Consider the following 57,671-nt stretch of genomic DNA (forward strand, 5'->3'; position numbering starts at 1 on the left):
TAGTAATTGACACATTGTTTCTACGCTACAATTATCAACTCCTATATTACCCAAGACCATGGCTTTTACGAATGATGAACCTTTTAGCTTTCTCTTTCTTTTTATAAACCTTGTTGTAATTGAGATTTTCTCTGCTTTTTCATTAAAAAATTCTTTGAGCTTTTTTGATAAGCAAGTTATTTTATTCATTGGTTCTCTCACTAAAAGTATATCTGGGAGAACTTATACCTTATTATTCTATCTCTTTCATACCTTTATTTCCTTAACTTGACGCGTATGATTTATCAGTCTGTGATTTAAGTAAAGCCACTAATTTGCTAGCTTGCCATTGTTGATTCAATTCAATTAATTTATCCTCCTTGTCCTTTAACCTACTCTTAAGTTCTATTATTTGTGCTTGCAGACTTTCATTATCTTTCCTAGTAGCTTCAATTTCTTCTCCTTGCTCTCTTATTATCATGTATTGATCAAATATAGTTTTCTGTTGTTCATCAACTTTATCCTGCATTGCTTTTTTATCTTGTTTGTATTTGGTTAGTTCCTCTTCTCGTTCGCCTGCATCTTCTGTAAGTCCCTTATAACTCTTTTCAAGTCCTTCAATTGCAGATCGTAATTCTCTATTTTCTTCTTTTAAGGAAGCATTTTGTAAACGTTCAAGTTCTAATTCCTGATTTATGCCCTCCAGCTGTTCTTCTAATGCTTCATCATCTTCCTCTGTTATCAATGCTACTCCATCCATACGCGTCAAGTTAAGGAATGTAGAGAGCTTAAAGTAGATACCCTGGTCTTCCTATATCTGTCTTTCAAAGAAAACTTTGACCAGATTATAGTAAGCTTTTTTAGAAAAATTTTTAAATTATTGACAATATTGTTTAATATCAAAAAGAGCTCTCTAACCCGCCTTTTCAATTCAATAAATGCCTTTGTTAAACTGAGCTCCGTGTTCTTTTTTAGTTTTACACAGCCAACCATTTCGTGAAATACGAGAATAGCACATAATTTTGCGTATAGCTCGCACAATACTCTAAATGGATTTGTCTTTCCTTTTAGTTTATCAAGATTGATATGACTTTTATATAGTTTAAATAGTAATTCGATTTGCCATCTTACTCTATAAACCGTCAATATTTGTTCAGCATTAATTTTACTCTCTGGAACATTAGTTATAAATATTGACCAATCTAATAACTTTTGATTCTTTTGAGAAGATGTATATCCATGTGACTTTGCTAATTTATTAGCCTTTCTTCTTCTAGCCATAGACTGTTCTTCAGTTAGCTTTTGACATATAATTCTTACCTTAATTTTTACTTCCTTTCCTAATAATACTTCTTTTTCTGAAGATAATTGACCTTCTAAATACTCCAATAGCTCTATTTTTTGATTTGTTTCTATATCATATATATTGGTATCAGACTTATAACGACTAACAAAATATGCACCTGCTTCATCAATCTGTTTAAAAGAACTAGGCACAAAGTAGCCCAAGTCAAATATTAGCAAATCATTGGCTGATAAACCGTTCAGATAATCCCTATAACCTTGATCCGACCTTATTCCTTCCATAAAATTTAACTTATCTAGCGCTTGATTCAGGTAATCAAAGACTAACTGTAGCTTTATTCCTGATTTGGTATTATTCTCACAATCTCTATAGCTACTGCCATATCCTTTGTACATATCTTCCATGCTACTGGGCAGGCTAATGTAGCTGCTATCCAATAATTTAACGCTTCCAAATTGCTGTAAAATTTTGCAATCAATCTGTAGACTTTTTTTAAATAAACACAAAGCTTCGTTATACATTTTTTTCATGAACTCAACTGCTTCTTCACTAAACCTAAAATCTAAACCCTGTTTTGTAATTTCTATCGAGTCTTCATTTAGCAATTGGCACATTGTTTCTATGCTGCAATCATCAACTCCTATGTTACCAAAAACCATAGCTTTTATGAATGATGAGCCATTAAGTTTTCTCTTTCTTTTTATAAAACCTACTGCAATTGATATTTCGTCTGCTTTTTCATTAAAGAATTCATTGAGGTCTTTTGATAAGCAAGCTATTCTGTCCATTGTAAGTTCTCTCATTCATATATCCAAGAGAATTTATACCTTATTATTTTCCTTCACTCTATCAACTTTACTTACACTTTTCCTTAACTTGACGCGTATGGTAGCTATATTACTCTACCTAACAGTATGGAAGAGATGTATAAAGGTTATGGTACTAGCTACAGTGGCTATGAAAGCAATACTAAGTCTGGAATAAAGTTACAATTAGTTTTCGACTACATGAATCAGATAATAGACCAACTTAATTTAACGGAGGGGGTAAGATCAGACCAGGGATATAGGAAACATTTAAGTAATATATTAAGCAATGATTTGCTAATATCTGATCTCGGTTATTTTGTGCCAAGTTCTTTTAAACAAATCAATGAAATAGGAGCTTATTTCATAAGTCGTTATAAATCCGATACCAACATATATGATGTAGAAACAAATCAAAAAATGGAGTTATTAGAATGTTTAGAGGATAAGTTATTTTTAGAAAACGAGGTATTGTTAGGAAAAGAAGCAAAAATTAGAGTAAGAATTATATGTCAGAAACTAACTGAAGAACAGTCTATGGCCAGAAGAAGGAAAGCTAATAGATTAGCAAGATCGCAGGGATATACATCCTCTAAAAGAAATCAAAAATTGTTGAACTGGTCAATATTTATAACTAATGTTCCAGAAAATAAAATTAGTGCTGAGCAAGTATTAACGATTTACAGAGTAAGGTGGCAAATTGAGTTATTATTTAAATTGTATAAAAGCCATATCAGGCTTGATAAGCTAAAAGGAAAGCCATGCAGAGTATTATGTGAACTATATGCTAAATTGTGCGCAATTCTTATATTTCACGGCATAGTTGGTTGCACAGAAGTGAAAAAGAATACAGAACTTAGCTTAACAAAGGCATTTATTGAGCTAAAAAGGCGGGTTAGAGAGTTATTTTTAGTATTAACCAAAATTAATAGTTTAAAAGCATTTCTTAAAAAACTCACTATAACTTGGTCGCGATTTTCATTAAAAGACAAACGTAGAAGGGCTAGAGTATCCACTTTAACCTCTCTAAATTTGCTCACAATCTCTTAACTTGACGCGTATGGCTACTCCATCAGTCTGAACCCCTCCATCTTTGTTTATCACTACACTTTGGCTCTCTTTCTCTACAACTTCAGGTTTTAAGTCAACTTGAACACTTCCATCTATTGTCTTAAAAGCATCAGTTTGAACTTCATTGTTTGCAGTAGTTTTATCGTAGTACAAAATATTTTCTGCCCATCTATTCCATCTCTTGGGCAATATTCGTCCAATCGTTTTTAGATATAACCAAGCAAATACAGTAGACCAGCTGTATTTTTTTTCCTTTCGCTTAATATTAATTTCATAATTAACCTTATTATTAATATTTAGCATAAAATTACCTTATTTTTTAACTTTAATTTACAGAAAATTTTAATAGTAATAAAGTTATATATATTAGTATAAATGTTAAACAAATACTAACACAGGTGTCAAATTATGGTAAAGTCTTTGCCCGCCTAATACACTTTAAGCAGAAATGTACATGTCTGCAAGTACAGCATTTGCTTTTTCTATCGCTCTTGCTAACACTTCCTGTTCATTGTTCTGATTTTTCACATTGATTACCTGAGCAGCCAAGTTTGCAGGAAAAGTGACCAAACTGACTTCCCATAATTCCACTTGTTTTAACACTCTAGCTCCACTTTTATGATCAACATCATACTCTATAGGTATATAGCCGATGGAAAGTCCGTTAATTGCCCCAGTTTTGAGCATCAAATACACTTCTTCTGCTTTCTGAATACCCAAAAGTAAATGTGCGGTTATATACAGGCCAACATCATTTTCATAAATATCTATGATGCTACCTATAGGTTCGTCAGGATTATGCTGCCAAAGGAGTTTTATTTTATTTCTGTTTAAATTTTCCTTAAATGCTCCAGGCAATATCAGATCATTTTGTTTATCAACTATATTAAAAACGCTAGCATAACCAGAAAATACACCGTTTTCTCCTATGCTTTTTATTGACAATGGTGAATAGAGAAATTTCTTATTCATAAAGCCTCCTGTAGTATTGGGAATTTTGTTTCGCAATGCACTGCGATATAATTCTATTATATGCAGTGCTCTAAAAGGGGGAAGCACTTTTCTTAGTTACTAAAAACGCTAAATTGTAATATGGTACAATGTTACAACGATGTCATGAAAGTAGCTGAAACTGGTTCCTTTATGACGGCAGTACCTTCTCCTGTCATCCGAGTAGCCTCCTTTTTTTGTCATCCCAGTGCTTGACACTGGGATGGCTTTGTTGCATAGCAACTGAAAAAATCTGGTGGCTACTGACAAAATTCATTATAAAATAGCCATTTAACCTTGAAAGAAAAAATATGCCACAAAAAATGAGGGTCAGTAACCATAGCGAATATAACAAATTTCTAGAAAAAAGAGGAAATATTTTTCATTATATCAACGAAGCCATAGAAAAGTGGTACGAGAATGGTCCAAAAATACCAGGTGGCAACAATATTTATAGCGATAAAGTTGTAATTTTGGTGCACATAATAACTTGTTTATTTAGAATAGGCCTGAGGCAAACAGTTGGGTTTATAGCAGGATACCTTGAGCAAATTGGGAAAAATTTGCAAGTTATCAGCTATTCACAATCATCAAGAAGGTTTAAGAAACTCAATATTAAGATCAATGATTGCAGAAAATAATATGGAAGATATCGAAATTGCTATAGACAGTACAGGAATTAGTATATACAACAACACTCCTGGTCATAGCAAAGAAAATAGCGAAGATAGAAAGTATCGCAGCTATGAACAGACAAGAAAATTGCATGTAATGTTGAATACAAACAGCAAAAAAGCCATAGCTGTAAAATACAGTAACGGCTGATCACTATGGAGCTTGTGATTTGCTAAAAGAAGTCGATTTTCAGTATGTCATAAAAGTACTATATGCAGATAGGGCATATGACAGAGAAAAGCTCTATAAGCTGTGTAATCAATATGGTATAAAAACGAAAATTCCTCCGAAAAACAACGCAGCAGAGCATCCAAAGTTAGACTATATGGCTGAGAGAAATGCTGCAATTAGACTAATAAAATCATGCAGCGAAGATGGAATGAAGAGGTGGAAAAGGCAAACAAACTACGGAAAAAGATCTTATATAGAAAGTTTTTTCTCGCGACTGAAACAAACATTCGGGTTTAGTTTTAGGAATAAATCTGAGACAAATAGAGAGAAGGAACTACTTGTTAAATGCTATTTGCTCAATAAGTTCACTGATATTGGTATGGCTAAATTTGAGATAGCTTCATAAATTTATTGTGCGTTACCTACTATCCGAAGAGCGATGCAACAAAGCCCACTGGGATCCAGAAGACTTAATTTCAACCAAGTGGCTGCATAATAAAGGCTGGATTCCAGTGTCAAGCACTGGAATGACATCACAGGGGCATTGACCTCTCTTGGGCTCTTTTAGCTATAAACATTAAGAAATTTACCAAATGAAAAAAAAGGCAAAAGAAGCCCTGGGGTTATTATCTGCTTTAAAATATTGGCGTTTTTTATGTTTTAAACGCTTGACAAGCGAGATTCAGCCGCTTTTAATTGCAACTAACCTACGCTGCAAATGTTTAAGAAATTTACCAAGCAGAAAAAAAGACAAAGAATCCCCGAGTTAGCTAGTCTTTTACTATCTCTGTCAAGTATTGGCATTTTTTGATGTCTTGTAACGCTTTATAAGCGCGTTCAGCTTATTTAGATAAAAATCTAGATGTAGATGAAGTTTTGTAAAGACATACAGTATCTATATACTGCAAAAAATTAAACATAAGACGCCGATACATTAAGTAATCCTTACCTTTTAATCTGCAGATTGGCGAAAGCAAATACAATAGCTTCAGTTTCATGATAAGGGGGCTGGCGGAGTTTGTCAAGCAAGTTTTTAGCCCTGTCTCCTTGCTATAATGTTCATATCGATAGAAAAGCAAAAGAATAGAATGAAATATCAAGTGATATCCTCTATAATTAAATTTTTGAATGAAGAGATGACGGTTCGCGTAGGAATTAATGGTCTGGGTAGAATAGGCAGAGGCGTATTGCGTGCTATTTATGAAATAGAAAAGTATAGTGAGCAAATAGAAGTTGTAGCTGTAAATGGATCGCTCAGTGCAAAGCAGCATGCACATTTGATTAAATATGATTCTGTTCATGGCAAATTCAGTGGTGATATTGACTTTAATGAGTCTCAAAATTGGCTATCCATAAATGGCAAAAAGTTTTCTTTATATAGAGAACGGAGCCCTGAAAATATTCCTTGGAATGTTGATGTAATACTTGAATGTACTGGTGCATTCAACAAACGTGAAGAAGCAATAAGGCACAATGCAGAGAAAGTAATTGTCTCTGCTCCAGTTCCGGATGCTGATGTAACTATAGTTTATGGTGTGAATAATGATATGCTCAAAAAAGAGCATAAAGTAATATCAGCAGGTTCTTGCACTACAAATTGCCTTGCTCCGATTGTGAAAGTCCTACACTCCAGTTTAGGTATAAAAAGCGGTTTTATGACTACTATACATGCCTACACGAATGATCAAAATGTTCTTGATGGTAATCATAAAGATTTGCGTAGAGCAAGGGCTTGCGGATTATCTATGGTGCCAACTACAACCGGGGCAGCAAAAACAATTGGTTCTATAATTCCTGAATTAAAGGGCAAGCTAGATGGCACTGCCGTCAGAGTTCCGGTTAGCAATGTTTCTATGGTTGATTTTACATTTACGACTGATAAGAAAGCGACCGTTAAAGAAATCAATGAAATGTTTAAGGATGCAGCTCTCTCCTCTACGTCATTCCAGCGCGTGACGCTGGAATCTAATTTCTGGATCCCAGTGTCAGCTACTCGGATGACATCAGAGGGTACTAGGATGACAGAGGGTTATCCAATGTCAAATGTACTTTCTATATGCGAGGAACCTTTAGTCTCAATAGATTTTGTGCATAACCCTTATAGTGCAATTGTGGATTTAACCGGTACATATGTTACAGGTGATATATGCAGGGTTGCAGCGTGGTATGACAATGAGTGGGCTTTTTCGCTGAGAATGTTAGACATAGCATTATTGAGCTATAGTAAAGTATGAACTGGAACTCAAGCAAATACGCCTCATTTTATGAGCACTTTGCGGAACTCAGAAAAAGAGTTATCTTTTGCTTTCTATTTTTTTGCGTTGCTTTTGGTTTTTGTTATTACTTTAAGGAAAATATATACCGTTTTTTACTCGCACCTTTAATAGAAGCAACAAAAGGTAGCGAAGGTTTTTCTTTAATTTACACAGACTTAACAGAGGCATTTTTTGTGTATCTCCAAGTTGCAATAATGAGCGCACTTTTGTTTTCTTTTCCTGTGTTTGCATGGCAATTTTATATGTTCTTAGCACCTGGGTTATATAAAAGTGAAAGGGCAGTGTTGTTGCCATACTTGATTGCAACACCGGTTTTATTTGTAACGGGAGCTACTGTAGTCTATTACTATATATTTCCTTTAGCCTGGAAGTTTTTCATCACTTTTGAACATAGTGGGAAATCTTTCGGTATACCAATAGAGTTTATGCCATCAGTTAGCGAATATTTAGACCTCGTTCTCCAATTTATGTTTGCTTTTGGCACTGCATTTCAAATTCCAGTAATACTCACATTAATGGTGAGAGTAGGGTTACTCACTACACAAAGTTTGTCAAATAAACGCAGAATCGCGATAGTGGTAATTTTTATTATCGCTGCAATCTTAACTCCACCTGATGTATTAAGCCAAGTAGGGCTTGCAATACCAATGCTGATTCTATATGAATTGTCCATTCTGATATGTAGGTATATTGAAAAAAAGAAGACAAAGATTTAAACAAAGGAATCCCTCTCATCTCCTTTATATCACATTTTTAACTTACAACATTCTTATTCAGGACTTAAATATGGAAATGTTTCATAAATTGATTGTAATACTTTGTTAAGTTCAGCCTTACTTTTGATGATCAATAATACTGTATCATCACCTGCTATAGTTCCTATAATTCCTATGTTTTTGCTATTATTTAATGAATAAATAACATACTTCTGATCTAGAAAGTAAGCTAGGCTGCTAGCTTGTCCTGGTTGAGTGTGTAGTACTATTAAACCAAAATCCGAAATTTGCATATTAAGTATTAATGGTAATCGATATTGGTTGATGTCAATTACTTTATACATACCAGCAACTTTGGCAATTTTAAGTTCTTTCAATTTTCTTGATAAAGTAGCCTGAGAAATGTTATACCCTCTTTTTTTGAGTAAGGTCTGTAAATCGCTCTGTTCTAAAATTTCATGATTTTGAATAATATTTAAAATATGTTCACCTAGTGTGTTGTCATGCATTATGCATTTTCCTCATATTGAATATGTAATAAGTATATTTGAAATTATATTCATTATTTCTTGACTATTCAATTTTTAATGTCTATATTCACAAGATGAATAAAATATGAATATAAATTAGTAATATGAAAAAATACATTTTAAATGCTATTATAGCGATAAGTATTCTATTAACAGGATGCAAGGAAGATAAACACGATAATATCATTAGATTTGCAATTTCTGCAGATTATCCACCTTTTGAATATTATGAAAATGGTAAATTTACTGGCTTTGACATTGAGCTTGCTCAATTAGTAGCAAAAGAGTTAGGTAAAGAAGCGATATTTAAAGATATGCAGTTTAGTACTATATTTGCAGCATTGCAAAGTAATTCTGTAGATGCTGCTATATCTACTATTGGTAGCACAGAAGAGCGTGAAAAAAATTTTGATTTTTCAAATAGTTATTATACAGGGGAATTTGGTATTCTATATCACAAAAATAAACCCATAGCCGGTATAAACAACTTAACTCACAAGAAGATAGCCGTTCAACTAGGAACTGTCATGGAAATTTGGCTAAAAGAGCATGTTCCTACAACAGCTCAAATTATTGCTATAGACAATAATAATCAAGCTGTAGAAACATTAAAGTCTGGTCATGTTGATAGCGTCCTAATTGATGAATTCCAAGGTAAAGTATTTAGCAAAAAAAATCCTGGTCTATCATGGTCAGCCATCGCTAAGTCAGATAATGGTTATTCTATTGCTGTGAATAAAGGATCTGATTTAAAGGATAAAATAAACGAGGCGTTAAAAAGTTTAGAAAGTAAAGGTGTAATACAAAAGATAGCAGAAAAATGGCTAGGAGATAACTGATGCAAGAATTAATTTCTAATTTCTTGTTTGTTGGAACAGGCCTTGCCTTTACTTTAAAATTATTGATTGGAGGACTGCTTTTAGGTATGAGTCTAGGAGGGTTATTTTCAGTACTCAGATATAATAAGATCTGTATTCCATTAATTAATGGAATTATATCTGTAATACGTGGCACCCCCCTTATATTACAGTTAAGTGTTGTTTATTTTATGACTCCAACCATTGCAGGAATTAAATTAAACATATTTAGTGCTGGCATTATAGCATTTGGTCTAAATAGCTGTGCTTATATTGCTGAGATTTTACGAGCTGGTATTGAAACTATATCAAAAAACCAGTTTGAAGCAGCTAAAACTTTACAAATACCTAGTTTCTATATGTGGAGAGATATTATATTACCACAAGTTATTAAAAATATTCTTCCTGCAATGATAAATGAGATCATTGCACTCCTTAAAGAAACGGCATTAATCTCTACTATTGGTGGTGTTGATATTATGCGCTCTGCGCAAATGCTTGCAGCAGAACAATTTACTTATTTTATACCACTTTGTCTTGCTGGGGCTTATTATTACGCTCTTGTATTACTAATTGAATATATAGGCAAAAAGATTGAACAGAAAGGTATATATGATAAAAATGCATAATGTTTGTAAATTATTTAATAATATTCCAGTACTTAATAATATTAACCTGATTATAGAACAATCTATAGTTGGTCTTGCTGGTCCTTCTGGTAGTGGTAAATCAACATTGTTACGTTGTATACAAAAACTCGAAGTTTTAGATTCTGGTAGCATTGAATGCAATGATAGTACTGGTTTTGTATTTCAGGATTTTCAACTTTTCCCACATATGACTGTCTGGGAAAATCTTACATATGCTCCCAAACTTAAAAACAAAACTCAGGATCAAAGTGATTCACTACTTGAGTCTTTGGGTATTGCCTCTAAAAAAAATGATTACCCTAGTAATCTATCCGGTGGGCAAAAACAGCGGGTTGCGCTTGCCAGAAGCTTAATGATGAATCCAAGGATTCTATTATGCGATGAGCCAACGTCTGGTTTAGATGTAGCAACAATAGTCGACGTTGTGGAACTATTACAATCAGTTAGAGATATGGGTATTACTATGATTATCGCTTCTCACAATTTGGATTTTTTAACAAAAATATCAGATCGGATTATTCTGTTAAAAAACGGAAAAATAATTGTAGATATCAATCCTAAAGAAATTGATGAACCAACAAACTATTTAAAAAATAATTATTAAAAGAGAATCACTCATATCATACTGAGAGCTATAACAGATCTTAGCATCGAAAATTACATAATGTATATTATGGAAAATAAATTACATAATATAAGAAGCAACGCTAAAAATAAAATCACATAATATAGCAAACTATAGCTAACCCAAGAAAGGTTTTCCTACGTCATACCGCTGCGATATCTCAGCATAGATTCCGCTAACAAGTAGCGGAATGACGAATTTTTGTTTTTCAAACTGTCGGTAAATCTAAGTCAGTTTAGCTATATGTGTCAAGCACTGGGATGACACCCTCCTGATGGGCCAAAATCACAATGTTCGTACAGTTATGGAATGAATCGCGGTATGACGTGTTGCTTTGATCAGCTATAAAGATGATGCTGCGGAAGTTTTTAGTACTTGCTCGCAACTTTCAACAATTTAATAGCACTGGTGTTTACAACCTCTCCGCCGACACGCTTAGTGACAAAAAACCTCACATAAGGTTTATTCGTATAAGGGTCTCTTAATATTCTCATTCCTCTGTTATCTACAATCTTATAAGCTTGTTTGAAATCTGCCATCGCAATTACTGGTAGCTGATTGTTTGGCGCTGGTGGCATATCGGCAGATTGATATACTGGTATTCCCATTAAAGTATCTGGAGCTTCAAGCGACAGACTTGGCTGCCAGAGATACTGACCTGTTTGAGATTTTAGCAGCCTGATATCCTTCAACGTACTCCTATTCATCAAAAATGACGCATTTTTGGAATAATATTCGTCCAGAGAGTAATACAACATCATTATTGAATCACTATCTAATTTTTCAGTTTTAACTTGCTCTATTTTATTATAACTGTTTCCATTTTCATAAGCTAAAATTCCTTTTGGTTGAAAAGTGCCCTCACCCTTAATGAAGGCTTCGCTTTCTTCCTTACTAAAAGTCTCGGCAATCTTTTCCACCAGCCAACTCTCAACATCGACAAACGCATCATCGAGTAACTTTTGTGATATTTGTGGTTGAGCATATAACTCGTAAGTTGTGACGGAAATCTTTTGGATTTTGGGCGTGTCCGTATCTTTTGCAAAATCATACTTAGACTTATTGCCACCGTCCTCATCATCTACTGTTTCACTGCTCCAACCTGCACCGGCGCGGTCAAAATCTTCTATAATGTAATCCAATGTTTCAGTAGAGATTCTTTGACTGGAGCATATTTGTCGCATTGGGGACGAATCAGTTACGCGCTTGTTTATGCGTTTTACAATATGCGGAGTAACTAGATACCCCCGATATCACTGTCATCTCCACTGAGGGTTTTGTGTGATAAACCGCTTTCCATTCCCTTGCGGATATAATCAGAAAAATATTTATCGCTTGTGCTAAAATCTGTATTTACTTCTGGGCGTTGAGCTGCAGTTTCGATCAAGTCTAAACGCTCTTTGCAACTATCAATGGCATTATTTACCTTGCATAGCTGCTCAATTGTTGCAGAATCAGCACGCCCTTTGCTTTCAATTTCTTTTAGTTTGCGATCATTTATTAATTTAAATTGCTCCCATGATGAAGCGAGTTCATTGATACGGTGAGCGATATCGGTAAGTGACATAATAGCCTCCTTTGAAAATGAAATAAAAATGGAAATAAGGTAATAGGAATGGCATCCATAGATGTTTCCCACAGTTGTACGAATATTGCAATATGGTACATAGTAAACGATGTCCATACGCGTCAAGTTAAGGAATGTAGAGAGCTTAAAGTAGATACCCTGGTCTTCCTATATCTGTCTTTCAAAGAAAACTTTGACCAGATTATAGTAAGCTTTTTTAGAAAAATTTTTAAATTATTGACAATATTGTTTAATATCAAAAAGAGCTCTCTAACCCGCCTTTTCAATTCAATAAATGCCTTTGTTAAACTGAGCTCCGTGTTCTTTTTTAGTTTTACACAGCCAACCATTTCGTGAAATACGAGAATAGCACATAATTTTGCGTATAGCTCGCACAATACTCTAAATGGATTTGTCTTTCCTTTTAGTTTATCAAGATTGATATGACTTTTATATAGTTTAAATAGTAATTCGATTTGCCATCTTACTCTATAAACCGTCAATATTTGTTCAGCATTAATTTTACTCTCTGGAACATTAGTTATAAATATTGACCAATCTAATAACTTTTGATTCTTTTGAGAAGATGTATATCCATGTGACTTTGCTAATTTATTAGCCTTTCTTCTTCTAGCCATAGACTGTTCTTCAGTTAGCTTTTGACATATAATTCTTACCTTAATTTTTACTTCCTTTCCTAATAATACTTCTTTTTCTGAAGATAATTGACCTTCTAAATACTCCAATAGCTCTATTTTTTGATTTGTTTCTATATCATATATATTGGTATCAGACTTATAACGACTAACAAAATATGCACCTGCTTCATCAATCTGTTTAAAAGAACTAGGCACAAAGTAGCCCAAGTCAAATATTAGCAAATCATTGGCTGATAAACCGTTCAGATAATCCCTATAACCTTGATCCGACCTTATTCCTTCCATAAAATTTAACTTATCTAGCGCTTGATTCAGGTAATCAAAGACTAACTGTAGCTTTATTCCTGATTTGGTATTATTCTCACAATCTCTATAGCTACTGCCATATCCTTTGTACATATCTTCCATGCTACTGGGCAGGCTAATGTAGCTGCTATCCAATAATTTAACGCTTCCAAATTGCTGTAAAATTTTGCAATCAATCTGTAGACTTTTTTTAAATAAACACAAAGCTTCGTTATACATTTTTTTCATGAACTCAACTGCTTCTTCACTAAACCTAAAATCTAAACCCTGTTTTGTAATTTCTATCGAGTCTTCATTTAGCAATTGGCACATTGTTTCTATGCTGCAATCATCAACTCCTATGTTACCAAAAACCATAGCTTTTATGAATGATGAGCCATTAAGTTTTCTCTTTCTTTTTATAAAACCTACTGCAATTGATATTTCGTCTGCTTTTTCATTAAAGAATTCATTGAGGTCTTTTGATAAGCAAGCTATTCTGTCCATTGTAAGTTCTCTCATTCATATATCCAAGAGAATTTATACCTTATTATTTTCCTTCACTCTATCAACTTTACTTACACTTTTCCTTAACTTGACGCGTATGGTAAACGATGTCATTCCAGTGCTCCCTTTCTTGTCATCCCAGTGCTTGACACTGGGATGGCTTTGTTGCATCGCTAGCTATGATGGATTAAAGATAAAAAAGATAGGGAATATCAGTAGCTTATTATTCTGGTATTTATAACAAGAACGGTCAATGAATACCTAAATTTGAGTAAAAGAAATTTCACTACCATTTACCAATCCGGCTAAAATTCAAGAATTTCAATGCTTTAGCTATTTTCAATAGAATTAAATTTATTAATATAAATAACAAATTACTATTCTTAAATTTGATCAGATTGATTGCAAAAAAACAAGATTTTCAATAGGTTGCTTATAATCCTAACTATAGTTAGCCTTTCATAAGTAGCGATGCAACAAAGCCCACTGGGATCCAGCTTCTATGCAACTTAATTAAAAACGTTTGTTTTAGCGTAAGACAACTACCTTTAGCTCATCAGCTCAGTTATAAGCAAAATTTCTGGATTCCAGTTTCAAGCACTGGAATGACATCATCTGTTGTGCAATTTACCTTTAAAAATGAATGTTCGTACAGTTATGTGCTTGGCACTGAAATGGCATCATTTTTTATCTGTTGAAAATGTAAACCGAAAAATAGCGTGGCACTTTGTGCCACGCTTAGTACTGTAAGCTTAATCCAGTAATTAAATTAAGCGAGGTAAAATAAAAGATAATGACACTATATAATGTTCGTTCTTTTATGTCAAGCACTTTTTTGAATTTTTTTGGTGATAATTTTTATCCAGTTATTTTATTATTGTAGTATAATTTCAATGCCAGATACTATCATTATGATCACTATCTAAATTTAAATCGTAATTATCATCAAATTTATATATCCCCTCCATCTCTTCTCTATGCAATTCATGTGAATCACCTAAAGCTTTTTGATTAGAAACGTCAACACAATACTGTAACAGTGCTCTTAATGCTCCAGCACTATCTTGATCTAAATTAAAATTGCTAAAATCAAATTTCTGCATATTCTCCACATGTCCTTCTCTACATAACCTACATATCTTAGCAAAAGCCCTTTCACTTTCTCGACTCCAAGCATTAAGAAAGTAAGGATCTACTACTTTGCTAAATTGTTTCTCTATCTCTTCAAGAGAGCTCTCTGGATTAAGTTCTAATATTACTTTGAAAATCCCACTGCCATGGAATCCATAAAATTTACTAGATAAGCTATCTTTTACAAAATTAACTGCATCATCTATTGTAACACCAGAGCGAGATTCAAATATCATCTCAAATGCTCCATAACAACTATCAATACCAAAATTAATTATTTTTTCCATAAAATCAATTACCTCTTCTAAGGAAATTTGTGGCTTATTCCTCAAGATAACTTCTAAACTCTTGACAAAATTATGCCCATGCTGACCCATAGCATGGGTTTTCCCATTTATTGTATAATGATATAGCTTCTTATTTTCTATTATATGCTTATTGCACTGGTAGATATGTAGCTTATTCAATTTGCCAGAATATTCCTCTATTTCCTTATCTGGTAATTTTGAGCGGAATTCCTTGATTACTTCGCGTATTATTCTATTGATATTACTCATGCTTATTCCTAATTAATATGTTAGTATTTTTATAAATTAAGTTATTATATTAAAATTCTTTCATGGATTTCAATATTAGCTCCGCACTACTTGTAGTTTTTGTAATGGGTCTGCCAATGACGATATAATCAGCTCCTGAATTTATTGCTTCTTTTGGTGTTGCTGTTCTTTTTTGGTCGTCATGACCTGGATCTATACGAATTCCTGGAGTAATAATTTTAAAGTCTTCACCGCACTCTCGGCGCACTTCTTGAGCTTCTAGTGCAGAACAGACTACTCCATGGAGTCCAATCTTTTTTGCAAGCTTTGCAAGCAAAATTACCTGTGATTTTGCCTCTCTTGCTACTCCAAGCTCGTTTAAATCCTCATTGCTCATACTAGTTAGCACTGTCACTCCAATCAGCTTTATTTTTGTGCCTTGCACTACACTTAGCGCTTCTTCAAGCATTTTTGTTCCACCGCTGATGTGCAGAGTTAACATTTCAACGTTCAGAACTTTTATTACTTCAACTGTTTTAGCTACAGTGTTTGGAATGTCATGCAATTTCAGATCTAAAAAAATTGGTACATTGCATTTTGCAACTTCTTGCACTCCAGAAAGACCTTGAGCAGCAAAAAATTCTAATCCCAGCTTTACCATGCCAACTTTACCACGCAGAGCATTAGCTAGAGAAATAGCCTTATTTAAGTCTTGTGTATCCAGTGCGCATATTATTGGGTTCATTATCTTGCATGATTTATCTTATAATAAGACTCATTGTTGTGTTTTGCAAATACTTTCACTCTGATTACGTTCATAAGATTCTGTCAATAGTGAATTTGGCAATTTGATCGGAGTGGATGAGCGACTTGCATATCCAAGATCCTCCAGTAAACAATCAAACGTTTCCTCTGATGGTGATTCACATCTAGAATCTTCACCTAGCGTGAATTGCATAATTTCCTTCAATATAAACTTTATTTTTTGAGTCTCCTGTAATATTATTTTTCTACTACGATCTCCGATCGCTTCATTATTGTTTACCAATTTTTCTACCTTGTCTACCACAGATTCTAACATTTCCGGTAAATAACCCTTTTTCTCTTCTGCATTTCTCAACAAATCTTCTTCAAGTTGTTCTATTTGACTGTCTCGCTCTAAAAGTAAATTTTTTAAACCTTTTACCTCATTGTTACAATCTTTTCTTATTCCGTCTAACTCAAAAGACTGATTTTCAATTAAACCATTTGCTTCATCTAACTCGTCAAATTTCTTTTCCAATTTTTTAGATAAATTTTCCTTTTCTTTATTGATTTTTCTGATTTCACATTTTAGGTCATCTAATTTTGTATGCAACTTTTTTTCTTTCTCATATAATATATCTCTTTCTTTATAAAGTGTGTCTTCTTTCTTACGTAATATATCTCTTTCTTTATAAAATTTGTCTTCTTTCTCGTATAACTCCCTTATTTCTTTACGTAATTTTTCTACTTCCTCATTCAATTTTTTATTTTCTAATTCTTTGCATTGATTATTGTCTATTTTCCCTTTCAATTCTGTTATACGTTCTTCTTTTTCTTGTAACTGTTCACGTAAACACGAGATTTTAAGATGTAATTCTTCTTCTCGTGCAACAAGCTTATCTATTTCCTCTTTTGTTTTGTCCAATTCATTGTCTATTTCAAACGTACGATTCTTTGCTGTTTCTAATTTTTTCTCTAAAGATTTTTTTTCTTCAAGAAGAGATTCTCTCTCAACTTCTGACTCATTTACTTTCTGATTCAATTTTTTTGCTCTCTTGTCTAAATTTTGCTTTTCTCGAGTTAATTCATGTAATTGATTCTTCACTTCTTTGTTTGCAGCTTCTTCAGCTTCCTTTCCTAGAGTTATTTTATTTTCCAACTCTTGCTCTTTTTGAGCGAATTTATTTCTCTCAATCTCTATTTTCTTATTATTACGAATTATTTTATATAAAAGTGCAAGCACCAAAACAGATAATGTAGCTAAAGCAAGAATTAGAGGAAGAGGCACATTAGAAGTTACAATAAGCGCTAAAGATGTAAGTAACGTAAGAGTAGCTAAGGAACTAGCTACAAAATAAAATGCATTAGCCTCACTAAGCAAATTGCTCATTACTCCCCTCCCCCCCACGTTCAGCAGTCTTGTATATATTTATTAAAATTCTCTTATCTGTGGAGGGGAGTATTTATTTTTATCCTGCACCTACAACAAACTTCCCATCTTCAGTCTGCTAGCTAAAAATGGCTAAGGTTTTATGTATCCAGTGTACAACTGTACTCAAAATGTGTGGTAGCTATTGGTTGGGGTAGAACATATACTGGTATATCCAGAATCACATGAAGCGTCATTCAGCTTACGTGATGGTCTGGATGTGTATTGCTGTGATTCTCCTATAGAATTTTCAATTTTCCCGTTAGTCTGCTTATTCGACACCTTTGTAACATTATGAGTCTTCTTAAAATTTCGACAAATAACCCCAATCCTAGTATTGTCAAGTACTTTACTTCCACAATCTTCTATTTCCTTTAATAAACTAATCAGATTTGCTGGTGAAAAATTCTCATTAGTATTGCGTAAAATTGTGTCAATAAATATATTTTGCAATTCTTTCTTCTGAAAATACTCATTTATTATTTTTTTACGTGTGTCTGTGTCTAATGTAGGAATCTTAATGTGTGTAGACAAACGACCACCCCTAATAAGTGCATCATCTAAAACATTTATACGATTAGTTGCAGCAATCACCGTCACACCTTTTCTAAATTCAAATCCATCCAATTCAGCTAATAAATTATTTAAAGATTCTACATTATTATCACTGCGCATTTTGCCAATGCTATCAATTTCATCTATAAAAATTATACAAGGAGTGTTTTTTTTTGCTTTCTCAAAAACCTTATTTATATTTGACACATTAAGCAAATCAGATCCAGAAACACTTATAAATGCAGATTTGAATCTAGTTTCACTTGCAATCTCCTTAGCAGTCATAGTCTTACCAGTTCCTGGTGGACCATACAAAATGTATCCTTCTCCTTTTTCTAGAGCATTTGGTTCACAAATCCTTATCAACTTTTGTTTTATATCGTTTTGAAGTATAACATCATCAAATGTTATCTTTCCTCTTTCTTCATCTTTTCCATAAAACTTCATCCGCAGCTCTTCTTTTACTTCAACTTTCTTTATGAGACTACCAAGCCTTTCTTCTAATTCCTCTTTTGTTATGAGACTACCAATTAGCTTTTCCATTTCATCGCTAAGCTTCTTACTTAGCTCTTCCATTTCACCTTTTGTTGTAGCATTATTAGCTTGCTTTGAAATTTCATCTAATTTTGCCGTGAAACTACTAATTAGCTCTTCCACTTCATCTTTTTTTGCAGCACTACCCATTAGCTTTACAATTTCATTGTATTGACTACTAAGCCTCTTATTTAGCTCTTTGATTTGAAGCTCTAAGCTTTGTATTATATTTTCTTGCTCTTTAGCTAATCCATTTTTTTCATTAGGTTCTGCTTTTTGTGCATCAAGCTTTTTATTCTGGCTGATCATTTTACATGAAAGTACAAGCACCAGAACAGAAAGTATAGACAAACTCAAAGCAACAGGAAGAGCTACATTAAAGGCTGCAACTGAAGACAAGAACTTAACATAAGGGGCAACAGCAAGTGTCCCAGACGCAAGCAATACCAAAGTAGCAAGAGCACCAGCTATAAGATATGGTGCATTGGTTTTACTATACAAATCCCTCATTATTCCCTCATACTAATAATGATTACAATAGCATGGATATTAAAGGAAGTAAAGCTATAAAAATCAGTATAAGTCTATATTCACTATGTATTTTCCGTCTTCAGTTTCAAGCTCAGACTGCATCCACTCTATCGTTTCCGCATTGCAAACTGCCTGCAAATCATCCTGTGCAGATTGATTCAATTTATCCTCTCGTAGATCTGCTTTTATCATCAACTTTTTTATCAGATGCTTAACTGATACATTATTATCTGCCTTTATCTTTCTGATAATGTTTAATATCTGAATAACATTATCTCCCATTTCCTCTGAATATTTATCGTAGATAAGTTCTTCTTTGCTCGGCCAATTACTTTGATTGTGTACAGAATTATAACTATACAATTGGTGGTATATCTCTTCTGTAATGTAAGGCAAGAAAGGTGCAAATAACCGCAAAATAATATTCAGTACATACGCCAAGCTTTGTTTTGCACTTAAACTGCTTCCGTACGCACGTTTTTTTACTAACTCCAAGTAACTATCACAAAAATCCTTCCAAAAAAATTCCTCTATTACGCCCAAAGCTTCGCAGTATTCAAATTGTAATAGGTTGTTCGTTGCTCTTTCTATAACTTTGTATAACTTAGACAATATCCACTTATCCATTGTCTCGTGAGCAGAATTTATGCTCATCACTTGATGCTTTTCCATGAACATGGAAACGAACTTGCTAGCGTTCCAAAGTTTTGTAACGAGGCGCTTGCCAATTTTGAATGTATTTTCAGAGTAGACTGTATCAACTCCAAGCCTTGAGTTCGCTGCCCAATAGCGCACTACATCAGCTCCATAAGTTTCAAGTATTACATGAGGAGTAATGATGTTACCCTTTGATTTACTCATCTTTTTCTTATCATCTGCTAAACACCAACCGCTGATCATAATGTTTTTCCAAGGTAAAGAATTTGCATGATAATGTGCCTTTAAAATAGTATAAAAAGCCCAAGTTCTTATTATCTCATGGCTCTGGCTGCGCAGATCTGCAGGAAATATCGTATCATAGCGATGATTTGGTAAGCTAAACTCACTGTTTACTGCTAGTGCACTTAGTTGAGGAGTAATTGAACTTGTGGCCCAGGTATCCATTACATCTTGATCTGGGATAACCTCTTCTTTGCTATACCCTTTTGGCAAATCTTTCAATGGATCTATAGGCAGGTCCTTTATCTCAGCTAGAATAATTTTACCTTCTTCTCCCTTACGGTTGGAATACCACGCTGGAAATGGCACACCAAAATAACGTTGCCTTGAGATGCACCAGTCCCAATTTAGCCCTTCTATCCACACTTCCATACGTTTACGCATAGTAGCTGGATGCCAATTGCATTCTTTTACTTTATCTAATACTTGAGCTTTTTGCTCTAAGGTCTTGATAAACCATTGATAAGTAGGCAATATCTCAAGTGGTGCACCAGATCTTTCTGCACACTTAACAGAATGAGAAATGTTAGTGCTTTCTACCAAAAGTCCTTTTTCAGTTAGGATTTCGATTATCCGCTTTCTTGCTGCTGTAACTTTCAATCCATTTATTTCATTTAGTATATCGTCTGTCATCCGAGTAGCTGACACTGGGATCCATTCTTCTTTCTGATCACACCCACCTTCCTTTGTCATCTGAGTAGCCCTTTCTCCTGTCATCCCAGTAGCCCCTATGGTGTCATCCCAGTGCCCAGACACTGGGATCCATTCTTCTTTTTTCTGACCATACGCTGACATGATATCTTCCTCTGTCATCGCTGGCATTGGCTCTTTTTCCTGGATTCCAGTGTCAAGCACTGGAATGACATCATCTAGGTCCATCCTTCCATCCTGATCGATGATAATTTTCATCGGTAGATTATGCTTTTGCTGCCAATATATGTCGAGTTCATCACCGAATGTACAACACATAACAAGCCCGGTGCCTTTATCTATTTTAACCTTATCATCTGCTATTATTGGAACTTTCTCCTCTGTTATTGGCACTACCGCTGTTTTTCCGATCAGATGAGTGTAGCGCGTATCCTCTGGATGACAAAAAACTGCAACACATGCAGGAAGTAACTCAGGCCGCGTAGTTGCAATGTTGATCTGCTCATTTTCTTGAGTAGAGAAAACTATCGTGTTTAAGGATGACTCAAAAACTTTATCTTCTATTTCTGCTTGCGCAATTGCGGTTTTATCAACCGGGTCCCAAAGGATGGGCTGCATTTTTCTATATGCATATCCCTTATTATATAGATCAATAAACGACATCTGTGAAAGCGTCACAGTTTCCTTGCTGATCGTGTGATATTCCAAATCCCAGTCATAACTAATGCCGACCGATTTAAATAGTTCCTTGAATTCTTGCTTTGATTTTTCAATAACCTCATGGCACATCTCTATAAATTTTTCCCTGCCAACTTCTTTTGCGCGGGTTTTATAGGTTTGCTCAACCAATCTTTCAGTGGGAAGCCCATTATCATCAAACCCAATTGGGTAAAACACATCTTTTCCCAGCATGCGCTGAAACCTTGCAATAAAGTCCGTGTGGCAATAGCTAAATATATGGCCGATATGGAGTTTTCCTGATATTGTCGGTGGAGGCGTGTCTATAGTGAAAGTGTTATCCTTTTCACCATTCCATTTATAAACTTTACTACCTTCCCATAATATGTTGCATTTGTCTTCAACTTCTTTAAAGCCGTATTTTTCTTTTAACATAAATATTTCTCAATTTTAAACTTTAAGCTAGCAACGTCATACCGCCGCGGTATCTCTAGATCCCGCTAACAAGCAGCGGAATGACGATGGTCGGTAAACCTAAATTACTTTAGCTATAGCACAATTACGGCAATTTTACGCCAAAATTTTTTGTTTACGAACATAAATTTTCTATGCTATGATAAAAATATTACTTGACCTTAGGTTCTAAGGGTATTATGTAATGTTAAGTTATAATTGAGGTTCGTTATGCTAAGCTTAAAGAATGGTACAATATAGGTTGCCGATGATAAAATAGTGCTTGTTATAAAAAAAGATGATTATGAAGAATTTAAAAAGTATAAAAACGTAGATAAGAGTGGTGCTATAATTGATGACAAGTTTTATGTGGGCTGTACGCTAAATGATCAACAACTATATATTACTGGTTCTTATCCTCAAGAAGAACTAGGAGATAATACAATCATGAATGTAAAATCCGTTGGGAAAAAGGGTGGCAAATATTTTAGTCGCCTAGAAGAAATGAAAAATCTGTTAGGCTTTAACGATGAGAAAGAGGAGATTATGGTAAAAGCCCTATCTTGCCATCCCACAGTACAATTGTTAGAAGAGAAAAATGTTAAAACAACAGAATTCGAAGCTGCAGAAGAGCAGTTAAAGGGGAAAAATGAAGAATTAGAAGCTGCAAAGAAGAAAGCTGAGGAGGAATTGAGAATTAAAACACAAGAATTACAAGATCAATTGGACACAGCTCAGCAGGAAAAACAAGACTTAGAAGCTGAAGTGGAAAAACTAAAGGCAATAGATTCTACAGCGTTGCAGCAGCAGTTAGAAGAGAAAAATGCTAAAATAACAGAATTGGAAGCATTAGATGCTGTGGCGTTACAGCAAAAGTTAACAGAGAAAGAGAATGAAATGACAGCATTAAAAGCTCAACCAGATGCTGCTGTTACGAAGTTAGAGGGTGAAAAAACAACACTAACAAATAAAATAAAAGATTTAGAAGCACAGTTAAACAACCAACCAAATGCTGCTCAGTTAAAAGCCAAAGAGGATGAAATAAATAAACTAAATGATGAAGTTGCGCAGTTAAAGGCAGCACCAAATGATACTGCTGCTCAGTTAAAAGCCAAAGAGAATGAAATAATAGCATTAAAAGATCAAGTTCAGCAGTTGCAAGCAGCACCAAATGATACTGCTGCTCAGTTAAAAGCCAAAAAGGATGAAACAAAAGACTTACAAAATCGATTGACTGAAGCTGAGGAGAAAAATAGAAAACTAGAAGATAAAAGCAAAACAACTGAGCAACCAAAACAAGGCAATGGAGCACGGTACACTGCTACTGTTGGTATGGGTCTTGCTGCTGGACTGATAGCATTTACTGCACTTGAACGTACAGTTAAGTTAGAGATGTTAGTAATGATTGGTATAGCAGTAGCATCTGCACTCGTAGCCGGTGGTATTACATATGCAGTATTACCTAGTACTCAAGTAGATGGGGCAAAAGCACAAGAAGTAAATGAGAATGGGAAAAAGAAGTAACAAGGGTTAAGCCGAAATGTACGTGTCAAGTAAAACACTTGACGCGAACTTCAGTTTTTATATTCCTTCATTAGCATAATATAATTTTGTGCTGATTGTGTAATATGTTTAATTTCTTCATTCGACATTTTTTTGAAGAATTTTGCTGGCCTGCCAGCCCATATTTCCCCACTTTTTATCACTTTTCCGTGTGTTACCAGTGAGCCAGCAGCTACCATAGCTTCAGGCTCCACAACTGCATGGTCCATCACGGTAGAGCCCATACCAATAAACGCCTTATCATGCACCGTGCATGCGTGCAACACACAAAAATGTCCCACTGTTACCATGCTGCCAATAATTGTGTCACCACCTGGGTTTCTATCCACATGAATTACCGTTCCATCTTGAATATTTGTTCCATTACCTATTTTTATTGATCCAACGTCCCCTCTGATTACACAATTAAACCAGATGCTTGCATCTCTTCCTATTTCAACCTTGCCTATGATATGCGAACCACCTGCGATGAAAGCACTTTCGTCTATTTTTGGTTCATAATCTTTGTATTTTAAAATGTGATACATATTAAGCCCAAAGTCTTATGCATATGTTAATCAAAATAAGGTAAGCAGTAAATACATACTTAGATTTCAAACTACTTGGGTGACAGATGTTCTTGACTTACGTGCTTTGTACTGCTAAGATTTTTATTTTCAGCCCTATCTATAATGTCAGTAGCGGTATTAAGTATATTTCAAATAATATTGGTTGTTGTGTTAGTAATCTTAGTGCTCTTGCAGCCGCCTGGAAGTAGTTCGTTAAGTGGTTTTAGTAATACACAACAGGGGGTCAATTCGATGATTCCGGTGAAATCTTCTGAAAACCCGCTCAGCAGAATAACGGCTATTGTTGCTGGATTGTTTATTATAAACACATTGCTATTGTCAGGATTATGTTCAAAAGACGTACATAAAAAATCGATCGCAGAAAAAATTATATTAGAAAAAAAGCAAGAAAGTGAATCTACTTCTGTTCCATTTGAAAATTAATGAAGGAAGCTAAATTTATCTTTGTCACAGGTGGAGTTGTGTCATCGCTTGGTAAAGGCTTAGTTGCTTCGAGTGTTGGTGCGCTTCTTCAAGCTCACGGTTTTAAGATCCGTATCAGAAAACTTGACCCGTATCTCAACATTGATCCTGGGACAATGAACCCAACTCAGCACGGAGAGGTATTTGTTACCGAAGATGGTGCTGAAACTGATTTGGATCTTGGGCATTATGAGCGTTTTACTGGAATTAAAGCAACAAAAGATGACAATATAACAACTGGTAAGATATATCATGAGTTATTGAAGAAAGAGAGGCGTGGTGATTATCTGGGCAAAACTGTGCAAGTCATTCCTCATGTAACAGATTTGATCAAATCGTTCATTTTTAATGGTACGGAAGGTTTAGATTTTGTAATATGTGAAATAGGTGGAACTGTAGGTGACATTGAAAGCCAACCATTTTTGGAGGCTATACGCCAAGTTAACTACACATTAGGAAAACAAAGAGTTATCCTTATTCACTTAACTTTAATACCATATCTTACCGCAGCGCAAGAATTAAAGACAAAGCCAACGCAGCATTCAGTTCGAGAGTTAAATTCCGCGGGGTTACAACCAGATATTATATTATGCCGCAGTGAGAAAGAAATTTTCGATAATCAAAGAGAGAAAATAGCTAAGCTTTGCAATGTTTCTTTATCCAATGTGATACCTGCTCCTGATGTGAGTCATATATATGAGTTACCGGTGTTGTATAGCCAATGTGGGCTTGATACGCAAATTTTGGAGCACTTTCATTTAAGTAAGCCAAGACCAAGCTTGACTGAATGGGATCAAATAGTGCATTCCATAAGGCACCCAACACAGGAAGTTACTGTGTCTATAGTGGGAAAATACACCGAATTCCCTGATGCGTATAAATCACTAGTTGAAGCATTAAATCATGGTGCGATTAGTAATAAAGTCAAAGTAAGGATAAATTGGGTTAACTCAAGAGAGAAGGAAGAAAAACCTATAAATGAAAAACTTATAGGAGAGAAATTACAGAATTCTCATGCAATCCTTGTTCCAGGGGGGTTTGGTGATGACGGAGTAGAGGGTAAAATATTAGCAATAAATTATGCCCGTACAAATAATATCCCATTTTTCGGAATTTGCCTTGGTATGCAGCTTGCAATTATTGAGTTTGCTCGTAATGTTGTTAAGCTTGAAGATGCACACTCTGAAGAATTTCGTAACTGTAAACATCCAATCGTTAAGTTAGCTGGCGATCAAGATGACGATCTTGGTGGAACCATGAGACTTGGGGCATACAAATGTAATATAAATGCAAACTCTAAAATGATGGATGCATATAGTAACACTACTATTTCAGAAAGACACAGGCATAGGTACATAATCAATTCAGATTATAAAGATGACTTAGAAAAAAATGGGCTGTTATGCAGTGGCATATCAGAAGATGGAACGTGCATAGAGGCAGTGGAGTTAGAGAGTCATCCGTGGTTTATTGGTGTGCAGTTTCATCCAGAATTTCAATCAAAGCCGTTTTCTCCTCATCCTCTTTTCGTGTCGTTCGTTAAAGCAGCAATTGATAAGAAATAAGTGCCTAGTGTTTAAGTATCAATATATGGAGCTTGCCATAGAGCAAGCCAAACTCGCTCAAAAAAATGATGAGGTGCCCATAGGTGCTGTAATAGTGAGTGGAGACAATATCATTTCTTCTGCACACAATATATCCAGCGATCCAACTGCACATGCAGAGATGTTAGCGATCAGACAAGCATTTTCAACTCCCACGCTTTGTGATGCTGATATGTACGTAACATTAGAACCATGTCCGATGTGTGCTCAAGCTATTTCCTTTGCCAGAATTAAACGATTGTACTTTGGAGCTTATAATCCAAAAGGTGGAGGAATTGAAAATGGTGCTAAGATATTTCAATTTTGCAGCCATATACCTGAAGTTTATGGTGGGATATTAGAAACAGAATGCTCTTTTTTGTTAAAGGATTTTTTTGAGAAACTAAGGAACATTTGATAAATCGTCATGCTACTTGTTTTCCGATACAAAATCGTCATCCCGCTACTTGTTAGCGGGATCTATGCTAGGAGATACCGTGACGGTATGGCGGTTAAGTAATTCGTCATTCCAGCGCGTGACGCACAACTATACAAACATTGTCCACCAGCAGGGTGTCATCCGAGTAGCTGACACTGCCCTCCTTTGTCATCCCAGTGCCCTGACTACTTGGATCCAGAAGACTTAATTTTAACCAAGTGGCTGCATAATAAAGGCTGGATTCCAGTGTCAAGCACTGGAATGACATTACAGGGACACTGGGATGACATCATCCTTTTCTCTGGATTCCAGACTGGAATGACAGCCATACGCGTCAAGTTAAGAGATTGTGAGCAAATTTAGAGAGGTTAAAGTGGATACTCTAGCCCTTCTACGTTTGTCTTTTAATGAAAATCGCGACCAAGTTATAGTGAGTTTTTTAAGAAATGCTTTTAAACTATTAATTTTGGTTAATACTAAAAATAACTCTCTAACCCGCCTTTTTAGCTCAATAAATGCCTTTGTTAAGCTAAGTTCTGTATTCTTTTTCACTTCTGTGCAACCAACTATGCCGTGAAATATAAGAATTGCGCACAATTTAGCATATAGTTCACATAATACTCTGCATGGCTTTCCTTTTAGCTTATCAAGCCTGATATGGCTTTTATACAATTTAAATAATAACTCAATTTGCCACCTTACTCTGTAAATCGTTAATACTTGCTCAGCACTAATTTTATTTTCTGGAACATTAGTTATAAATATTGACCAGTTCAACAATTTTTGATTTCTTTTAGAGGATGTATATCCCTGCGATCTTGCTAATCTATTAGCTTTCCTTCTTCTGGCCATAGACTGTTCTTCAGTTAGTTTCTGACATATAATTCTTACTCTAATTTTTGCTTCTTTTCCTAACAATACCTCGTTTTCTAAAAATAACTTATCCTCTAAACATTCTAATAACTCCATTTTTTGATTTGTTTCTACATCATATATGTTGGTATCGGATTTATAACGACTTATGAAATAAGCTCCTATTTCATTGATTTGTTTAAAAGAACTTGGCACAAAATAACCGAGATCAGATATTAGCAAATCATTGCTTAATATATTACTTAAATGTTTCCTATATCCCTGGTCTGATCTTACCCCCTCCGTTAAATTAAGTTGGTCTATTATCTGATTCATGTAGTCGAAAACTAATTGTAACTTTATTCCAGACTTAGTATTGCTTTCATAGCCACTGTAGCTAGTACCATAACCTTTATACATCTCTTCCATACTGTTAGGTAGAGTAATATAGCTACTGTCCAATAATTTAACACTATTAAATTGCTGTAAGATTTTGCAATCAACTTGCAAGATATTTTTAAAGAGAATCACAGATTCATTATACATCCTTTTCATAAATTCCACTGCTTCTTCAGTAAATCTAAAATCCAAACCTTGTTTTGTTATATCTATCGAGTCCTCGTTTAGTAATTGACACATTGTTTCTACGCTACAATTATCAACTCCTATATTACCCAAGACCATGGCTTTTACGAATGATGAACCTTTTAGCTTTCTCTTTCTTTTTATAAACCTTGTTGTAATTGAGATTTTCTCTGCTTTTTCATTAAAAAATTCTTTGAGCTTTTTTGATAAGCAAGTTATTTTATTCATTGGTTCTCTCACTAAAAGTATATCTGGGAGAACTTATACCTTATTATTCTATCTCTTTCATACCTTTATTTCCTTAACTTGACGCGTATGCTTTTTTGAACATTCCCGGAAATGCAGAAAAAAAATGTTCAACATTATATCAGGAGTCCTTGTCGTTTTAATCTGCACAGATTGCGAAGTTAAATGAAATAGCTTCACTGTTATGATAAGGGCGCTGGCGAAGGGTGTCAAGCAAGTTTTTCGTTTCTATATGCGCTACCTTAAGACTTCAACGTCTTAACGCACCTAACTCCATCTGCATATAAATTTGCATGGCTCTTTCCAGTATTAAGCAATGCAAATCCAATGTTGTCTACACTAGAGCGCAGTTCCCCTATTTCCTCATTATTTTCATTTGTCACTTTAGTGCCAATATCTGGAAGTGCGTTATCTCCCTCAACAAGGTAAAGTTTTCTTCTGAATATTTCTTGTCTGCTCATTCGATTTACGACTTCCTGACCTATATAACACCCCTTATTAAAGCTTATACCGTTTACTTTATCGATTAAAAATTGCAGTGGAAATGATGAATTCTGCACCATATCTTTCGCTCCATCTGGAACGAGATTTTGAATTCTAACTTTTTCATACTGAGTAAAATCCCCAACCGGCTCTTTTATTTCATCTTTATGTATGATCCTCATTCCTAGCAGCTTGTGCCTTGGATCTTGAAAAATAACTTGTGACTTACCACTACACTCCGCCAACTTAGTATTAAACAAAACTCCAACCTTATATAGTGCGCTAACGTCTTTAATTTTCACTTTCAAATAAGTTTTAAGCAAATCCAGTTTCTCGATTATTTGCTGCAAGTGCATGTTTTCGCACTCCAAGAGGGTGTATTTACCATATTCAATAAGAAAAAAATCATATAGATATTTTCCCTGAGGGCTAAGCAATAAAGAGTAAATGGCTTTTTGGCTATCCAACTTATTAATATCATTGGTTATAATACCCTGCAGAAAATCTCTAGTGTCAGGCCCATATAGCACTATCACACCACGACTTAAAAATGGTATATAACTCATGAAATCTCTATAAATAAATCTAAATTTTATTATATAACATTAGGCTCTTTTAGAAACTGCTTTTGGCGTGCATATTTTATAATGGCGTGCATATTTTACAAGCTCCAGCCCTTGAAATCTAACTTACGAGTATATATATATAAACTTATAAGTTAATTTGTTGATGAGGAAAAACAAATGTCAAGTATAAGTTTAGATGTATTAGATGATAGCGTGCTGATCAAGCCTATTAGCGAAGAAAAGCAAGGTGGAATTGTGCTTCCATCAAGTGCTGAAAAGAAACCTACTAAAGGTGAAGTTATAGCAATTGGTGAAGGTTCACGCAATTCAAGTGGCGAACGCGTAACTTTAACTGTGAAAGCTGGTGATAAAGTGTTCTATCGCCAATGGGCTGGTACAGAAATAGAACATAATAATGAGAAGCTTATCGTGATGAAAGAGTCCGATATACTTGCTGTCATTAAGTAGCAGTCTTTATTTTACTAAACTGAAACAAAGCGCAACATAGCGCATTGTAAATGATTTTATTATAGTTTTCTAAATTTTTTATTAACAAGAGGTGATAAAAATGACTAATGTAGTAGTATCAGGTGAGCAGTTGCAAGAAGCCTTTCGTGAAGTTGCAGCAATAGTGGATTCAACGGTAGCAATAACTGCAGGACCTAGAGGAAAAACAGTAGGGATTAATAAGCCCTATGGAGCACCAGAAATTACAAAAGATGGTTATAAGGTGATGAAGGGTATCAAGCCTGAAAAACCATTAAACGCTGCGATAGCAAGCATCTTTGCACAAAGTTGTTCTCAATGTAACGATAAAGTTGGTGATGGTACAACAACGTGCTCAATACTAACTAGCAACATGATAATGGAAGCTTCAAAATCAATTGCTGCTGGAAACGATCGTGTTGGTATTAAAAACGGAATACAGAAGGCAAAAGATGTAATATTAAAGGAAATTGCGTCAATGTCTCGTACAATTTCTCTAGAGAAAATAGACGAAGTGGCACAAGTTGCAATAATCTCTGCAAATGGTGATAAGGATATAGGTAACAGTATCGCTGATTCCGTGAAAAAAGTTGGAAAAGAGGGTGTAATAACTGTTGAAGAGAGTAAAGGTTCAAAAGAGTTAGAAGTTGAGCTGACTACTGGCATGCAATTTGATCGCGGTTATCTTTCTCCGTATTTTATTACAAATAATGAAAAAATGATCGTGGAGCTTGATAATCCTTATCTATTAATTACAGAGAAAAAATTAAATATTATTCAACCTTTACTTCCTATTCTTGAAGCTATTGTTAAATCTGGTAAACCTTTGGTTATTATTGCAGAGGATATCGAAGGTGAAGCATTAAGCACTTTAGTTATCAATAAATTGCGTGGTGGTTTAAAAGTTGCTGCAGTAAAAGCTCCAGGTTTTGGTGACAGAAGAAAGGAGATGCTCGAAGACATAGCAACTTTAACTGGTGCTAAGTACGTCATAAAAGATGAACTTGGAATCAAGATGGAAGATCTCACGCTTGATGATCTTGGTACGGCTAAAAATGTTAAAATTACTAAAGATAATACCACAGTTGTCAGCGAAAACAGCGATTCTGACAGTGTGAAAGCTAGAATCGAGCAGATTAAATCTCAAATTGAAACTTCAACTTCTGATTATGATAAAGAAAAGCTAAGAGAACGTTTAGCGAAATTATCAGGTGGCGTTGCTGTGCTCAAAGTTGGTGGAGCAACTGAAGTGGAAGTTAAAGAACGTAGAGATAGAGTCGAAGATGCGCTGCATGCAACAAGAGCTGCAATTGAAGAAGGCATAGTTCCAGGTGGTGGAGTTGCGCTTCTTTATGCTTCATCTGTTCTCGACAAATTAAAAGGTGCAAGTGACGAAGAGCAAATAGGCATAAACATTATCAAGAAAGTTCTCAGTGCTCCAATTAGAAGGTTAGTTAAAAATGCTGGTCTTGAATCTGCTGTTATAATTGACTATTTGATTAAGCAGAATGATAAAGAGCTTATATACAACGTTGAGGCTATGAATTACGCTAATGCATTTACAGCTGGTGTGATTGATCCAGCAAAAGTGGTGCGTATTGCTTTTGAAACAGCGGTATCTGTTGCGAGTGTGCTGATAACTACTGAATCTATGATAGTTGATGTACCAAGCAAAGAAAATGCTTCATCTCCTATGGGTGCAGGAGAAATGAGTGGCATGGGTGGATTCTAAGTAGAATGAAACCGTGGAGCAATTGCTCCACGGTAGTTCCAAAAAATCTCACATTTTACTATTCGTTAAAGGTAATACGTTTGGTGCAGAAATGCACTACTGTTTGCATCCGTTTCACTCCTTTATATTGTGGTTGTCTAATAACAAAAAGGCAGCATAAGAAAACTATAACCCCTAGTATATTTATACTATAGCTGACCCAAGCAACACGTCATACCGCGATTCATTCCACAACTGTACGAACATTACAATATGGCACATAGTAAACGATGTCATGAAAGTAGCTGACACTGGAATGACACCCTTTTGGATGGAAACCAGTGTCACGCACTGGCATGACACCCATTTGTTCCTATAGTTGTCTTTTCTCGTCTACCTTATTTTGCCACTCTGCTGAACAGATACAATTTACAACCACCCCCCTACCCTTTTTAGTTGTTCAGCAAATATAGAGAGGTTAAAGGGAGTGGTATTACTTAAACAACTAAATAAAAAACCAGGTAGATCATTCTGAAATTCTTGCATTTTTGTCCATAATTTTGTTAAATAACTTCCCTTTTGGTCATATCGAACCAAATTTCTTTTTCACACCACCTTTTAAGCCACTTTCGTTAGTTTTTGTCATAATGCGATCAAACACTCCCAATAACCTCTTTAATAGGTTTGGAGTTAGCGAAGAGATAAGATCAACAGATACGTTATTGTTTTTGTCATCACCACTTGCTTTATAGTCTATTGAAACGATTCCCCTACTTTTCCCACCAGTAAGAAGTTTTCCAATTATAGGAATTTTTAACAAAGATTTATTAATTGAATATGCTGGTATTACTTGTCCTGCAACCTGGAATTTATAATTTCTAATATCGAGCTTACCACCAGTGCTAATACCTAACTCCGCCCCTTCAAGCCAAGATTCTTCAATTTCAATAGTGCCATCTTTGTATGAAAAAGGTGCATTACATTTGTAAAAGTATACACCTTCATTTTTTATGGCATTTACAATGCCAGGCAATGAAGACATCGACAATAAAGTAGTAAGTAGTGGAGCATCTTTGATGTAGAAATTGCTAATGGATAACGTACCATAATGTTCTCCACTTTCTCTCTGAGGAGAGAGATAAAAAGACAATTTGCCGTTTTTAATTGATTTACTAATGCCTAAGGAACGCAAAAGCATACCTGAATTATCCGCATATATTTCGAGCCCTATTCCACTGTATTCTGCTAGTATGTTGCTGCTATCTTCCAGAAACTGCCCTGTAAATTGACTTCCATTGCAATTACCTTTAGTACAGGTTACATTCAGCTTAGCATTTTTGATAACGATGCCTTCTTTCATAATTACATTGTCAACATTCATACTAATCTCTATATCTTTATTTAATCCATTACTGTTTTTGCCAAGCAAGCCTAAAATATCACTTAAGTTAATTTCCTCACCATAAATAGTTATGGCATTTTTCTCCTTACCTGATTCAATTTCTATACTAAAATCATTATCAGGCAATTTAAAGCTACTAGAATTTAAATATAAATTTCCATTTTCTACTCTTCCGCTGAATTTTATATCTAGGTCATTTCCTACAATGTCTAATTTATCTACTAACAATTCACCTGCTCCTTTTAACCTTGTAGAAAACAAAATTTTATTGTGATCTTCAAAGCGATTTTTCCACCCTAAGTAGCTTGAATGTGATTCAAATTCTGATAAATCTATATCACCATTAACATACCACGTCTTATCTTGATTTATCACTGACTCTAAATTTGCACTGACATAGCCACTATCAAAATTAAATATTTGAGCGGGTAAATCTCCGGTCAAATTCCAGGCGAAACTTTCATTCCTATTGCTACTTTTCAGGTCAAATAATAGCTGTGTGTTATTCACCATACCACTACCATTTAAATCTATAAAGTCACTGCCAAAACTAAGCTTAATATCATATTTACCAAGACTTGCATTATAGACGGCCAAATTGTCAATTTCAGAATGAAAATTTGCTGAGAAGTCTACTTTTTTGTCATCAGCATTTAGATTAAAAATGCGAAAATTAAATACGGATTTTGCCATTCCACTTACTTTATCCCTTTCAACCTTCACCACATCATCCAGCTTAAATCTTATAGGCTCATATAAACCATACGCATCACTTACAGCTTTGCCATTAATGGTTAGAACTGAATCTTCCTTATTTAGAGATTTCATTTCAATATCACCACCATTAACAGTGAAATTCTGAAACTTAGCGCTATTTACAGTAATTTCAAGATCGTTATTCTTGATGATCAAATCACCCTTTAATTCCTTTACTTGCTCAAAATCTTCATCAAATTTTACGCTACCGTTTTCTATATCAGCAACAATTACAATGTCTGACAGATCGTCATCAACCAAATTGTTAATTTTGCCATTGAAACTTACAATGGTATTTAAAATATCCCCATCAATATTATCACAATACCAGCTTTTAAATTTACTATTTACTACACTATCTGGTATATAAGTACATAAATCCTTTGCAGCAAACTTACTAATATTAATTCTAAGCAAAGCATGACTTGTACCAAAGTTCATTTTGCCTATTAAAGAGAGATACGTGTCATTTAACTTAAAATGGAAGTTTTTTACACTAATAATTCCACTACTATATGTTAAATTTATATTTACATTAGTTAAGGCCAAATTTTTGTTCAAATAATTTTCTGTATTTAATACGTATATATTTCCATCTACAATTTCATCCTTTTTATTAATTTTCACTGAGAAGCTTCCTTTGAATCCTATATTTTTGTCCAAATTGTAGCTTTTAACTAATGTAGAAAACTTGCTCAATAGTCCCAATTTTAGATCATAAAATGTCCCGTACACATTTAGCAAATTGTTGCGATTTTTTATCGTAATTGATAAATCATCCAAAAATCCCTTTCCATCTTTTGTATTCACATGAATATCTAAAACATTAAAATCTTCCCCCTTCCCTATATATAATTTATCAATAAAAAATTCATCTTCTGTGCTTTTATCAATAGCGATGTTAGTAAATTCAATTTTTGAATCCGCATTTAAGTCAAAAAAAAATTCCCTTATTGTTTTTAATAGATTTTTTGCACTACTTTCTGTCATCTTGAAATTCTTCCCTGTCATCCCAGTATCTTTTTTTCCTGTCATCCCAGCACTCGTCCTTGTCATCCAAGTAGCTTGACTACTTGTTTCTTTTTTTCTAGATTCCAGCGTCACGCGCTGGAATGACACCGAAGGAAGGCGGTTACTACTTAAATAATGATTATCCAAAAGGTCTAATGAGTTTTGCGGATTAACATTAGTTTCTTCTCTCTTGATACATACATGCACATTATCAGCTGAAACCTGAGAGAGATTTGTGCTAGCTTTAAATAAGGAACTTAACTTAAAATGTACAAAAAGCTCAGGAACTTTTATAGTAAAATTAGGGTTTGCTATTGCCAAATCCGTAATGACTAAATACGGATCTTTGCCATCTTTCTGCCAAACAACTGAGGTATTCTCCATATTAACGCTTGAGCCAACAAATATTTTTGATATTTTATGTTTAACATAAAAATCAATATAATTAATATTGATTTCTAAAGGCTTAAAAAAAATAAAGAAGCACAATATGAATAATAAAGCTACGGAAAATAATATAGTAATTTTTTTAAGCATCGATTATTGCTTTTCTTGCTAAACTATCAGCCTCCTCATTATACTTATCGCCACTGTGTGCTTTAACCCACTTCCAATCAATTTCGTGTTGTGAAGCAACGTTGTCTAGCTCTTTCCACAATTCCATATTTTTTACTGATTTTTTATTACTTGTTTTCCAGCCATTCATTTTCCACTTATTTATCCATTCTGTTATGCCATGCTTAACATAAAGACTATCCGTATATAAATTAATATTACAAGAAAATTTCAATACTTTCAGCCCATTGATCACCGCTGTTAACTCCATTTTATTGTTTGTGGTATTTTCTTCTCTACCATAAATGTCTTTTCTGTAATCTTGAAATAATATGATAGCTGCCCATCCTCCCGCTCCAGGATTACCAGAACACGCCCCATCCGTATATATTGTCACTTCTTTTTTACTCATCTTTGTTTATATCGGTTAACAAAGTATATAGTTGCTTTTATGAAAGCACAATTTCTAAAGGTAGTTTAAGCTGCACCTTTAAATTTTATTATAGAAACAAAAAAAAGTGTGACAACGAGCATTACCAAAAGGAAAAGTAAAAAATAGTTTTTATGCTTCTGCCGTTCTTTCATAACTAAAATAAATCAATAGAACAAAAAATAATACTGGCGAATAGGGAAAATAGATAAGAAATTGAATAAGAAAACATTTTTTTCTGTGAGCTGTGATTCTTGAACTTCATAACAGATACAGCGTACCAAATAAAAACGCAACCTTCAAAGGTTGCCATGCTTAGATAAAGTAAAGCCTTTTTCAAAAATAGAGCCGGAAGCAAGCTAGTTAGCACCAGCAAAACACTATAAATTAATATATATTTTCTTGTTTTTTCCGGACCATAAACAATATTGAACATTGGAATTGATGCCTTTGCATAGTCTTCAGACTTATTTAAAGATAGGGCCCAAAAGTGTGGTGGAGTCCACATAAAAATTACTAAAAATAAAATGAAACTTTCCCAACTTACAGAATTAGTCACAACTGCCCAGCCAATCATTGGAGGGAAAGCACCTGCTGCACCACCGATAACGATATTCTGCGGAGTACGCCTTTTTAGCCAAATTGTATATATGAAAACGTAAAATAATATGCTAACAGCAAGCAAAGCAGCAGAAATATAGTTTACTGCTATTGCCATGATAAATACTGACAATATTCCAAGAGTTATACCAAATTCAAGCGCACTTTCTGCAGAAACTCTACCTGAGGGTATAGGGCGGTTTTTTGTCCTTTCCATGAGCAGATCTATGTCTCTGTCATACCACATATTTATAGCACCTGCAGATCCTGAGCCAAGAGCAACACATATAAGAGATATTAGTGCTAGAAAAGGGTGCATACTACCTGGTGCAGTAACCATACCAGCAACTGCAGTAAATACCACAAGATACATTATCCTTGGCTTCAGCAAACGCCAAAAATCCAGTATTGTTGATTCAACATTTAGCAAAACACTTGTGTACATTCTATTTTACCACTGGTGGTTTTTCGAAAGTATGAAAAGGCGGTGGTGAAGATACCGTCCATTCCAAGGTGTCACCTCCCCAAGGATTATCTCCAGCTTTCTTGCCCCATTTAAAAAGATGTATAACTATAAACACAAAAAACATAACTGAAACAAAGGACATATACGAACCAATTGAGGATATATAATTCCAAGGGATAAACGCATCAGGATAATCAGGTATACGCCTTGGCATACCAGCTAATCCTAAGAAATGTTGAGGTAAAAAAGTGATATTGGTGCTAATAAAAGTAAGCCAAAAGTGGATTTGACCTAAGCGCTCATTATATTGTTTACCCGACATTTTACCAATCCAATAATAAAAGCCAGCAAAAGCTCCAAATAATGCAGCAAGTGACATGACATAATGGAAGTGAGCAACAACATAATAGGTGTCGTGCAGGAGCTTATCTATTCCACCATGAGAAAGAATTATTCCCGTTATGCCACCGCCAACAAACATAAAAATAAAACCTAGTGCAAATAGCATAGGGGTTTTAAACTCAATTGCTCCGCCCCACATAGTTGCAATCCAGCTAAAGACTTTTACACCAGTTATAACACCGATAAAAATTGTGGTAGTGCTAAAAAATGCAGCAGCGTCAGCACTAAGCCCAACAGTGAACATATGATGAGCCCAAACCATAAAGCCAAATACTGCTATACCTATCATTGCATAAACCATCCCTATGTAACCAAATACAGGTCTGTGAGAAAAAGTTGATACAACCTGACTTATGATGCCAAATGCAGGAAAAATAATTACGTAAACTTCTGGATGACCAAAAAACCAAAATAAATGTTGAAATAACACAGGGTCACCACCACCGGCAGGATCAAAAAAGGAAGTACCAACATTGCGATCAGTAAGAAGCATAGTTATAGCACCGGCAAGCACCGGTAAGGCAACAATCAACATAAATGCTGTTAGCAAGACAGACCAAACAAATAGTGGCATCTTAGTCAACGACATGCCTTTCGCACGCATGTTAAATATAGTAACTATAAAGTTGATCGCCCCAACAATTGACGACATACCAGCAACATGAAGTGCAAGTATAGCAATGTCAACTCCTGCACTTGGATGGGACATTACCTGTGATAAAGGTGGATATAAAGTCCAACCTGTACCTGGACCTTCACCAATAAACACTGAGAGAATGAGCAAAATAAAAGATGACACTAATAACCAAAAACTTAAATTATTCATACGAGGAAATGCCATATCTGGTGCGCCAATCATGAGAGGTACAAACCAGTTACCAAATCCTCCCATGAGGGCTGGCATTATCATAAAAAACACCATTATCAACGCATGCCCTGTAACCATTACGTTATATAATTGATAGTTATTGTTAAGTATATTAATGTGCATTAGCTGAGTGCGAATAATCACCGATAATAATCCACCAATAATTCCAGCTAATATGGAAAAAATAATGTACAGTGTCCCTATGTCTTTATGATTAGTGGAAAACAACCAACGCTTTATGCCCCTTGGTACGTCACTCATATCTATACTCCAAATTTAACTCACTAATTTTCTATTTTCAATCCACTTATTAAAATCTTCTTTGCTTACTGCTTCAACAACAATTGGCATAAATCCATGGCCTTGACCACACAATTCATAGCACTGCCCGTAATAAACACCAGACTTTTTGATATTAAACCACGCCTCATTCAGCCTACCTGGTATCGCATCAATTTTTACACCAAAAGCCGGTACTCCCCAGCTGTGTATCACATCTCCTGCTGTAACTTGTAAACGAACATTAGTATTAATGGGTAAAACGATGTTGTTATCAACAGAGAATAGCTTTAAATCTCCTTCGATAAAGTCTTCTTTTCCCTTAATATAACTATCAAATGACACACCTTGATATTCTGGATATTGGTAACTCCAATACCATTGATGGCCAATAACTTTCAGTGTTATATCAGCTTTCGGTATTTCTTCCTGTAGCTTCAGTAATTTAGCGTTTTCAAAGGCTAATATTCCAACAATGATAGTTGGTATAACAAACCAAATAATTTCTAAAGGAACACTATGGGTAGTTTTACTTATGTTTGTTACTTTGCTTTTACGAAAGCGAAACGCTATATAAGCAAGCAGCGCCCACACAAAAAGCATTATTGTAACCATCACAAGCATCACAAACGAATGTGACCTAACTACAGCCTCCATTACTTCAGTTGCAGGAGCAGGAAATCCAAATTGCCAGGAAGTAGGAGCAGAGGCAACAGATATATTTGAGTAAAATATTATCAATAGTGCAAATAACTTCACCATATCTTTTGTTTGTTTGCTATAAAACTAAGTGATATACTGTATAATAGTATATATAAACTTACTATGCAAATAGAGATTAGTGATGGTTAATAATTTTTTAGCATTCAACAAGTATAATAGTACAATACTAATTGAGGAAAAAAGCATTTACATAAATCTATTGTAAGTAAAAATATTATAATATTTTAAATTAAGTATTTAATTTAAGTAAATTCTATAATAAGTTTAATAGTGTCTGTTACTGCTAATAACCCTCTAGCCTCACACCTAAAAGCAGTAACAGACACTATTAAACTTTATGACAAGTTTATAATCTGTAAGATCAAAGTCTTACAAGTTTCTTTATTTCATTATACATTGCAGTTTGTTAATTAACTTTTAATGCCTATGGTGGCATTTACAGCTTGGACCAAAGGTTTATGTATTATAGAAAATAATTATAAAAAAAACACACTATTTGTATACCATACAAACTTTTTTTATTCTGCATAGCTGAGTTACTAGATTCTGTAAACGAAATCTTTAGAGAAGCCAAATGGGCAAAGTTTCATGAAGGTCTTTGGCATCTCTTAGCATAGATCCCTTACTTAACCATCATACCGCGATTCATTCGCAGTATCTCAAAGCATAGATCCCGCTAACACGTAGCGGGATGACGATTGTCAGGCTAGCTGTCATCCCAGTGTCAAGCACTGGGATGACAAGGTATAAACCTTATCGTCATGCCGCCACAAACCTTCATACCGCGATTCATTCGCGGTATCTCTAGATCCCGCTAACAAGTAGCGGGATGACGATTGTCGTTTAGCCATAAACATTAAGAAATTTACCAAATAAAAAAAAAGGCAAAAGAAGCCCTGGGGTTATTATCCGCTTTAAAATATTGGCGTTTTTTATGTTTTAAACGCTTGACAAGCGAAATTCAGCTGCTTTTAATTGCAACTAACCTACGCTGCAAATGTTTAAGAAATTTACTAAGCAGAAAAAAAGACAAAGAATCCCCGAGTTAGCTAGTCTTTTACTATCTCTGTCGAGTATTGGCATTTTTTGATGTCTTGTAACGCTTTATAAGCGCGTTTCGGCTTATATAGGTAAAAACCCAGAAATTTTTAAAGACATGCGATGCACGTAGTGCGAAAAATTAAACATGAGACGCCAAATACCCTAAGTTTGACTCGCGACATAATGTTGAACATTTTTTTTGCATTTCCAGAGCAAGTTCTTGAAACCTAAACATTATATGTACATCATCATGATCAATTCTAATGCATCTAACTAATGCTATGATGACCTTACCCAGAAAAAGTGGAGAGAAAGTTTGGAATGTTTTTTACAAAAAGAATGATGCATCAAATTGTTCTGGAATGCAATAGTTAATAGTGACGTTGTTTGTTATAAAAGATTTCTATATATTCAAATATAGCAGTTTTGATATGCTGTTTAGAGTGCCGAGAGGTGTCTATTGGTAACTCCCTTTTTAGAGAACTGAAGAAGCTTTCCACAACAGAATTGTCGTAACAACAACCTTTATAACTCATCTATGTTTTTTATGGATAAGAGATATTGATAACCTTGCGAAGTATATTGTGAACCTTGATCACTATGTAATAGTAGATTTTTGGCAGGTTTACGCTTGTTAACGGCCATTAATAAAGAGTCCATAACCAATTGTTTATTTATTGAACTGCTCATTAACTACCATGCGTGAATATAGATCGATTATTGTTGCCAAATATAGCCATCCTTCTTTGGTTTTTATATAAGTAATCCCATACTTTATTTGGTTGATCGACAATAAAGTTTTGGTCTAATATATTGGGAGCTACTGTCCGTTTGTTGTTTCTTAATTTTAAATTTTCTTCTCAATATAGCCTGAATACCATTTTTCTGCATAATACTTTGCACTGTTTTTAAGTTGCAACTTTTACCCAAAGCCTTTAATTCAGCATGAATTTTAGGAGCTCCATATCTACATTTAGAAGCTTGATATATTTTTTGAATATCTGCTAATAACTCTTTATTTGCTGATTCTCTACTGCTTATTTTCCTTGTAGTCCACTTATAGTAGCCACTAGCAGAAAACCCTACATAATTCCTGCACTTTATAGTGTTTACTATGCTCTTTTATGAAAAAATATTTTACTCTTTTTGACTGGCCAGGGCTTTTTTTAAAATGTCTCTTTCTCTTGTTACTTTTGCTAACTCTTTCTGTAAATCAAATCTCTCTTTGTCATAAGGTGCTACATCTGGAAATGCATTTGCCGCTGACTTTTTTTCGTTATATTTCTTCATCCATTTTCCTAATACACTATCCCTTATTCCTAGATCTCTTGCTACTTTTGCAACTGGTTGACCTACCTTTCTTTGTTCATTTGCCAGCTTAACAGCTTCCAATTTGAATTCTGCCGTATATTCTCTTGCCATTTCTAATCCTCCAAAATTTTATTTTACCCAAAAAAACTCCTTTCTTTCTCTCCACTTTTTCTGGGTAAGGTCAATTCGGAACTCTATTTCTTTTTTACGATCTTTACTTTTATTCTTATTGTTCATATAATATACCCTTCACTAATAATAAATTATTTTTAAATGTTTACTGTTATTTTCTTAGCAGTATTGGCATAAAGCCATAGCTTTTGGGTGAAGTCAAATCAAATTTTCAATTTTTTTTTGTTTATTTTTTTATGAAAAGGTAGAAGATATTAATAGCTGCTAATTTCTTTAAACGATGTTGTCGTAGATTCGTATTTTTATACACCAAAAAGGGTATCTTTGATGTCTCCTACAGCTCCAAACTCATAGCATCCATTTGCCAGCCTTTTAAGGCGCTTTATAGAAGGGTTAATAAAAGATGTACAAAAGGAGGTCTAAGGTGCGTAGTAGCATTCTAAAGCCATCTATGGGAGACATTTTTTTCATCAACGCATTCAAAACTTAAAAAAATAAAAAACTTGAACATTTCTTCAGAATTGTGTATAATTATTAATGCTTTTTAAGGTTCTTTCTTATGACTTTTTCTAAGTTTCTTGATCCCAAAAATGATGTATCGTTTAAGCGTATCTTCGGTACTGAAAAAAATAGAGATATCCTTATTCACTTCCTCAATGATATTCTTGGCTTTACTGGTAAAAATGAAATAAAGGATATAGAGTTTTTAAGTACTATTCAAGACCCCGATATCGCCGCTAAAAAGCAAAGTATTGTTGATGTTCTCTGTAGAGATTCTACAGGTGCTCAATACATTTGCGAAATGCAGGTCGCTAAAACTAAAGGCTTTGAAAAACGTGCCCAATACTATGCTGCTAAAGCTTACTCAAGGCAAGCTGATAAAGGTGACCAGTATCATAACCTTAAGGAAATTATCTTCATTGCTATAGCAGATTGTGTACTGTTTCCTAATAAATCTGAGTACAAATCAAAGCATACTATTCGAGATGAAGACACTAATGAGCATGATCTAAAAGATTTCTATTTTATATTTATTGAGTTGCCAAAATTTCCAAAGAATAAGGAAGATCAGTTGGAAAATATAGTTGAAAAATGGGTTTATTTTTTTCGATATGCAGATGAGACTAGTGAAGAAGAGCTGGAAAAAATAATAGGTAGTGATGTAATAATTAAAAAGGCCTATGAAGAGCTAAATAGATTCAACTGGTCAGAAAAAGAATTTATTGCCTATGAACAGGAAATAAAACGTATTCTTGATGAACAGGCTGTCCTCGCTCAAAAACTTGATGATGCTACTGAAAAAGGTAGAGAAGAAGGTAAAGAAGAAGGCATCCAAATCGGACATGAAAAAGGCAGAAAAGCAGAGAAAATCGAAGTGGCAAAGAACTCACTTAAGGCCGGTGTCTCTATTGATGTTATCGCTCAAATTACCGGCCTTTCGATAGATGAAATTCAAAAATTAAGGAATTAATACTTTACCTTGACCTCTAGCTTGAGTTAAATGACATTGAACAGAAGTATTATTTAGATAACTTTTAGGCTCCAAGCTTATTTGTTGTTCTTTTACGTCACTCACTTCTAATCTGCTTAACATTTGTTGCATTAATTGATTTATTACTGGGTCTATTCTTCTATTAAATTCAGCCATAAACTTATCAAACTTTTTCGGACTTAATCTACCGGGATCTCCGGGTTCTCTACCAGGCAATGCTTCCTCTGCGTATGATTTTAAAATCCCTGAAATTTCATTAAATTCACCACTCCTAATTTTTTCATTAATCTTCTCAAATAATTTCTCAAAATTAATATCTAAGCGGTGCATTTTTATACCACCTTTCGATTCAGCTTGCTTCTCTAATACTTCCTTGAACGACTTTATAATATCCGATGTGTAAAAAAGAGCCTTTACAGGATTAACATCAGAAAACTTAGGAAGAGGACACTTTTTATCTAGAAAAGCTTGTAACAAGAAAAACATCAAGCTAGCATTATTACTCGCACAAACTTCACGACTAAATTGGCTAGTATATTGGATATTTGGGTTTCTTACTGTATCAGAATGATTGGAGCTACTTCCTGCTGTACCAGAACGGCTAGAGCTATTTTCTGAAAATGAAGGCAACGCAGCCCTTAAAGGGGAAGAGATAAACTGAAAAACACCTTTAACAGCATCTATCCATGAAGACGGCTTACTTGCTCCGCTTGTAGCTCCTATTTTGTTATAGCCTATTTCGTCACTTTGCGATGAATTGTCTGATGCATTATCATAAGATAGATCACACTTAGCTTCTTTTGTAATACTATATTGTACATCACGCTTCTTGCGAGTAGATCCACAATCCTCAATTTTCCATTGACATGGACTATCTTTGCCCCTGGCCTCCAAGTAAATACTCTCCTTCTATCCCTATCATGGCTAAGATAATCACTAGCAGGATATAAATACTCATTAAAATAAGTGCTTTTTATATATATGTTGTTACCTTCAGGTTCAAATTTCCATTGACATGAACTATCTTTGCCCCCTGGCCTCCAAGTAAATACTCTCCTTCTATCCCTATCATGGCTAAGATAATCACTAGCAGGATATAAATACTCATTACTATAGTAAACACTTTTAATACATACCTCCGATGAAAATACTGCATTCTTTACTGACTCTGGTAATTCTCCTTTTATCCTTTCAAGCTCAGATTTTTTTTCCGAATGAACATTATGGTAATTACTCATCTCCATAATTCTTTTTACATAACGGGCTAACCTAAACTCCGCATTTTCTACACCTTTAACTTCAATACTAGCTCCAATATTGAGAAGATTTGTAACTTCACTAACATTCCCACTTTCTACAGCAGCAAATAAAAGTCTATCATACTCACTTTGCTTTGGTCCTAAAAAGTTTACTACTTCTGACTGACGAGAGGTATTTGCTACATCTAAAGGTTTTCCACCATCCTTATTTTTAGCTCCAATGTTAGCCCCCTTATCTATAAGAAATCTAATTATCTCTAAATGACCTCCTTCAGCAGCCCTATGCAAAGATGTGTAACCATCACTATCTCTAGCTTCAATATTAGCCCCTTTCTCAAGAAGTTCTCTAACGTCACTAAGGCGTCCTGCTCCTGCAGCACTAACTAATAAATCATCATTGTTTAAAGTCATTTGTCCCTCCACATTTATAAAAACTTACCTAACTTAACTAAGCAATCACACTATAACAAGCCACTCTTACCCTGAGCTTTTTTCTTTCCTCAAGCAACACAGAAAGGACCATCTTCCCTCAAACAAGAATTCTGGAATGCCCTCACATAACATAGCCCGCTCACAAAAGTAAAATTACCTTAGCCATCACACACTTACATACCATAAAAAATTAGTAATCTAATGTATTTCAGGAATAGTACTCCACTTTTAAAACTTGTCAACCCCTAATTTAAAATTTTTTTGAAATAATTTTTGATGAAAATTTTTAATGAATTACTATTAATTTAATATTAAATATTACTAAGAACCTAAATAATACAACCACTTTCAGCAATAAAAACCAGCTAGCATGAGAAGATTTTTTTGGAAATCGATTGGTCTTGCAAATGTGCTTAAAATCTTCGTTTCAAGCCCTGGATGTAAATTTATTTGCCTTTTTTTGACTATTTGGGGTTCCTTCTCTATCTCTTGGTGTTAAAAGTTCAAATGAATCTGCACTTGTACGTAAAGCCTTTGCATTTCTCCCATTTTTTCTATTATTTTCTTCACTTTCAGCCAATAAGTGGTTTTCTATTTCACCTTTTTATATCAATTTATTACTTTCTTTTTGATTTGACACACTTTTTTGAACATCTCTATTGTGGAACAAACTTTCTCTTGGTTCTCCAATTTAGACACATGAGCAAAGATTGTGAGCTTTCTCCTCTTACTTCAAAAACCAATATCTTCTTTAATATGATTACTTCTATGTACTTACTAAATTAGGCTACTTAAATTCCTTAGGCAGGTTATAAACGGATACCTTTGCTGAGCTTTCAAAGCTCTTTATAGAGGTAGGTGATTCTAATGTTCCAGGTACGTCATCATAATCAGATAGTTGCGTAGAAATTGAATTCGTCCTAATACCCTGAGATGTACCTTCTTGAAAATGAAGTAATTTATTTTCCAACTTATCTCTTGCTTCTCTAAAACTGTCCAATTTTTTTTGCAAGCTAACACTTTCTTCTTTATACTTTGAAAGTGTTAAATCGATAAAATGATTACACAACACTATTAGACCTGTAGCACTAGAAAATAACAACAAGAGAGGATGAATGGTAACACCTGGCATATCTCCACTTCTTGCATCATGAAAATTTTTATACATATTAAGACAAGAGCCAAAAGCTGCAGAGCATACAAAAGCAAGTTTTGTTCTGCACAGGAAATACTCGACTTGCGCTAATTTTTCATTGCAATGTGCTAATTCTTTACGCAAATCATCAATTTTATCACTATAGTACCTAATAAACAATTGTTTTGTTTCTTCATTATTAACATATTTCCATGCTCTATAAGATCTTCCATCTATGAGCTCAACGTCTACATGCTCTGATTTTAGAAGCGCACTAATTGCGTTACTACTTCTAGAACGCACAGCTTCATGTAGAGGTGTGTAATCGCTTTTAACATCTTTCCTTCTGTTAATATTTTCATAAGTTAAATACTTGAAAAGAGCCGAAATACATTCTGGGTCATTACCTTCAATAGCCAGAGTAATTGCATCTTTTCCGTCTTTATCCTTAGAATTAATAACTTTAGAAAGCGGCTTTTCATTTTCTTGCTTACCTTCAAAATACTTGCACTCATACACCTTATTCGAACGATATGGCTCCTTAAGAATACACAAAAGTTCTTTTACAAGATCAACCTGATTTTCTTTAATAACCACATGCAAAAGTGTGTTTTGATTTTCCTCATCTTGTAACAGTAAAACATCATACAAATAAGCATTTTCATGTAGATATAGCATTTCTCATAATAGTCCGAACAGGTCATAGGAAGGCAGAATCAACAGCACGACGAAAGGATTCGAATAGAGGAATGTTTTTCCTGGCTCTGTTTTTTATAGCAAACCAATGATGCTCAATTTTGTTGAAATCTGGAGAATAAGGCGGCAGATACAAAATTTCTGCACCAACCCCTTTAGCAAGCTCGATAATCTTATCAGACTTATGAAAAGTAGCATTGTCAAGAATGACAGTCTGTCCAGGTTCCAAGATCGGTGTCAAAAATTGCTCAAACCATCCATTAAAAACATCCATATTACAGTGGCCTTCAAAGGTTAACGGAACAACTATCTTTCTTCCACTTAAGGCTGCAACCATACTGATTCGTTGAGTTTTCTTTCCAGATTTTAAGGCATAAAACCGCTGTCCTTTCTGGCAATATCCGTAGGGGTAGTCTTCGGTGTTATCAATGCCAGACTCATCTATATACACTAAGTTTTTAGGTTCTTTTGTCGCTATAATTTTCAAAAATTCAGCACGTTTTTCTTCGTTTCTTTCCTTGTATCCATATGTCTTTTTTTGCGCGTAAATCCAATTTTTTTAAGGGCTCGATAGATCGTTTGGATACTAACGTTGTTCCAAAGTTTAGCCATTTCCGATAGAGTCTTTCCTCCGTGTTCTCTGGCAAATTTGGCAAAGGTATCCCAGTCGGTAATTTTGTGATTGTAACCCCCATTTCCAAGTTTTTTTGATTGAAAGTCTCCTGTTTCTTTTCTTCTTTGCTGCCACTCCCATAAAGTAGTTCTTCCAATCTTAAATCTTGCTGCCACTGTTTCTCTGCTTTCTCCTTCGTCTAGCGCTTCCATTGCTTTTTTTCTTAAATCATAACTATATGCTGCTGGCATTCAACCTCCTTATCATCATCTACCCTTATCCTATCACATCCGGACTTTTATGGAAAGAGCTATAATTAGAGCAAAAAAACGTGGTATTGATATTAGGGTTATCCTAGATGAATCACAGGTCAGCTCAAAATACCATACGCGTCAAGTTAAGGAAATAAAGGTATGAAAGAGATAGAATAATAAGGTATAAGTTCTCCCAGATATACTTTTAGTGAGAGAACCAATGAATAAAATAACTTGCTTATCAAAAAAGCTCAAAGAATTTTTTAATGAAAAAGCAGAGAAAATCTCAATTACAACAAGGTTTATAAAAAGAAAGAGAAAGCTAAAAGGTTCATCATTCGTAAAAGCCATGGTCTTGGGTAATATAGGAGTTGATAATTGTAGCGTAGAAACAATGTGTCAATTACTAAACGAGGACTCGATAGATATAACAAAACAAGGTTTGGATTTTAGATTTACTGAAGAAGCAGTGGAATTTATGAAAAGGATGTATAATGAATCTGTGATTCTCTTTAAAAATATCTTGCAAGTTGATTGCAAAATCTTACAGCAATTTAATAGTGTTAAATTATTGGACAGTAGCTATATTACTCTACCTAACAGTATGGAAGAGATGTATAAAGGTTATGGTACTAGCTACAGTGGCTATGAAAGCAATACTAAGTCTGGAATAAAGTTACAATTAGTTTTCGACTACATGAATCAGATAATAGACCAACTTAATTTAACGGAGGGGGTAAGATCAGACCAGGGATATAGGAAACATTTAAGTAATATATTAAGCAATGATTTGCTAATATCTGATCTCGGTTATTTTGTGCCAAGTTCTTTTAAACAAATCAATGAAATAGGAGCTTATTTCATAAGTCGTTATAAATCCGATACCAACATATATGATGTAGAAACAAATCAAAAAATGGAGTTATTAGAATGTTTAGAGGATAAGTTATTTTTAGAAAACGAGGTATTGTTAGGAAAAGAAGCAAAAATTAGAGTAAGAATTATATGTCAGAAACTAACTGAAGAACAGTCTATGGCCAGAAGAAGGAAAGCTAATAGATTAGCAAGATCGCAGGGATATACATCCTCTAAAAGAAATCAAAAATTGTTGAACTGGTCAATATTTATAACTAATGTTCCAGAAAATAAAATTAGTGCTGAGCAAGTATTAACGATTTACAGAGTAAGGTGGCAAATTGAGTTATTATTTAAATTGTATAAAAGCCATATCAGGCTTGATAAGCTAAAAGGAAAGCCATGCAGAGTATTATGTGAACTATATGCTAAATTGTGCGCAATTCTTATATTTCACGGCATAGTTGGTTGCACAGAAGTGAAAAAGAATACAGAACTTAGCTTAACAAAGGCATTTATTGAGCTAAAAAGGCGGGTTAGAGAGTTATTTTTAGTATTAACCAAAATTAATAGTTTAAAAGCATTTCTTAAAAAACTCACTATAACTTGGTCGCGATTTTCATTAAAAGACAAACGTAGAAGGGCTAGAGTATCCACTTTAACCTCTCTAAATTTGCTCACAATCTCTTAACTTGACGCGTATGGAGGGTATGGTTAGCTTTCTTATAAGCCAAGGTGCTAAAGTTGAGGCCATGGATGAAAAAGCTAGAACACCTTTACATTATGCTGCTAGGGAAGGTCATTTAGATGTAGCTAAACTTCTTCTTGAATGTGATGCTATAATTGATGCTAAGGACTGTTATGATCGGGATCCTTTATATTATGCTGATTCGTATAAAAAATTAGATGTAGTTAGACTGCTTGAAGGTAGGAATGGTGTGAACACTTGTAACCCTCTTACTAATTTTTTAAGTGCATGTATCCATTCCCCTATTGCTCGTTACTTCGGAAGTGTTTGCGTGGAAGGAGCGCCAATTTTATACAGAAGGCAACGTGCCTCTGCAATTGATCACAATGCTTTGGAAGGTAGTTTACGACTCTTCAGTATCTGTAAAGGAGGAAGAGAAGGTATAGATAAAACACGTTTCAATAAAGAGATTAGTTATAGCTCTTTCCATAAAAGTCCGGATGTGATAGGATAAGGGTAGATGATGATAAGGAGGTTGAATGCCAGCAGCATATAGTTATGATTTAAGAAAAAAAGCAATGGAAGCGCTAGACGAAGGAGAAAGCAGAGAAACAGTGGCAGCAAGATTTAAGATTGGAAGAACTACTTTATGGGAGTGGCAGCAAAGAAGAAAAGAAACAGGAGACTTTCAATCAAAAAAACTTGGAAATGGGGGTTACAATCACAAAATTACCGACTGGGATACCTTTGCCAAATTTGCCAGAGAACACGGAGGAAAGACTCTATCGGAAATGGCTAAACTTTGGAACAACGTTAGTATCCAAACGATCTATCGAGCCCTTAAAAAAATTGGATTTACGCGCAAAAAAAGACATATGGATACAAGGAAAGAAACGAAGAAAAACGTGCTGAATTTTTGAAAATTATAGCGACAAAAGAACCTAAAAACTTAGTGTATATAGATGAGTCTGGCATTGATAACACCGAAGACTACCCCTACGGATATTGCCAGAAAGGACAGCGGTTTTATGCCTTAAAATCTGGAAAGAAAACTCAACGAATCAGTATGGTTGCAGCCTTAAGTGGAAGAAAGATAGTTGTTCCGTTAACCTTTGAAGGCCACTGTAATATGGATGTTTTTAATGGATGGTTTGAGCAATTTTTGACACCGATCTTGGAACCTGGACAGACTGTCATTCTTGACAATGCTACTTTTCATAAGTCTGATAAGATTATCGAGCTTGCTAAAGGGGTTGGTGCAGAAATTTTGTATCTGCCGCCTTATTCTCCAGATTTCAACAAAATTGAGCATCATTGGTTTGCTATAAAAAACAGAGCCAGGAAAAACATTCCTCTATTCGAATCCTTTCGTCGTGCTGTTGATTCTGCCTTCCTATGACCTGTTCGGACTATTATGAGAAATGCTATAAAGATTGTGCAATAGGCTTTGAAGTAAATTGATATGCCTGAATTAATATGGATTTTTGAGCTTGATCTATAGCATTGGTTATTTGTTCGGCACAATTTTCCCTAGGTGTAAAACAGACTGTAGTTTTTGGACAGGTAACACAACCTGATAAAAGTGAGCAAGTTAACAGAATTAATAAATATCTAATCATGAAAAAATACATCCTTTCAGTTGACGGAGGAGGCATAAGGGGCATAATACCAGCCATTATTCTAGCAGAAATAGAAAAGAGAGCAAGAAAACCGATAGCTGAAATCTTTGATCTTATGGCAGGGACCTCAACCGGTGGAATTGTTGTAGCTGGATTATGTAAAAAAGATAAACCTCAATATTCAGCCAATGATTTAGTTGAGTTTTACCAAGAATACGGGTCATATATTTTTAAATCTTCATTTTTGAGAAGATCAATATTTTCTTGGTTTAATTGTGCACAATATTCACATAAAAATATTGAATTTGTACTGGATAAATATTTTGGTGATGATACTCTACAAAACACTTTAAGTAATGTACTGCTTACCAGTTATGATATTCATAACAACCATCCTTTCTTTTTTAAGAGCTGGAAAGAAGATAGAAATTTTATCAAATTGAAAGATGCATTACGAGCTACAACTTCTGCACCTACTTACTTTGCACCTAAATATCTTAAAATCAACCACAAGGAAATGGTATTAGTGGATGGCGGGGTATTTGCCAATAATCCAGCGGCTTGTGCATATGCAAGTGGTAAGAGGTTATTTCCAAATGATGATATTCTACTGTTATCGATAGGTACTGGAAGAACAGATAGAAGCATAGAGTATGCCAATTCAAAGAGATTTGGAAAATAGGCTGGATAAAACCACTATTACATGTGATGTTTGCCTCAAGTTTAGATTCAGTAAATTACCAACTTGATCAAGTTATAGGTGATAAATATATACGCATACAATCGCAATTAAAAATAGCATCACCTGACATGGATAATATTACATCAAAAAATATCAAATCTCTTCAGCAAGAGGCAAGTAAAATGATAGAGGACAATCAAAAAGTGATAGAGAAATTCTGCATAGAAGTGTTAAATATATAACTATCTTTACTTATATCTTAATGTAATATTTCTCAGTACCGTCTTTAACACAATTCAATTTTCACACTCATCAGCAGTTAGGCCACTTGCTCGCAAAATAACATCAGTAGAAACACCTGCCTTTGCTAGATTTTTCGCAACTTTGATTTTTTCTATTTTTTTAACCTTTTCTTTACTATCCTTCATACTCCTAGATAAAAATTTTACTAATCCATTCACTAATTCCTGCTCTTCAGTTTTTCTTAGTAAAGTGAGTAGTTCACTATCTTCATTTGTTTTAGGTAGCAGAACTTTAATATTCACTGATAATTGTTCTGCTATTTGATATAATTTGTCAAATGATATGGCAGTGTATCCTATTTCATACTCGTGTATTTCCTTGAGCGTTAAATCAACTTTATTCGCCAAATCTTTTTGAGTATATCTCCTTATCAACCTCCATTCTCTTATTCTTTGCCCTATTCTGTAGTATATAGAATCAGTGCAGACTTCTTTCTCTGTATTATCATACTCGTAAATAGATAAGCCGGTTGCTTGGGAAATTATGTCAACTGAAACCCCTTCTTTCACTAGATTTTTTGCTATTTCCAACCTTGCCTCTTCTTGATTAATTTTTTCGCTAATATGAACAAACCTGACTAATGAAGGTACTATTTTGCCTAACTTTTGATTCTCGTATATTTTCGTTAGATAGAGTATTTCCTCGTCTTCATAGCTGTCTTCCCTTACTATTACTGGTTCAGGTAATAAATCTACAACGTCAACTGATAATACTCTTGCTATTATATATAGTACTTCAATTGGAATAGGAATATACCCATCTTCATAGCTGTTTACTTCTTGGTATGTTAAACCTATTTGACTTGCTAATCCTATTTGAGTATGCCCTCGCATTAACCTACAATTTTCTATTCTTTGCCCTATTCCGTAACTAACATTGCTTGCAGAAACAAACATTTATCCTCCATTTAAGAAAAAAACTTTATTGCTATAATTTTTTTACGAGCTATCCATCTAAAACCATATCAATAGATAAACCTACCGCTTGCAAAATAGTATCAATAGAAATTCCCCCTTTTACTAGATCCTTTGCAACTTTAATCCTTTCTATCTCTCTCACTTTCTCCTCACAAATACGTATCCCTTCAAACAAAGATTTTATTAGTGCATGACGTAGTTCTTGGCTCTCAATTTCTTTGTATTCTTTAATCAAATTCGGTAGCTCATTTTCCACTGTACTACCTTCATCTTTCTCTATTAGTAGATCTGTAATATTAATCGATAACGCTTCTGCCATTTCATATAATTTATCAAGTGGAACAGCAGTCCTTCCTTGTTCATAGTTGCTTATTTCGTCACGTGTTGTATTCATTTTCTCTGCTAAATCCTTTTGAGTATACTCTCTCACGAGCCTCCATTCTTTTATCTTTTTTCCTATTTGGCAGTATATAGAACCAACTTTTTCTTCAATACATTCATCAGCAGGCAGACCAATTGTTTTTGCAACAATATCAACAGAAACTCCTGCTTTAACCAAACCCTTTGCAATTTTTATTTTTTCTGATTTTTTACTACTTTTTTCACTAACTTTGACAAATTTAGTTAATAAACAAAACATCTTACGTAACTCCTGATCATTAATCTTTTTATATTCTCTTACTAGATTTAATATTTCTCCTTCCTCATTTTTAAAGCCGATTTTCTCCTTTGATGCAGTAATGAGATCGGTAATACTTACTGACAATGCACCTGCTATAGCGTACAACCTTTCGATTGAAATTCTACGATTCCCTTTCTCATATTGCAGTATTACCCAGTATTTTACACCAATTTTCTCAGCTAAATCTTTCTGAGTGTACCCTCGCTCTAACCTCCAATTTTTTACTTTTTGCCCTACTTCATAGTCTAAACTTCTTTCCACAAAAAGAACCTTGCATATAATATTTTCTATTATAGCTCAAAGGCTCCAGATATAATAGCTAGACTCTGGAACCTTTAAATTGATGAATTAAAGTGCCCTACAAGTTTCTTTACTATTTTCACGTACTTTGTCTGCCCATGAAAACAATTTTTCACTTACTTCCTTCTGCTTTTCACTCCATATGCCACATCTAGTGAAACTACCTTTCTCTACTGCTTCTTTAAGTTTTACTCCCCCGAAAAGGCAATTTTTTCCAATTTCTTCCCCTATTTGTTGTAATTCAGCCCACATTTCCTTGTTTTCTACTCTGACTTGTACTTGATCATATTTTTTTACATCGTGGTACAATATAACATTTAGCTTACCAATGCTTGTAGGAAATTCTAACACAACAGAGCTACCATCTGATACATCAACGTAATTTCTTGCACCTCCTTGCTCCCTTCTAACCTCAACTGCATCATTGCCAATTTTTAAAATATTACTTCCTAACTTTCTGTTTGCTTCCAGTATTTTGGCTACCTCTACCTTACTATTCCCAGAAAATTCTATATACGATGTTGTATTATCTATCTCAACATCTATTAATTCTCCTTCTTGCACAGCATTTTCGCCAGCTTCCTCTAGCTCTTCTAGTTGCTTATCTATCTGTGGCTGAACTTCTGGCTGTAGCTCATTATAGATTTCACCTATCAGTTTATTCTGCAGTAGAGTATCATGAAACTCTGCACCACTTAGCATTAATTTACGCATTATCTTTTTTCGATCAGTCTTATCAAATTTATGAAAATGTGTACCCAATACTACATACTCTGCAATGCTCCATTCCCCATCGTTATATGCATTTATTCTTGCTCCAGAGGCTAGTACTTGGTCTATAGTTTTGTGCAATTCATTTACGTTTTTTGCCTCTACCACTTCACTTTTAAACCAGCTCAACTTTTCGCTTTCGCTTATACTTGGCTTTATTTTTTGCAAAGCTGAAGCAAATGGATTTTTATCTTCTTGATCATTTAAAGGTTTTGTACCATATATGTAGTCGAGCCCTTTTCCGTAGTTGATTTGAACGTCTCTATCAGGGGAGGGCACTTCTCCAAGCTTTTTAGCCTTATTAATTTTGCTCACAAAGGTAGGCTGCTGGCTAGTACGACCAATACCTCTAATAGAATTTGATATTTCACCCTTCGATAATCTATCAAGATCAATGTTTAACTCGTAAGTACCTCCTTCTTGATCATCAAAAGGTACAATTATTTTCTTACCCATATTATCCTCACTATTAAAAATACTTTTTAAGTATATAAACCTTAGTTTATATATTCTATTACTCATTATAAATTATAGTGAGTAGATTTGCAAATACTTTCTACTATAACAATCCGTTTTCTCTAAAGCTAAAATAACCACCACTTGTGATGATAATGTGATCAAATAATCTAACGCTTACAGTACTACACGCTGCTGCTAAGCCCTTTGTTACTGCTTGATCTTCTTCTGACGGCTCTAAGCTTCCTCCAGGATGGTTATGTGACATTATTATTAATGTTGCATTTTTTATTAATGCTTTTTTTATAATCTCCTTTATGTATACCGGTGCTTTTTCCATTTCACCAATATAGGATTCTTCTCCGATTAATTGGCGCCTTTTATTCAAGTACAGTATTTTTACACATTCCCTTTCTGAGTGTCCTATACTTACGTTCAAATATTCTACTAGCCCTTGTAAGTCCATTATTGGCTCACTCTTGAGCTTTTCTCTCAGTACCCTTTCTAGCGTTTCCTTAACACACATAATCATTGCTACTGCAGAATCAGTTACTCCTTCTATCACTTTCAGGTCATCCATTTCTCTACCTAAAATCCTTCCTACTCCCGTATAAGTGTTCACCAGATTTTTAGCAATTTCTTGAGCTTGTGACCTTTCATGTACTGCACTTAGAAATGTTTCCATTATTTCACGATCAAGTAGTGCTTTGCCTTTGCTTTCTAATATTCTGAATTCTATTTCTTCTTTACTTTTATTTATATAATTTACCCTTCACTAACAACAAACTTTTTTTAGATATTTACTGCTGTCTTTTTATCAGCATTGGCATAAAGCCATAGCTTTCGAGTGAAGTCAAATCAATTTTTCAATCTTTTTTGCTTATTTTTTCATTAAGAAGTGAATATATTAATATATGATGATTTTTTTATTTTAAACTTGTTGAATTTCGTCTAAAGAGATTCCTACAGTTTGCAAAATAATGTTGATTGGAATTACTCCTTTCACTAAATCTTTTGCAATTTTCATCTTTTCTGCTCTTTTCACTTTCTCTTCGCAAATTTGTATGCTTTCAAACAGAGATTTTATTAGCGCATAGCGTAATTCTTGACTCCCAATTTTTTTGTATTCTTTTATTAAATCAGGTAGCTCATCTTCTACTATCTCATCAACTATGTTTTTTAAAAAATTTTTTATTGTGTAATTTTGCAACTTGATCCAATCATGTAGGTAATAAAAATCCATTCGTCATAGGAATAGAATTTTATGTCAAACAGCTATTGCCTGCTTAAGCCAATGAATATGTGAATAAGTACTTTAAGTTTGTGTGGACGTACTTATTCACATATTCATTGTCAGTTGCTACTGTGTGAAGCAATTGCTGCTTTAAGTCTTGCATTAGCAATTACTATAATTTTACGCATAAGAGCTGTTATAGCCACCATCTTCTTCTTACCACTTTCAACAAGCTTAGAATAAAAGGCACCAAGTACAGATTTTGACTTTGTAACAGCTATGGCTGATATGAAGAGCTTTGAACGAACATTACTTCTACCGCCCATAATCCTTCGGTAACCAACAGCTTTACCACTTTCCTTAGGATGAGGTGCTACTCCGGCAAGACTTGCTACTTCTTTTCTACTTAAGTAGCCAAGCTCTGGCATTAAACACAAAAAATCTTGTGATAACTTTTTGCCTATTCCAGGAACTGTTTTAAGGATTTTTTGACGTTGTTGTAGCTCATGGCTTTCATCAATAATTTTTTGTATAGTGTCATTGAGTTCGTTTATTTGATTATTGAAAAATTCAATGGTCTTCTGGCAACTTTCCTTTATATGGTCATTTTCAGGAGCTTCCAGTCTACACTTTTCCTGAGTTCTCATTTGCGTAATGTCATCACGACGTTGACACAGTGCAGCTAGAGTTGATTGTTCTTTTGAAGTAGGTACAAATAGAGAGAGAGTTTTATGGCGTTCACATCCGTATTGAGCAAGAGCCATCGCATCTGATTTATCAGACTTTGCTAAAGTTCCGTGAGACAAGATAAAACTTTTTACTTTTCGAGTATTTGCTTGATGTACTGCAATATTCTTGCCAACAAGAAAATGTGATAAACCAAGCTCATATTTGCCTGTATTTTCTAAAGTTACCAAAGAATTAGGTAAGATATCTGAAAACTTTTTAAACAACAGTTGCCAACCATCAGCATTATTGTCGAACTTGATAATGTTATTTTGGTTGTAAACTGCAGCAACATTTTTAAATTTTCCGATGTCAATGCCAATAAAATTTTGATAAGATGTAACCATAATAAACCTCGATAGTTTTAGTTAATTTAAGATTGTAAACGGGCGTATATATATTTCCCAAACAACTATTCAAACGTATCGAGAGATAGGGCTAGTGTACCTTGATACAAACGGTTGTAATACCAATTGGTTTTCGGTCGCACACGCCCGTGATAACTCTATTCCTATAGTGAGTAGAGTTATCTTCCCTCTTACTTCATTTATATCATGTTTTTAACTTACAATCTTCCTCTATGAGCAGATCTGTAATGCTAATTGATAATGTTTCTGCTATTGCATATAATTTTTCCAGTGGAATGGCCACACGTCCTTGCTCATAGTTGCTTATTTCGTCACGTGTTGTATCCATTTTCTCAGCCAAATCCTTTTGAGTATACTCTCTTCCATTCTTTTATCTTCTTTCCTATTTGGCAGTAAATAGAACCTCCTTTTTCTTCAACACATTCATCAGCAGAGAGACCAATTGTTTTTGCAACAATATCAACAGAAACTCCTCCTTTAACCAGACCCTTTGCAATTTTTATTTTCTCTGCTTTTTTACTACTTTTCTCACTAATTTGAACAAACTTGGTTAGTAAACAAAATATCTTACGTAACTCTTGATCATTAATCTTTTTATATTCTCTTACTAGATTTAGTATTTCTTCTCCCTCATCTTCAAGACAGATTTTTTCATTTGATACAGGAATTAGGTCTACAATACCAATCGACAATATCTCTGCTATAGCATACAACTTTTCAATCGAAATTTTACGTGTTCCTTTTTCATATTGTAGTACTACTTGATACGTTACACTGACTTTCTTCGCTAAATCTTTTTGAGTATATCCTCGCTTTA

Annotated in this window: 47 protein-coding genes and 9 pseudogenes (2 of these 56 running past the window's edge); 21 read left to right on the plus strand and 35 right to left on the minus strand. The window is 34.4% G+C overall.

The window, feature by feature from the left end:
- The 3 genes from ACQH2Q_RS01755 to ACQH2Q_RS01765 form a co-directional block, all read right to left on the minus strand.
- Window positions 1-189, minus strand: partial view of an IS4 family transposase gene (locus ACQH2Q_RS01755; RefSeq protein ID WP_264339118.1) — the 5' end (the start) only. 1,137 nt of this gene lie to the left of the window's left edge; only the first 189 of its 1,326 coding nucleotides appear in the window; the start codon lies at window positions 187-189; the stop codon falls past the left edge of the window.
- A 73-nt stretch (window positions 190-262) separates the two neighbouring features.
- Window positions 263-739, minus strand: a complete 477-nt coding sequence (locus ACQH2Q_RS01760) for a hypothetical protein (RefSeq protein WP_425383543.1) — start codon at window positions 737-739, stop codon at window positions 263-265.
- A 5-nt stretch (window positions 740-744) separates the two neighbouring features.
- Window positions 745-2,073, minus strand: a complete 1,329-nt coding sequence (locus ACQH2Q_RS01765; protein WP_155969615.1) for an IS4-like element ISWosp9 family transposase — start codon at window positions 2,071-2,073, stop codon at window positions 745-747.
- Between the two features lie 102 nt (window positions 2,074-2,175).
- On the opposite strand from ACQH2Q_RS01765, the pseudogene ACQH2Q_RS01770 reads away from it, so the two are divergent.
- Window positions 2,176-3,141, plus strand: a pseudogene (locus ACQH2Q_RS01770) (IS4 family transposase); the annotation flags it as partial.
- On the opposite strand, the gene ACQH2Q_RS01775 reads toward ACQH2Q_RS01770, so the two are convergent.
- Both ACQH2Q_RS01775 and ACQH2Q_RS01780 read right to left on the minus strand, forming a co-directional pair.
- Complete coding sequence (locus tag ACQH2Q_RS01775; protein WP_425383544.1) at window positions 3,118-3,465, minus strand: hypothetical protein; 348 nt, start codon at window positions 3,463-3,465, stop codon at window positions 3,118-3,120. The pseudogene ACQH2Q_RS01770 and the gene ACQH2Q_RS01775 overlap by 24 nt on opposite strands.
- A gap of 135 nt (window positions 3,466-3,600) precedes the next feature.
- Complete coding sequence (locus ACQH2Q_RS01780) at window positions 3,601-4,134, minus strand: HK97 family phage prohead protease (protein ID WP_006280514.1); 534 nt, start codon at window positions 4,132-4,134, stop codon at window positions 3,601-3,603.
- A 329-nt stretch (window positions 4,135-4,463) separates the two neighbouring features.
- On the opposite strand from ACQH2Q_RS01780, the pseudogene ACQH2Q_RS01785 reads away from it, so the two are divergent.
- The 5 genes and pseudogenes from ACQH2Q_RS01785 to tatC all read left to right on the plus strand — a co-directional run bounded on the left by ACQH2Q_RS01785 (window position 4,464) and on the right by tatC (window position 7,990).
- Window positions 4,464-5,404 (plus strand): annotated as a pseudogene (locus ACQH2Q_RS01785) (IS5 family transposase).
- Between the two features lie 46 nt (window positions 5,405-5,450).
- Window positions 5,451-5,531: pseudogene (locus ACQH2Q_RS01790) on the plus strand (WPE palindromic element domain-containing protein); the annotation flags it as partial.
- A gap of 60 nt (window positions 5,532-5,591) precedes the next feature.
- Entirely contained in the window at window positions 5,592-5,768 is a 177-nt protein-coding gene (locus tag ACQH2Q_RS01795) for a hypothetical protein (RefSeq protein WP_264339401.1), read from the plus strand.
- A gap of 366 nt (window positions 5,769-6,134) precedes the next feature.
- Window positions 6,135-7,232 carry a type I glyceraldehyde-3-phosphate dehydrogenase gene (locus ACQH2Q_RS01800; RefSeq protein WP_264339594.1) on the plus strand — a complete coding sequence of 366 codons (1,098 nt, stop codon included), beginning with the start codon at window positions 6,135-6,137 and terminating at the stop codon, window positions 7,230-7,232.
- The gene (tatC, locus tag ACQH2Q_RS01805) at window positions 7,229-7,990 is read left to right on the plus strand and encodes a twin-arginine translocase subunit TatC (RefSeq protein ID WP_010962605.1); all 762 of its coding nucleotides are present in this window, start codon (window positions 7,229-7,231) and stop codon (window positions 7,988-7,990) included. Before ACQH2Q_RS01800 ends, tatC begins: the two co-directional genes overlap by 4 nt.
- A 53-nt stretch (window positions 7,991-8,043) precedes the next feature.
- Here the strand turns inward: tatC and ACQH2Q_RS01810 are convergent, their stop codons facing one another.
- The gene (locus ACQH2Q_RS01810; protein ID WP_064125001.1) at window positions 8,044-8,499 is read right to left on the minus strand and encodes an arginine repressor; all 456 of its coding nucleotides are present in this window, start codon (window positions 8,497-8,499) and stop codon (window positions 8,044-8,046) included.
- A gap of 125 nt (window positions 8,500-8,624) precedes the next feature.
- Here ACQH2Q_RS01810 and ACQH2Q_RS01815 point away from each other — a divergent pair, with 125 nt between their 5' ends.
- From ACQH2Q_RS01815 to ACQH2Q_RS01825, 3 genes are read left to right on the plus strand one after another with little or no spacing between them, the layout of a single operon-like run.
- The gene (locus tag ACQH2Q_RS01815) at window positions 8,625-9,359 is read left to right on the plus strand and encodes a substrate-binding periplasmic protein (protein WP_077188142.1); all 735 of its coding nucleotides are present in this window, start codon (window positions 8,625-8,627) and stop codon (window positions 9,357-9,359) included.
- Complete coding sequence (locus ACQH2Q_RS01820) at window positions 9,359-10,006, plus strand: amino acid ABC transporter permease (protein WP_007548901.1); 648 nt, start codon at window positions 9,359-9,361, stop codon at window positions 10,004-10,006. Before ACQH2Q_RS01815 ends, ACQH2Q_RS01820 begins: the two co-directional genes overlap by 1 nt.
- On the plus strand, window positions 9,990-10,631 hold the full coding sequence (locus tag ACQH2Q_RS01825) for an amino acid ABC transporter ATP-binding protein (RefSeq protein ID WP_077188144.1): 642 nt from the start codon (window positions 9,990-9,992) through the stop codon (window positions 10,629-10,631). Before ACQH2Q_RS01820 ends, ACQH2Q_RS01825 begins: the two co-directional genes overlap by 17 nt.
- 389 nt (window positions 10,632-11,020) lie before the next feature.
- Here the strand turns inward: ACQH2Q_RS01825 and ACQH2Q_RS01830 are convergent, their stop codons facing one another.
- The 8 genes from ACQH2Q_RS01830 to ACQH2Q_RS01865 form a co-directional block, all read right to left on the minus strand.
- On the minus strand, window positions 11,021-11,878 hold the full coding sequence (locus ACQH2Q_RS01830) for a phage major capsid protein (protein WP_425383609.1): 858 nt from the start codon (window positions 11,876-11,878) through the stop codon (window positions 11,021-11,023).
- 11 nt (window positions 11,879-11,889) lie between these two features.
- Window positions 11,890-12,219 carry a hypothetical protein gene (locus ACQH2Q_RS01835; RefSeq protein WP_425383545.1) on the minus strand — a complete coding sequence of 110 codons (330 nt, stop codon included), beginning with the start codon at window positions 12,217-12,219 and terminating at the stop codon, window positions 11,890-11,892.
- A 122-nt stretch (window positions 12,220-12,341) separates the two neighbouring features.
- Window positions 12,342-13,670 (minus strand): IS4-like element ISWosp9 family transposase, encoded by a 1,329-nt coding sequence (locus ACQH2Q_RS01840; RefSeq protein WP_155969615.1) that lies wholly within the window; start codon window positions 13,668-13,670, stop codon window positions 12,342-12,344.
- An 890-nt stretch (window positions 13,671-14,560) separates the two neighbouring features.
- Window positions 14,561-15,358: a hypothetical protein gene (locus ACQH2Q_RS01845; RefSeq protein WP_007548904.1), complete on the minus strand. Its 798-nt coding sequence runs from the start codon at window positions 15,356-15,358 to the stop codon at window positions 14,561-14,563.
- Between the two features lie 49 nt (window positions 15,359-15,407).
- Window positions 15,408-16,082 carry an orotidine-5'-phosphate decarboxylase gene (gene pyrF, locus ACQH2Q_RS01850; protein ID WP_264339403.1) on the minus strand — a complete coding sequence of 225 codons (675 nt, stop codon included), beginning with the start codon at window positions 16,080-16,082 and terminating at the stop codon, window positions 15,408-15,410.
- A gap of 30 nt (window positions 16,083-16,112) precedes the next feature.
- Window positions 16,113-17,471, minus strand: coding sequence for a hypothetical protein (locus ACQH2Q_RS01855; protein WP_425383546.1), 1,359 nt, complete (start codon window positions 17,469-17,471; stop codon window positions 16,113-16,115).
- Between the two features lie 165 nt (window positions 17,472-17,636).
- Window positions 17,637-19,109, minus strand: coding sequence for an AAA family ATPase (locus ACQH2Q_RS01860; RefSeq protein WP_425383547.1), 1,473 nt, complete (start codon window positions 19,107-19,109; stop codon window positions 17,637-17,639).
- A gap of 63 nt (window positions 19,110-19,172) precedes the next feature.
- Window positions 19,173-21,833, minus strand: coding sequence for a valine--tRNA ligase (locus ACQH2Q_RS01865; protein ID WP_264339407.1), 2,661 nt, complete (start codon window positions 21,831-21,833; stop codon window positions 19,173-19,175).
- A 297-nt stretch (window positions 21,834-22,130) separates the two neighbouring features.
- On the opposite strand from ACQH2Q_RS01865, the gene ACQH2Q_RS01870 reads away from it, so the two are divergent.
- Window positions 22,131-23,375 carry a hypothetical protein gene (locus tag ACQH2Q_RS01870; RefSeq protein ID WP_425383548.1) on the plus strand — a complete coding sequence of 415 codons (1,245 nt, stop codon included), beginning with the start codon at window positions 22,131-22,133 and terminating at the stop codon, window positions 23,373-23,375.
- A gap of 50 nt (window positions 23,376-23,425) precedes the next feature.
- On the opposite strand, the gene ACQH2Q_RS01875 is transcribed toward ACQH2Q_RS01870, so the two are convergent.
- The gene (locus ACQH2Q_RS01875) at window positions 23,426-23,941 is read right to left on the minus strand and encodes a gamma carbonic anhydrase family protein (RefSeq protein WP_010962614.1); all 516 of its coding nucleotides are present in this window, start codon (window positions 23,939-23,941) and stop codon (window positions 23,426-23,428) included.
- 144 nt (window positions 23,942-24,085) lie between these two features.
- Here ACQH2Q_RS01875 and secG point away from each other — a divergent pair, with 144 nt between their 5' ends.
- From secG to ACQH2Q_RS01895, 4 genes and pseudogenes are all read left to right on the plus strand, one after another.
- On the plus strand, window positions 24,086-24,406 hold the full coding sequence (gene secG, locus ACQH2Q_RS01880) for a preprotein translocase subunit SecG (protein ID WP_007548880.1): 321 nt from the start codon (window positions 24,086-24,088) through the stop codon (window positions 24,404-24,406).
- Complete coding sequence (locus ACQH2Q_RS01885; RefSeq protein ID WP_264706087.1) at window positions 24,406-26,010, plus strand: CTP synthase; 1,605 nt, start codon at window positions 24,406-24,408, stop codon at window positions 26,008-26,010. Before secG ends, ACQH2Q_RS01885 begins: the two co-directional genes overlap by 1 nt.
- A 25-nt stretch (window positions 26,011-26,035) precedes the next feature.
- Window positions 26,036-26,446, plus strand: a complete 411-nt coding sequence (locus ACQH2Q_RS01890) for a nucleoside deaminase (RefSeq protein ID WP_015588966.1) — start codon at window positions 26,036-26,038, stop codon at window positions 26,444-26,446.
- Between the two features lie 180 nt (window positions 26,447-26,626).
- A pseudogene (locus tag ACQH2Q_RS01895) lies at window positions 26,627-26,734 on the plus strand (WPE palindromic element domain-containing protein); the annotation flags it as partial.
- A gap of 72 nt (window positions 26,735-26,806) precedes the next feature.
- On the opposite strand, the gene ACQH2Q_RS01900 reads toward ACQH2Q_RS01895, so the two are convergent.
- Together ACQH2Q_RS01900 and ACQH2Q_RS01905 are read right to left on the minus strand one after the other, a co-directional pair.
- A complete protein-coding gene (locus ACQH2Q_RS01900; RefSeq protein ID WP_264339118.1) occupies window positions 26,807-28,132 on the minus strand; it encodes an IS4 family transposase in 1,326 nt (441 codons plus the stop codon).
- Between the two features lie 260 nt (window positions 28,133-28,392).
- Complete coding sequence (locus ACQH2Q_RS01905) at window positions 28,393-29,199, minus strand: YgfZ/GcvT domain-containing protein (RefSeq protein ID WP_155968877.1); 807 nt, start codon at window positions 29,197-29,199, stop codon at window positions 28,393-28,395.
- A 186-nt stretch (window positions 29,200-29,385) separates the two neighbouring features.
- Between ACQH2Q_RS01905 and ACQH2Q_RS01910 the strand changes: the two genes are divergently transcribed.
- Both ACQH2Q_RS01910 and groL read left to right on the plus strand, forming a co-directional pair.
- Window positions 29,386-29,667 carry a co-chaperone GroES gene (locus tag ACQH2Q_RS01910; RefSeq protein ID WP_425383610.1) on the plus strand — a complete coding sequence of 94 codons (282 nt, stop codon included), beginning with the start codon at window positions 29,386-29,388 and terminating at the stop codon, window positions 29,665-29,667.
- 100 nt (window positions 29,668-29,767) lie between these two features.
- The gene (gene groL / locus ACQH2Q_RS01915) at window positions 29,768-31,417 is read left to right on the plus strand and encodes a chaperonin GroEL (RefSeq protein WP_010962503.1); all 1,650 of its coding nucleotides are present in this window, start codon (window positions 29,768-29,770) and stop codon (window positions 31,415-31,417) included.
- Between the two features lie 562 nt (window positions 31,418-31,979).
- Here groL and ACQH2Q_RS01920 read toward each other — a convergent pair.
- The 6 genes and pseudogenes from ACQH2Q_RS01920 to ACQH2Q_RS01945 all read right to left on the minus strand — a co-directional run bounded on the left by ACQH2Q_RS01920 (window position 31,980) and on the right by ACQH2Q_RS01945 (window position 41,351).
- Window positions 31,980-35,102, minus strand: a complete 3,123-nt coding sequence (locus ACQH2Q_RS01920; RefSeq protein WP_425383549.1) for an AsmA-like C-terminal domain-containing protein — start codon at window positions 35,100-35,102, stop codon at window positions 31,980-31,982.
- Window positions 35,095-35,532: a ribonuclease HI gene (gene rnhA, locus ACQH2Q_RS01925; RefSeq protein WP_151807582.1), complete on the minus strand. Its 438-nt coding sequence runs from the start codon at window positions 35,530-35,532 to the stop codon at window positions 35,095-35,097. The genes ACQH2Q_RS01920 and rnhA overlap by 8 nt, the downstream gene beginning before the upstream one ends.
- Before the next feature lie 175 nt (window positions 35,533-35,707).
- Window positions 35,708-36,595, minus strand: coding sequence for a heme o synthase (locus tag ACQH2Q_RS01930; RefSeq protein ID WP_182309217.1), 888 nt, complete (start codon window positions 36,593-36,595; stop codon window positions 35,708-35,710).
- 1 nt (window position 36,596) lies between these two features.
- Complete coding sequence (gene ctaD, locus ACQH2Q_RS01935; protein ID WP_264339143.1) at window positions 36,597-38,147, minus strand: cytochrome c oxidase subunit I; 1,551 nt, start codon at window positions 38,145-38,147, stop codon at window positions 36,597-36,599.
- Window positions 38,148-38,162: 15 nt separating this feature from the next.
- Window positions 38,163-38,927, minus strand: a complete 765-nt coding sequence (gene coxB / locus ACQH2Q_RS01940; protein ID WP_012673173.1) for a cytochrome c oxidase subunit II — start codon at window positions 38,925-38,927, stop codon at window positions 38,163-38,165.
- A 1,330-nt stretch (window positions 38,928-40,257) separates the two neighbouring features.
- A pseudogene (locus ACQH2Q_RS01945) lies at window positions 40,258-41,351 on the minus strand (IS3 family transposase).
- 580 nt (window positions 41,352-41,931) lie between these two features.
- Between ACQH2Q_RS01945 and ACQH2Q_RS01950 the strand changes: the two are divergent.
- Complete coding sequence (locus tag ACQH2Q_RS01950; RefSeq protein ID WP_015589128.1) at window positions 41,932-42,843, plus strand: Rpn family recombination-promoting nuclease/putative transposase; 912 nt, start codon at window positions 41,932-41,934, stop codon at window positions 42,841-42,843.
- On the opposite strand, the gene ACQH2Q_RS01955 is transcribed toward ACQH2Q_RS01950, so the two are convergent.
- From ACQH2Q_RS01955 to ACQH2Q_RS01975, 5 genes and pseudogenes are all read right to left on the minus strand, one after another.
- Window positions 42,832-43,671 carry a hypothetical protein gene (locus ACQH2Q_RS01955; protein WP_265017885.1) on the minus strand — a complete coding sequence of 280 codons (840 nt, stop codon included), beginning with the start codon at window positions 43,669-43,671 and terminating at the stop codon, window positions 42,832-42,834. The genes ACQH2Q_RS01950 and ACQH2Q_RS01955 overlap by 12 nt on opposite strands.
- On the minus strand, window positions 43,599-44,534 hold the full coding sequence (locus ACQH2Q_RS01960; RefSeq protein WP_264722791.1) for an ankyrin repeat domain-containing protein: 936 nt from the start codon (window positions 44,532-44,534) through the stop codon (window positions 43,599-43,601). The genes ACQH2Q_RS01955 and ACQH2Q_RS01960 overlap by 73 nt, the downstream gene beginning before the upstream one ends.
- Window positions 44,535-44,939: 405 nt before the next feature.
- Window positions 44,940-45,159, minus strand: a pseudogene (locus ACQH2Q_RS01965) (transposase); the annotation flags it as partial.
- Between the two features lie 183 nt (window positions 45,160-45,342).
- Window positions 45,343-46,368 (minus strand): ankyrin repeat domain-containing protein, encoded by a 1,026-nt coding sequence (locus ACQH2Q_RS01970; RefSeq protein ID WP_425383550.1) that lies wholly within the window; start codon window positions 46,366-46,368, stop codon window positions 45,343-45,345.
- A gap of 22 nt (window positions 46,369-46,390) precedes the next feature.
- A protein-coding gene (locus ACQH2Q_RS01975; protein WP_264705388.1) for an IS630 family transposase occupies window positions 46,391-47,250 on the minus strand; the annotation gives its coding sequence in 2 pieces (ribosomal slippage) (window positions 46,391-46,926 and window positions 46,926-47,250; 861 coding nt in all).
- A 223-nt stretch (window positions 47,251-47,473) separates the two neighbouring features.
- Between ACQH2Q_RS01975 and ACQH2Q_RS01980 the strand changes: the two genes are divergently transcribed.
- The 4 genes and pseudogenes from ACQH2Q_RS01980 to ACQH2Q_RS01995 all read left to right on the plus strand — a co-directional run bounded on the left by ACQH2Q_RS01980 (window position 47,474) and on the right by ACQH2Q_RS01995 (window position 51,339).
- Complete coding sequence (locus ACQH2Q_RS01980) at window positions 47,474-48,799, plus strand: IS4 family transposase (protein WP_264339118.1); 1,326 nt, start codon at window positions 47,474-47,476, stop codon at window positions 48,797-48,799.
- 19 nt (window positions 48,800-48,818) lie between these two features.
- Complete coding sequence (locus tag ACQH2Q_RS01985; protein ID WP_425383551.1) at window positions 48,819-49,310, plus strand: ankyrin repeat domain-containing protein; 492 nt, start codon at window positions 48,819-48,821, stop codon at window positions 49,308-49,310.
- Window positions 49,311-49,335: 25 nt separating this feature from the next.
- A protein-coding gene (locus ACQH2Q_RS01990) for an IS630 family transposase (RefSeq protein ID WP_264705388.1) occupies window positions 49,336-50,195 on the plus strand; the annotation gives its coding sequence in 2 pieces (ribosomal slippage) (window positions 49,336-49,660 and window positions 49,660-50,195; 861 coding nt in all).
- A gap of 218 nt (window positions 50,196-50,413) precedes the next feature.
- A pseudogene (locus ACQH2Q_RS01995) lies at window positions 50,414-51,339 on the plus strand (patatin-like phospholipase family protein).
- 54 nt (window positions 51,340-51,393) lie between these two features.
- On the opposite strand, the gene wmk (ACQH2Q_RS02000) reads toward ACQH2Q_RS01995, so the two are convergent.
- The 7 genes and pseudogenes from wmk (ACQH2Q_RS02000) to wmk (ACQH2Q_RS02030) all read right to left on the minus strand — a co-directional run.
- Complete coding sequence (wmk, locus tag ACQH2Q_RS02000) at window positions 51,394-52,296, minus strand: WO male-killing family protein Wmk (RefSeq protein ID WP_425383552.1); 903 nt, start codon at window positions 52,294-52,296, stop codon at window positions 51,394-51,396.
- Window positions 52,297-52,345: 49 nt separating this feature from the next.
- Complete coding sequence (wmk, locus tag ACQH2Q_RS02005; RefSeq protein ID WP_425383449.1) at window positions 52,346-53,260, minus strand: WO male-killing family protein Wmk; 915 nt, start codon at window positions 53,258-53,260, stop codon at window positions 52,346-52,348.
- Between the two features lie 87 nt (window positions 53,261-53,347).
- Window positions 53,348-54,526 carry a hypothetical protein gene (locus tag ACQH2Q_RS02010; protein WP_425383553.1) on the minus strand — a complete coding sequence of 393 codons (1,179 nt, stop codon included), beginning with the start codon at window positions 54,524-54,526 and terminating at the stop codon, window positions 53,348-53,350.
- Window positions 54,527-54,629: 103 nt separating this feature from the next.
- Window positions 54,630-55,286, minus strand: coding sequence for a JAB domain-containing protein (locus tag ACQH2Q_RS02015; protein ID WP_425383611.1), 657 nt, complete (start codon window positions 55,284-55,286; stop codon window positions 54,630-54,632).
- A gap of 171 nt (window positions 55,287-55,457) precedes the next feature.
- A pseudogene (locus ACQH2Q_RS02020) lies at window positions 55,458-55,685 on the minus strand (WO male-killing family protein Wmk); the annotation flags it as partial.
- Between the two features lie 194 nt (window positions 55,686-55,879).
- The gene (locus ACQH2Q_RS02025) at window positions 55,880-56,833 is read right to left on the minus strand and encodes an IS110 family transposase (RefSeq protein WP_211908252.1); all 954 of its coding nucleotides are present in this window, start codon (window positions 56,831-56,833) and stop codon (window positions 55,880-55,882) included.
- Window positions 56,834-57,044: 211 nt separating this feature from the next.
- Window positions 57,045-57,671, minus strand: a pseudogene (gene wmk, locus ACQH2Q_RS02030) (WO male-killing family protein Wmk); its annotated part runs 55 nt beyond the window's last position; the annotation flags it as partial.

The sequence above is a fragment of the Wolbachia endosymbiont (group A) of Melieria omissa genome, assembly GCF_964031125.1.
Lineage (GTDB): Bacteria > Pseudomonadota > Alphaproteobacteria > Rickettsiales > Anaplasmataceae > Wolbachia > Wolbachia pipientis.

Bases quoted from the DNA above. Each gene is read 5' to 3' on its own strand.
- ACQH2Q_RS01760 (WP_425383543.1), bottom strand. From the start codon at position 739: ATGGATGGAGTAGCATTGATAACAGAGGAAGATGATGAAGCATTAGAA.
- ACQH2Q_RS01765 (WP_155969615.1), bottom strand. From the start codon at position 2,073: ATGGACAGAATAGCTTGCTTATCAAAAGACCTCAATGAATTCTTTAAT.
- ACQH2Q_RS01775 (WP_425383544.1), bottom strand. From the start codon at position 3,465: ATGCTAAATATTAATAATAAGGTTAATTATGAAATTAATATTAAGCGA.
- ACQH2Q_RS01780 (WP_006280514.1), bottom strand. From the start codon at position 4,134: ATGAATAAGAAATTTCTCTATTCACCATTGTCAATAAAAAGCATAGGA.
- ACQH2Q_RS01795 (WP_264339401.1), top strand. From the start codon at position 5,592: ATGAAAAAAAAGGCAAAAGAAGCCCTGGGGTTATTATCTGCTTTAAAA.
- ACQH2Q_RS01800 (WP_264339594.1), top strand. From the start codon at position 6,135: ATGACGGTTCGCGTAGGAATTAATGGTCTGGGTAGAATAGGCAGAGGC.
- tatC (WP_010962605.1), top strand. From the start codon at position 7,229: ATGAACTGGAACTCAAGCAAATACGCCTCATTTTATGAGCACTTTGCG.
- ACQH2Q_RS01810 (WP_064125001.1), bottom strand. From the start codon at position 8,499: ATGCATGACAACACACTAGGTGAACATATTTTAAATATTATTCAAAAT.
- ACQH2Q_RS01815 (WP_077188142.1), top strand. From the start codon at position 8,625: ATGAAAAAATACATTTTAAATGCTATTATAGCGATAAGTATTCTATTA.
- ACQH2Q_RS01820 (WP_007548901.1), top strand. From the start codon at position 9,359: ATGCAAGAATTAATTTCTAATTTCTTGTTTGTTGGAACAGGCCTTGCC.
- ACQH2Q_RS01825 (WP_077188144.1), top strand. From the start codon at position 9,990: ATGATAAAAATGCATAATGTTTGTAAATTATTTAATAATATTCCAGTA.
- ACQH2Q_RS01835 (WP_425383545.1), bottom strand. From the start codon at position 12,219: ATGTCACTTACCGATATCGCTCACCGTATCAATGAACTCGCTTCATCA.
- ACQH2Q_RS01840 (WP_155969615.1), bottom strand. From the start codon at position 13,670: ATGGACAGAATAGCTTGCTTATCAAAAGACCTCAATGAATTCTTTAAT.
- ACQH2Q_RS01845 (WP_007548904.1), bottom strand. From the start codon at position 15,358: ATGAGTAATATCAATAGAATAATACGCGAAGTAATCAAGGAATTCCGC.
- pyrF (WP_264339403.1), bottom strand. From the start codon at position 16,082: ATGAACCCAATAATATGCGCACTGGATACACAAGACTTAAATAAGGCT.
- ACQH2Q_RS01855 (WP_425383546.1), bottom strand. From the start codon at position 17,471: ATGAGCAATTTGCTTAGTGAGGCTAATGCATTTTATTTTGTAGCTAGT.
- ACQH2Q_RS01860 (WP_425383547.1), bottom strand. From the start codon at position 19,109: ATGAGGGATTTGTATAGTAAAACCAATGCACCATATCTTATAGCTGGT.
- ACQH2Q_RS01865 (WP_264339407.1), bottom strand. From the start codon at position 21,833: ATGTTAAAAGAAAAATACGGCTTTAAAGAAGTTGAAGACAAATGCAAC.
- ACQH2Q_RS01875 (WP_010962614.1), bottom strand. From the start codon at position 23,941: ATGTATCACATTTTAAAATACAAAGATTATGAACCAAAAATAGACGAA.
- secG (WP_007548880.1), top strand. From the start codon at position 24,086: ATGTCAGTAGCGGTATTAAGTATATTTCAAATAATATTGGTTGTTGTG.
- ACQH2Q_RS01885 (WP_264706087.1), top strand. From the start codon at position 24,406: ATGAAGGAAGCTAAATTTATCTTTGTCACAGGTGGAGTTGTGTCATCG.
- ACQH2Q_RS01890 (WP_015588966.1), top strand. From the start codon at position 26,036: ATGGAGCTTGCCATAGAGCAAGCCAAACTCGCTCAAAAAAATGATGAG.
- ACQH2Q_RS01900 (WP_264339118.1), bottom strand. From the start codon at position 28,132: ATGAATAAAATAACTTGCTTATCAAAAAAGCTCAAAGAATTTTTTAAT.
- ACQH2Q_RS01905 (WP_155968877.1), bottom strand. From the start codon at position 29,199: ATGAGTTATATACCATTTTTAAGTCGTGGTGTGATAGTGCTATATGGG.
- groL (WP_010962503.1), top strand. From the start codon at position 29,768: ATGACTAATGTAGTAGTATCAGGTGAGCAGTTGCAAGAAGCCTTTCGT.
- ACQH2Q_RS01920 (WP_425383549.1), bottom strand. From the start codon at position 35,102: ATGCTTAAAAAAATTACTATATTATTTTCCGTAGCTTTATTATTCATA.
- rnhA (WP_151807582.1), bottom strand. From the start codon at position 35,532: ATGAGTAAAAAAGAAGTGACAATATATACGGATGGGGCGTGTTCTGGT.
- ACQH2Q_RS01930 (WP_182309217.1), bottom strand. From the start codon at position 36,595: ATGTACACAAGTGTTTTGCTAAATGTTGAATCAACAATACTGGATTTT.
- ctaD (WP_264339143.1), bottom strand. From the start codon at position 38,147: ATGAGTGACGTACCAAGGGGCATAAAGCGTTGGTTGTTTTCCACTAAT.
- coxB (WP_012673173.1), bottom strand. From the start codon at position 38,927: ATGGTGAAGTTATTTGCACTATTGATAATATTTTACTCAAATATATCT.
- ACQH2Q_RS01950 (WP_015589128.1), top strand. From the start codon at position 41,932: ATGACTTTTTCTAAGTTTCTTGATCCCAAAAATGATGTATCGTTTAAG.
- ACQH2Q_RS01960 (WP_264722791.1), bottom strand. From the start codon at position 44,534: ATGACTTTAAACAATGATGATTTATTAGTTAGTGCTGCAGGAGCAGGA.
- ACQH2Q_RS01970 (WP_425383550.1), bottom strand. From the start codon at position 46,368: ATGCTATATCTACATGAAAATGCTTATTTGTATGATGTTTTACTGTTA.
- ACQH2Q_RS01980 (WP_264339118.1), top strand. From the start codon at position 47,474: ATGAATAAAATAACTTGCTTATCAAAAAAGCTCAAAGAATTTTTTAAT.
- ACQH2Q_RS01985 (WP_425383551.1), top strand. From the start codon at position 48,819: ATGGTTAGCTTTCTTATAAGCCAAGGTGCTAAAGTTGAGGCCATGGAT.
- wmk (WP_425383552.1), bottom strand. From the start codon at position 52,296: ATGTTTGTTTCTGCAAGCAATGTTAGTTACGGAATAGGGCAAAGAATA.
- ACQH2Q_RS02010 (WP_425383553.1), bottom strand. From the start codon at position 54,526: ATGGGTAAGAAAATAATTGTACCTTTTGATGATCAAGAAGGAGGTACT.
- ACQH2Q_RS02025 (WP_211908252.1), bottom strand. From the start codon at position 56,833: ATGGTTACATCTTATCAAAATTTTATTGGCATTGACATCGGAAAATTT.